Origin of the sequence: Veillonella infantium, assembly GCF_002959895.1 — a bacterium.
Lineage (GTDB): Bacteria > Bacillota > Negativicutes > Veillonellales > Veillonellaceae > Veillonella > Veillonella infantium.
Window position 1 is genome coordinate 57,672 of record NZ_PPDD01000015.1, and the last position, 50,761, is coordinate 108,432.

Consider the following 50,761-nt stretch of genomic DNA (forward strand, 5'->3'; position numbering starts at 1 on the left):
TGGATTTAGTATTACAACAAGCTATTGATGTACATCCAGTCATTACATTTGATGTGTATGATACATTATTGCGTCGAATTGTTTCTAAAGATAGAGATTTATGGAAATTAGTAGATCAAGAGTGGGAAAAAAGATTTGGAGCAAAATCTTTTAATTTTTATAATGAACGTAGCAAAGCAGATAAGATTGCACGAAAGGCATATGATTATTCTGAAGTTAATATTGATGAGATTTATGAACATTTATCTAATCTTATAGGTGAAGATAATGCAAAGCGTTGTAAAACTTTAGAGTTAGAGTTTGAACATACTTTGGTTACGCCGAACAAACCTATTGTTGATGCATTTTATTATGCACTTAGTAAAGGTAAAGATGTTTATATAATTTCAGATATGTATTTGCGACACGCTGATGTTGAATCTGCATTAGAGAATATAGGTGTTAAGGGTTATAAAAAATTATTTGTTTCTTGTGAATATCGTGCTACGAAACATGAATCTGGAGAACTTTATAAAATTGTTTCTCAAGATATAAATGCAGACATTACCAATATCTTACATATTGGTAATGATAAAAATGCGGATGTTAACAAAGCAAGCGCTGTTGGAGCGGATACATATTGGGTCAGAGAACAATCAAATACGCATTATATAGATGAAAAAAAATCGGATATATCTTTAGATTTTTCTTTATTAAATGGATTTATTAGTAAATATAGTAAAGAAGAGGATAATCTTGCTTATAAATTAGGTTTTGAAGTATTTGGTCCTATAATTAGTGGCTTTTTGTATTGGATTGGTCAACATAAAATCAAAGAAGAGTTAGACAAGGTTATTTTTTTGGCTCGAGATGGCTATATATTAGAGGATATCTGTAAAGAAAATCATATACTAGGTGATACAGAATATTTCTATTTATCTAGAAGGTCTATGATTGTTCCCATGATTCAATATCAAGAGAATTTAGAAGATATCTTAAACTTATATAAATCTTGGCCGACAAAAAGTTCTGCTACCATATTATTTGATAAGTTAGGTTTAGAAAATAATTTTAATTTGTTGCACCAATTTGGTATTAGTGAGTCAGAAGAATTTACAAAGCAGGAATTAATTCAAGATAATCGAATAGCAAATTTATTTGATTCTGTAAAACATATTGTATATGAAAACTCTATTAATGAATCTAATTTGCTAAAACAATATATAGAGTCTTTAGGTTCTAATATTCGTATAGGTGTTGTCGATTTAGGTTCTGGTACAATTTATAATGGTCTAGTAGAATTTACTAAATATCATAATATAGATATTGAATGGATTCCATTATACTTTCAAAATACACAATGTCCTAATCATTCTTATATGGATATTAGTAATAATCCTAATTTAAAAAGTGCATTACGTTTTGGATATCTATTTTTAGAAATTTTCTTTACTGCTCCACATGGAACAACTTTAGGCTATATTAGTCAATTAAATAAGGTACAACCAGTATTATCAAAATATGAGTATGATACTTGTCCTGATAAATATAAAAGTAGATTGTTAGATTTACATAGAGGGGCAAAGGATTTTTACAATGTATTTCCTCATCAACTAGTAGATGAGACATCTAGTTCACTTATTTTTTCTAATATAGAGACCTTTTTACTACATCCGAGTAATTTGGATATAGAATACTGGGGAGAATTTCCATTTTTTGAAAACTATTATATTTATAATTCAATGATTAAAAGTAGAAATATAGTAGAATATATAAAACATCCCAAATTATTAGTATCTGATATGAGGAGTAGTTTATGGCTATCAGGTTTTCTAAGAAAGTTAATAGGAAATAATTTAGGAATTGAGATTATATCAAAACTCTATCTACTTAAAGCTAAGTATATGCAATAGGTATATTCAATGAAAATAAATTTTAAACTAATGGAAAATATTGCATCTTTGCTTACTGTAAAAGGTCTTCAATATATTCTGAGCTTTATTACCTTCCCTTATTTAGTGCGGGTTCTTCACGTTGATGGCTTTGGTCAGCTCGCCTTTGCAACAGGCGTAGTACAGTACTTCTTGCTATTCTCAAACTTTGGTTTTGATCTGAGTGGTCCGAAAAGTATTGCTCGTCACGATAGGGGGCTGAAGCGAGGTTTCTATTTTAGCTCCATCATGGGGGCTAAGCTCTTTATTCTCGCCGTTATAACCGCTGTGTTTGGGATATTGATGTTTATCCTGTCTAACTGGTTCAATTATAATGCACTCCTTTATGGGGCGGTGTATTTAAATGTTATTGGCACGGCTCTGTTTCCAATTTGGTTCTTCCAAGGAATACAGAAGATGCGCTACATCACCTTTGTTAGTATCTTAGGTCGTATCGTATCGGTAGCGGGGATCTTTATCTTTGTAAATACCTTAGATGATATCGTGTGGGCTGCCTTTTTTCAATCCATTACTAATGTGATTGCGGCGGTTTTATCGTGGATCATCATCTACAAGGAATATCCAGATATTCTGATGCGTATTAAATGGTGTCATATTAAGGATGCCATTAAGGATAGCGTTCCTTACTTTGGTTCCATGGTGGCTATTAATCTCTATACTAGCTCTACCATCGTATTCCTTGGTTTAGTAACCTCCGATTACGTAGTAGGTATCTATACGGCAGCAAATCGTATTATCGATGCTTTCAGAGGAGGATTAAGTCCTGTAGTAGACGCGTTATATCCATTTGTTAATAAAATTGCTAAGGAATCTAAGGAGGGTGCTCAATCGGTATTGCGTAAAGCAACGATTATCTTGTGTTCTGGTATGTCCTTGTTCTGTATCGGCATTTTCTTAACTGCTAAATGGTTAGTCTATTACATCTTGGGGCCAAGTTATGAAGATTCCGTATCAGTGTTACAAATTTTGGCATTTTTACCACTTGTGGTCATTACGAGCAATATTTATGGCCTCTTCGGCATGATATCCTTTGGTTATCAAAAGGAATTTGTTACGATTTTAGTTCATTCCGCAATTCTAGATTTATGTATTGTGTTCCCGTTGCTCTATTACATGGGGGCCGATGGCGCAGCATTGACCATGCTTTTAACAGAAATCTATGTACTCTACAGATGTATTAAATTCGTAAATGCTAGTGATTTTAGATTTTTATAATTAAATAAAGAAGTGAAAGCATATGAATACATATATTTTAAACGACCTTAAACGAAAATGGTGGCAAATAGCCCTCGTAGGTATCCTTTGTGCTATCGTTATCATCGTGTCTCGTACGGTACTAGTAAAACCAACCATGGTGCATGGTCCCATCAATGCATCTGTTATCTTTACAGTAGATAATAAGACTCCAAATACCATGGTGAAAGAGGATCTTCATCTAAGGGGATTATTGCAATCTCAAGGCTTTATCATGGGCTTTGTAAAACAGTCATCTCATGTTTTAGATTGGTCTAAGTTGAACGCCAATTGGAATACGATGTCTGCAGTGAACCAATTTAAATGGTATCAACAACATATTTTTGTAAATACGGATGATCCTAAAATTTATGAATTGTATATTATGTTTAACCCTAATGATGTACAAGATCCAGATTATACAAAAGCTCATTTAGATATGTTATTTGATCAATATATTAACTATACTAATAGCAAGGTACAAGCTATTAATTCTAACTATTCTATCCGAATCGTTGATAAACAAATTATAGAAGGAGATGCACAGTTCCAAAATGAAGGTTTCTTACCTGTGAAGTATGGTATTATAGGCTTTGTTTTAGGTGGTATGGTTATGACCTTGTTTGTTTCTGTAACAGCTGTAAGGAAGTATCGTCATGGTAGATAGCCAATTTTGGTTCACAGCGCTGTCCCTATCATCAGTTTTGTTGTTGTTAGTGACGCTATATGCTCTAGATTTTGATTTACTATCGCCAGTTATCGCAACACAGTCGTCCTTAACGATTGCCAGTATTTTGTGCAGCGTTATGGTGAAGCACTGGCAATTGCCCATGCATGGCAGTACCGTGTTAATCCTCATCATTGCTCAAATCGTTATGACAATAGGCGCACTCTATGTAGCCTATTGCCTAAATGATAGGCTTATGGTGAAAGCAAGCGTATCTATGCAGAATATAAGTGATGTGTGCATTCCGGTGTATCGCCAAGGGATTTTATGGATATTGTTAGGTGTTATTGTAGGCTTAGCAGGTCATGAGATGTATACCTTAGCGGAGAAGGTGGGAAATAAGAATGGTATACTAGGCATTGCTACTTCTCTTAGACCTTATTTTATGAATGAGAGTTCTGATATTAAGCTATCTCGGTGGATGGCATATTATCAAATTCTATTACAACAAATAACATATGTATCAATATTTGCCTTTATCCAGCGTACGATTTTTAAAGCGTGGCAGTGGTCCAATCTATGTTATTTGGTACCATTATTATTTTTCTTCCCCTTCGTTTATCTAACGACTGGGAGAATTTTAATTATCACGCTTGTTATATTTATTTTTACTATTGTCGGTCATGCTATATATCGCAAGTATGAAGGCTTTGAATATGTGAAGAAACTATTAACAACAGCGGGGCTATCCTTTGTAGCTTTCTTCCTACTCTTCGTCGTAATTGGTACATTATTTGGAAAGGGTATCAGTTCAAATAAATCGGCCTTTGAAATTTTGGCGCATTATGCAGGAATTTCATTATCCGCATTTGATGTGATTTTACAGTATCAATTGGCTGACTCTACTTTGATTGGGCAAACTATATTTGTAGGCCCTTATGGTAATTTGAATACGTTAGGTTTCGCATTGCCGGAACCAAGTATTTTCTTATTCTTTACTTATTTTTACAATATTGATACGAATGTATACACATCGTTAATGCGATATTACCAGGACTTTTCTTTAGTAGGTATGTATCTCTTCGCATTGCTTATCATTATGGTGTATACGATTTTGTACTATGTTTGTAGACAGCGCAATAGTATTCAAATGATATTGGCATATGCAACCTTTGTGTATCCTTTATATTTATTCTATGTAGATGATCGTATTTTTATGGATTTCTTTGGTACACAAATCATATATATTATTGTGTTACAGTTTATCCTAATTAAATTACTATATAAATATAAAAGCTAAAATATCTCTATTGATAAGTGCTCAAGATATTAAATATAGTGCAATAGTAAAGAAATAGACAAAGGCTAATGCTCAAATATGATTATTTAGAGCATTAGTCTTTCATGTATTAATAAAGGAAATAAATAATTTTATTATGGTTATTCTATTTTATATAAAATGAAGGATTGATGAAAATTTAATAACTTCAATATAGATATTTTATATTTTTCGGATATACTAATCATATTGGAATTGTTAAATACAATAAATTGCAGATTGGGATTAGTGAATATAAGGGTAATATATTGAGGGAGAAAATATGAGCACTTGTTTTATGCTGATGAATAATCCAATGGATTTAATCATGAATTTAGTGGTAGACACTACTGTTACAAGCAATCAAACAGTAGTGGAAGGTGCTATTAAAAAGTATAAAGTTGATTTTGATGCAGCATCTAAACAAGCTATTTTTACTTTTAAAATGTATGATAGTTCTAAATTCTATAAATTACGCATCGTTGCAGATGCTGAAAAGAATTTAGAAGACCTTACTACGACAGAGCATTTTTTCAAAATTGTAAATACTTTAGGTCTTACTATTAATATGGCTAAGTCTAAAAAGAAATCATTAGCCATTAAGGTAGACATGGAAAGATCATATGTATATCTTGAAGACTTAAGTTCTAATAATGGGGCTACATATAAATTCCATGGTTGGTTGGAACATTAAAAATTTGATATTCATATTATTTAACTCACTATATAGAGCTTTAAATGTTGTTCTATATGGTGAGTTTTATTTTATGATGAATTGCAATAAGTAATGCGACAAAACTAACTGGATGATAATTATTGTATAATACCCAGAATTTATTTCTAGCTTAATGATTATTAATATTTACATGCTATACTGACGATGTTTAGTATGAAAGTATGAATTCCATGGTGTGTAAAAGGGAATTGATAGGGAGTAATCTTCACTTTCAAAGGCCAAAATAACATTACTCGTTACGAAATGGCGCAAATGATTGCAAAAGCTATGGCGAACCAGGATCGTGCCAATGCAGAGCAACAGGCTATGATTAATCGCTTGGCTGATGAATTCTCTAATGAACTGAATAATTTGGGTGTTCGTGTGGCTCGTTTAGAAGACCGCGTGGGTAATGTAAAGGTAACTGGCGATGTACGTCTTCGTTATCTTGGCTCCCAAGAAAAAGATGGTAAATTCGTAAACGATGGTACGAATATGCGTGGCCTAGATTATAGTAAAGGTTCCCAATTCGATGTGCGCGCTCGTTTACAATTCAATGCAAAGGTTAATGATCGCACTGACGTTGTAGTCCGTACTACAACAGGTAATATGGAACTAGGTGATTCTTTTCAAACATCCTCTTCTGGTTCATCCCTTCGCAATAGACCAACAAATATTCATTTCGACCGTGCTTATGTAAATCATAAATTTGGTGAACGCGTATCTGTGAAAGCAGGTCGTTTCAATCAAATGATCGGCAATGGCTTGATTTATGACGATGGCTTTGACGGTGTTCAATTCAACGCAGGCAATCATAAGCTTAATTTCCAAGCAGCATATGGTTATGGTATTGAGGGTGGTTTCTATACACGTGTAAATAAACGCGTAAATGGCGAAGCTAAAAATATGTACGGTTTCAGTTCTGACTTGAATTTTGATAAAGTTTGGGTTGGCGGCGAATGGGTGAAAGCAGCTGGCGTATCTAATGGTACAGCTTGGTCTGCTGGCCTTGGCTATGGTAATTATAAAATCTCCAAACGTGGTACATGGGATGTAAAAGTGCAATACTTTAACTTTGGTGATAACATTGCCCTTCAATCCTCCCGTTGGGAAGTACCATATGATGCGACAAACCGTTATTATGACCCTAACTTCCATGGTGGTCCAGCTTATGTTACTAGCTACCGTGGTTACAGAGGTTGGTTGGCAACAGCTCACTATGCGTTGCAAGACAATGTAGGCGTAACAGGCTACTATGGCTTCAATAATAAAACAAATAAGAGCATCGGTGACAACGATAAACTTCCTAACTACTACCGTGTAGACCTTAACTACCAATTCTAATACATAAGTAAGTAGAATCATAATAAAGGGGCTGTAACAAAACAGCCCCTTAAGCTAAACAAGCTATTAGTTGATTTTATATGATCAACTAATAGCTTGTTTTCTTTATTTCTAAGAAAAAAGGGGGTTATAGGACAAAAAGTGTTGCTCTTAATGCCGATGGAACTAGTTAAATACTAGCTCCATTGGCATTTTATCTTTTTGAGTAACTTTTACATATAGGACAAAAAGTGTTGCTAAAAAGTCTGAACCCCCTTGATTTTACTGACTCAAATAAGGTTTTATCTTTCTAAAGAGATATATTTTTTAGAAGGAGTATAATTATGAAACTAGTCAGATGCCCTAATTGTGGTTTCGTCTGTAAGAGAAATGGTAAAACAAATGCGGGTTCTCAACGTTGGTATTGTAATCAATGTTCTTGCTCATTCACAAATAAAGTGAATAAAACTAACAATAATTTACAGATATTTTTGGATTGGTTATTTGGTAAACATACACAGTTAGATATGGCTGGCGATGGACGTTCATTTCGTAGAAAAACATCACAGTTTTGGGAGCTTTGGCCATTACCACCAAAAGTTGAATCATCAAGTAGCGTAGTATTTGTTGATGGTATTTATTTAGCTAGAAATGCTTGCATTTTAATCTGTTGTAATGAGACGCATGTCTTAGGATGGTATGTTTGTAGATATGAACATTCTAAGGCGTGGGAGGTTTTATTACGACGTATTTCACCACCTACAGTAGTTGTATCCGATGGTGGTACCGGCTTTCAAAAGGCATTAAAAAAGTTTGGCTAAAAGCCAAACTACAAAGATGCTTATTTTACGCATTTCAACAAGTAAAACGCTATACAACAATACGTCCTAAAACGATTGCTGGCTGTGAATTATATGGAATTGCAAGGGATTTATTAACGATACACACGCAAGATCATGCCGTGAAGTGGGTGCAAAATGTTATGTCATGGAAAGTACGACATAGAGTATTTTTATCAGAAATGACAGTTGATGAAAATGGTACGATACGACCTAAACACGAACGACTTATCAAAGCAGAAAATTCCTTAGTTAAATTAATTAATAACAGATGTTTGTTTACTTACTTAGATACATCGTTGAGATGTACCTGTCCAGCTACTAATAATCGTATAGAAGGTGGCATAAATGCTCAGTTACGCGCTATGTTACGTAATCATAGAGGAATGTCTATTGAAAGACGAATAAAAGCGGTATTCTGGTGGTGCTATATGCACTCACCGAATCCGCTTTCTAATGCAGAAATACTTAAGGTTATGCCGACCAACAAGAGTATTTCCGATATATATCATACCATACATGAACAATCTAGGTTAGAAGCCTCTATTCCAACTTGGGGTGATGCTATTGTTTGGAGTGATTTGCATAATTATGATTGTCTATTTACCAATCTTTGGGGACTGAAATAGCAACACTTTTTGTCCTATAACTCCCATTTTCAGATGAGATATTAATAGGTCGAGGTATTACCTCTAGAATTAATATATTCCCTCGTGCTATATTACATATGAGTAGTATTTTTACGTTCATATGTATAAGGAGATACTCTATGTTTAACTTTTATAGTGAGTTATTATTACGTTTACAGAAACAATTTGTATCCGAACATGAATCTGATTTCAAATCTATTGAGGATTTGTTAGAAGCATTTATGACTCAATATAATCGTGGTGATTTTAATAATACGATAGAAATGAAATTACGTGATTTATATGAGGCTGCAGAAGAGGCTGATACGAATGAGAAATCAAGGAAGTTATACAATGAAATCCTTGCATTATGTCCAGATGAAGTAGATGCTAAACGAGAACTCATAGCCCTTGAGTTACATCCAAGCTTTCAAATTTATCAGTTGAAACAGCTAGTAGAATCGTTGAAAAAACCAAAGAAAATAGATTGGAATATAATAGAGACGCGTCCTTATATGCGTTGCCTCATCGACATGGGGATGATATATTTAGAATATAATATGTATAATGATGCGATTGCCTGCTTTACGCCAGTTTTTCACGGAGACAAGCAAGATCATTCGGGATTTCTTGTGTATATGATGGTTGCTTGTTGTGGCGCTGCCAACTGGGATCGCGGCCGCAAGGTATATCAGCGATATCTTGCATGTTGCGATGATATACAAAATGCATTTAATCAGGCTCCGGATATCATGTTGCCTATGCATATGCTGTATATTCTATTGGCTTTGCAGTGTGGTGAAAGCAAGATAGCCCATGATGTATTAGCAGATCTTGTTGATGAATATGAAGATATTGATTGGTTATTACAAGATGCAACGCGCTGGAACGATTTTGTAGAAGATCATTTAGAGGCTATTATGTATATGGTAGACCAAGTGAGCAACATAGATTCTGACCCACGAGAATTAATAAGCTTATATACTGCTATCTCATTTTTACCAACTCAATTAGTGGATTTTGAAAGTCCATTATGGCAGACTCTATATGATGCGTATGAACGTGTTACCGGTCGAACTGTTATAAATCGGTACTCTAATGATAGTTATATGGGAAAACGCGAGTCCGCTCATATGAGCCCCGTAGAGGTTGCTAAAGGTGGGGCTTTGCGTGGAAATCCGGTATATGACAATATACGGTTCGGTGCACAAATTACACTTTCACAAGCCGGCCTATACACAGTAGATGATTTTAAAACAATTACTAAACAAGAAGTATTGATGCTACCGGGCATTGGTAAAAAAACAGTGGAACAACTAGAGCATAATGGTGTTATATTTAAAGCCTAAGATGTGACTTGAATTTAATAGCGATCCTAGGATAACGAAGGGCTATTTGTCTTATCATGTAGACCTTACATATCAATTCTAATTTACAAACTAAAAGGACAGTTGATGAGAATCAACTGTCTTTTTATATGCCCAGATTCTGTTAGTTTGCCTAGATTCTTTTCGTATACTTATATTCTTTTGGGCATGAATATATATATATGCGTAAATTATGTCACAACATTCTCATATATATCTTGTATTTTATGAGGTATGTATCTGCTATATATTATATTCAGTTCTAATATAGTTATTGAAATTATCATAAATGGAGTTATAGATGAAGATGCATATAACTTCTCTATTATATAGGTATTGGGCTTTATCATCTTGTTATCAGAGTTTGGTAGTATCCAATTTTATAGTTTTGAGAGATATTTGAGGTTTATAGAATGAGAGGTTGAGCGCATGAGAGAAAGCAATATTGAGTTATTGCGCATTGTTTCGATGGTGCTGATTATTATGCACCATTTCAGTGTGCACGGAACATTTCCCTTTACGCCAGAGTTAACGTTTAATAAGGTATTTCTCCAAGTCTTTGGGCTTGGCGGCAAGGCTGGTGTAGTAGCCTTCGTTATGATAACGGGATACTTCATGGTTTCTAGCAGCTTCAAGCTACACAAATTTGGGAAGCTCGTAGGACAGATATGATTTTATAGTCTAGCCATGCTTGGTGTGGCTATGGGTTTAGGGCTCGATACAGTGACCTCGAGGAACATGATGTTAACACTACTACCGATTGGTGCTATGAGCTGGTTCGCTCAGAACTTTTTAGTCCTCTATTAAACTGTGCGGTTCTTATATAACACAAAAAACAGGTATTATCTTGAGTAGTATAGGCATATTAGGCGCCTTCAGAGGGGATATTCTCGTCGATGTACTGGCTACGACCGACCCAGCGTATATGAAACAGATTTTCTATTTTACCCAAAATGAGTATGGCTTCTTCCAGCTACTACTTGGTATAGGTTTATTTATTACTTTCTTGAAAGCCAAGATCACCTATCATCCGTGGATCAATACGATTGCCTCTACGACCTTGGGGATTTACTTACTGCACTATAATAAGCTGTTCCTTCATATGTGGGACAATATATTCGGTACCTATCAGTATTACGATTCTGCTTTATTACCACTATATGCGATCCTTGTGGTGGCACTCATTTTCATAGTTGGCATGGTGGTAGACTATATGCGGTTAGCTTTCATAGAAAAACCTATTATGAATCGCATTACGTTGTACATTGAAAGTAGTCAATCGTGGATGGAGAAGAAGGGGTCATTTTAATGCGAATCTCACCGTTTTTTGATATAATAAGCAAGTATTCCAACGATAAAACGGAGGTAATTCTAATGAGTAAATTCTTATATATGTTAGCGGCTCTACTCGTGTTGATCGGTATTAATACACAAGGCGTTGAAGCTCGTACCGATGTATATGCTACGACCTATAACGGCAATAGCTGGTATGTAGACCAAGACTCTGTAAAGAGAGTAGGGGATGTACTTAATTTTACCGTATATACGACATCTGGTCTTAGCTATAAGGTAACATCTAGCGATAGTAATTATTACAATGCAGATGTATTCTACTATAACAACAAACTCGTTTCAGACAATGGCCAATCCGTCTGGAAATCTCCAGGTATGATGGCCGCTATGCGTGTGGCACGTAAATAATAGGAATAATAAAGGCAGCGAGATGATCGCTGCCTTTTGGTATTCATAAGTGTACTATAGTATCGTTTATCCGTATTTGACGATATATAAGATTAACCCTATAATATAAACAGATAGCCAAGCGAGTAGATCCGTCGGGCTCATCTCAAGAGAATAAATAATTGATGAAATGGCCTTTCAGTTACCTAATTATCTAGGGATAACGAAGGGCTATTTGTCTTTTCCAAGACAAATAAGCGCCACAAGTGCACCAAAGGCAATGACAACCGTCATTGCCTCTAGAATTATCATGATCAACTCATAATCACTCATAGACAACCCTCCCTTCATTAACGAAGAGAGGCCCAACCTCGCTTAACTATCCTATATCAATTATATGGCGAACATATAAGCGAATCAATAAGAATCTATTTATAGAAATATACAAAAATATATATACGTATACGTTAGCAGTAACTATAATTACTGCTTTTTTTTACTTGTGATAATTTTATAGTTATGTGGCAAATTTCCCTCATATTTACAAGAATATAATTATTAAATATAATTAAATTATTTAATAATAGTTTATAGTGTGTAAATGAGAGAGGGTTTTTATGAAACGTGTGTATAAAGCAAACCTATCTTTAGCGATTGCTCTGACAATTGCTAGCTCTGTAGTGCCCTATGCAATGGCGGGGAGTACATTAGTTACTACACCTAATGGTGCAAATATTACGACAAACAACGGTGGGAAGTTTAAGGCTGGCGAAATGACAAACTACATATCTACGATTGAAGCAGATACTGGTAGTACAGTTAGTATTGATAAAGCTGTTGCTAATATTGGCTATAATAACAAGCCTTTCATTAGTAGTAAAGGTGGCAGTACAGTTAGCCTTAAGGAAGGCGTTTATGATGTTCAAAATGTAAGCACTCCTATTGCAGTGGCTCAAGGTGGCACCGTTAATATTGGTGTAGACGGCAACAAAGGTAATTTTACTGGTAAGGACTTGTCTTTAGTAGGTGATGTTATCGTTAAAAGCGACCCAAATCATGCGTCTGAGATCAATATTGGTATCATTGGCAAAGAATCTCTTTGGGATGGTTTGGCCTTTAATTTAGCAGATAAAGATGCAAAACAGCCAAGTCATATTAATGTATTCCTTGGAGACTATGGTGCTTGGGAGCTCTTCTATCAAGGCGGCTTGCATGAAGGAACATTAGATGGTGGTACACAACCTAGCCATGTACATCGACTTGTAGGCTCTAAGAATCGCAACTATGCGAATATGGTAACCCAAAGTGAGCATAATAAGCTATATGTAGATAAGCTTGAAGGGCATGTAAACTTTATTTACGATCCTAATGATGAAGGTGGCGATACTGAGGATCCAAGCTATCAACCACCAACGAAAACCTATAATGGTTTAACTCCAGATTCCTTCTGGGGTGGTGATATTCATATTACAAGTGCGGCTCCTGGTGCAGCGGCTCATGTGTACACTACTCAACGAGGCCTAGATATGTCCTCTGAGGCTAATGTGAACAAGATTTTAGATAACTTGGCTCACAAGATGTACTATCATAACTATGTTAATGGTGAAAGAAACCTACAAGGTACAGTAGCCATTGCATCTGATGGTTCTGAATCTGGTCGTTTTACAGTAATTACATCTGGTCATGCTAAAGAAGGTGATATTACATGGCAAGCGGATAAAGATGGTCAAGGTAAATACGTATATGGTGAAAATAAACCTGTACCAAAACCTCAACCTAAGCCAATACCTAAGCCAGAAGTAAAACCAACGCCAACACCTGAGGTTAAGCCGGCACCAACTCCGACTCCTAAACCAGAGGTTAAACCAGCGCCAAAACCTGAGGTTAAGCCAACACCAAAACCAACACCTAAACCAGAAGTGAAACCAGCTCCAGTGCCAGAGCGTAATTCTCATGTTCATGTTATCATGGGTGATTTTGATACACCTCATATGCGCGGTGCCCGTTCTGCTATTATGAGCAATATCAATGGTTGGAGAACATTGACAGATAATATGTATCGTCCACGCGTATTGCAACAAGGCGAACCAACAGGCATTTGGGCTCGCGTTGGGGGCGGTAAATATAGCTATACCGCAAAAGGTATCGACACAGATACAACATATACACGCATTCAAGGCGGTTACGATGCTAAAACAGGTAGCGGCTGGACTGTAGGTGGTCAAGTATCCTACCTTCGTGGCAACGATGATTACGTATTTAATGGTACTGGTAAGGAAAAAGCCTTTGCTGTAGGTGCTTACGGTGTGAAAGATCTTGGTAAAGATCAATATATTCACATCGAATCTCAAGTAGGCCGCGTTTCTAATGCTTTCACAGCTCGCAATGAAATTGGTGAAAGCATTTCTGGTGATGCTAAAGCAAATGCCTATACAATTGGTGCACGATACGGTAAAACTGTGAAATTCCAAAATGGTACATACATCGAACCACAAGCGCAATTGAGTTACACTCATTTCGGTGGGGATAGCTTTGATGCAGGTCGTATGCATGTCAACGAATCTGGTGTAAGCAGCACAGCAGGTGGCCTTGGCCTTGAAATCGGTAAAACATTCGGCGCAGGTAACATCTATACTCGCGTTGGTGTAAACCATGCCTTCTCTGGCACTGTAAATACAGCGTACACAACTGGCAATACTACAAAATATACAAAACAAGACCTTAAAGGCACTTGGACCGATCTAGCATTCGGTGGTCGCTATGGCTTCAATGCTAATAACAGCATCTTTGCTGACCTTAGCACAGGATTATCCGGTGACTATAAAGCAGGCTGGTCTGTAAATGCTGGATTTACACATAAATTCTAAGGATCAATTTAATAAATTATTCTTTGTAATATAGCCAATATATAAAGCCTCCTAATAGTAGAGTAATAACTTTATTATTAGGAGGCTTTTATAATATATTTCGTATATTTCTATTAATAGATTCTTATTGATTCGCCCATATGTTCTCTATATAATTGACTTAGGATAGTCAGGCGAGGTTGGGCCTCTCTTCGTTAATGAAGGGAGGGTTGTCTATGAGTGATTATGAGTTAATCATGTTAATCCTAGAAGTAATGACTGTAATCATTGCTTTTGGTGCACTCGTGGCGCTTATTTGTCTTGGAAAAGACAAATAGCCCTTCGTTACCAGTAACTGGATAACTGAAAGGCCATTTCATCATGTTTTTTATCCTTTTGAGATGAGCCCGACGGTTCTACTCGTTTGGCTATCTGTTTATATTATAGGGTTTATATCATATATCGTCAAATACGGATAAACAAGTGTATATTAAACAATTTTATATGGTTATTATTTACTAAGAGGCAGCGAATTAATCGTTGCCTCTTTTTGTATGCTTCCATCTAATAGATACTAATTTTCCAACAGATGACAATTTTTAAATATTTTTAAAATAAATACGTATAATTCATTTACAATTCACTAAAAATGATGTAATATTTTAAATATATTTTAAAAGTGTTAGAAAAAAGTTTCTTTATTATGAGAGTGTATATCTGTCTTTTACCGTATATAAAGGCTAATAAATCAACTCATAGATATATATTCAAGTATGAAGGAGCTTTCACAAATGTGATTGTATTGTAAGTGAAATATTGATTGAGGTATAAGAGGATGAAAGGTAGTAATAAGATTTTATTGTCTGCTGTTATGATGACCTTATTGTCATCTACGATGGCTATGCCTGTTACATGGGCTGCAGCAGGTATTAATTCTGATGGACGTATTTTTGCAACTACTGCTGATAGTAAATTTGAAAGTACAGGTAATACGACTGCAAATGGTGTAGTCGCATCTGATGGTGGTCAAGTTACCATTGGATCTTTGGATACTCCTGATGCATCTCAATTGCCTAAACGCTATCGTCAACCAGCTTTCATTACAGGCATGCTAAATAACAGTTCCATTCAAGTGGATGGCGGGGTTATGGACGTGACTACTGCACCATGGAAGTCTCCATATCCAGTAGCGTTTGCATATAATAGTAAAATTAATCTCGGCATTGATGATGCGGGTACTGTAAAACACAAAGTGTTTAATATGCAAGGTGATGTGCTGGTATCTGATAAAATGATGCCTCCTCATCAAGAACAGCAACCATCTGTGATTAATATCGGTCTAGGTCGTGCACATAACAGTCCTAACCAGTTCTCCGGTAAAGCTGTGAACACCTTAGAGGATAAAGGTGGCGAAATCAACATGACCTTTGATGGTGGCATGTGGAGCCATGATAGCATGGGCGGCTTGGAATCTTTCAAAATTGATGGTAAAACAGAACGTAGTAGTATTAACAATCTCACAGGTACTCGTACGCGCGAAGGTTTCAGCCGTATTTCCCAAGATTCTCGCAGCGACATTCATGTGAATAAACTAGATGGTCATATTAATGTTATTTATGACATGACTAGTGGTACTGGCTTAAATTATGCTAAACCAGGTTCTAAGAAAGACGGCCTAGATCCAGCTGACATCGAGGGCGGTAACTTCATCGTAAAATCTGCTACGACTGGCTCTGGCGTACATGGCTATGTAACAGGTGATCATCTCGATACTTCTTCTGAAAGTAATGTAAATAAGATTTTAGATAACTTAGCGCACAAGTTCTATTATGAAAACTATGTAAAAGGTGAAAGAAACCTTTCTGGTACTGTATCCATCGCTTCTAAAGGTATCGTGTCTAGTTACAAAAAAGCGTTGACTACAGACCAAAAAGAAGGGGATATTACATGGAAGGATGGTAATGGTCAAGGCTCCTATGTAGTGCCAGAACCAAAACCTACACCGACTCCAGATCCTAAACCAGTTACGCCAGTAACTCCAGATCCTAAGCCAGTTACGCCAGTAACTCCGGATCCAAAACCAGTTACACCAGTGACTCCAGATCCTAAACCAGTTACACCAGTGACTCCGGATCCAAAACCAGTTACACCAGTGACTCCAGATCCAAAACCAGTTACACCAGTAACTCCAGACCCTAAACCGGTTACACCTGTAACACCAGCACCTAAACCAGTAAATCCTAATCCTGTTATTCGTGGTGCTTATGATACACCTCATATGCGTGGTATTCGTTCTGCTGTAGTAGGAAATATCAACGCTTGGCGTACATTAGCTGACGATATGTATCGTCCTCGTGTATTGCAACAAGGTGAACCAACTGGTATTTGGGCTCGCATCGGTGGCGGTAAATACAGCTACTCTGGCAGCGGTATCGATACAGCTACAGATTATACACGCATCCAAGGTGGTTATGATGCTAAAATCAGCCGTGGCTGGACTGTAGGTGGTCAAGTGTCCTACCTTCGCGGCTCTGAAGACTATGTATTCGATGGTTCCGGTAAGGTGAAATCCTTCTCCGTTGGTGCATATGGTTTGAAAGACCTTGGCAAAGATCAATATGTACATGTAGAAACTCAAGTAGGTCGTGTATCTAATGACTTCACAGCTCGTAATGAAATCGGTGAAGCTATGTCTGGCGATACAAAATCTAATGCGTACAGCATCGGTGTTCGCTACGGCAAAACATTGAAATACGCTAACGGTTTCTATGTAGAACCGCAAGCACAATTGAACTTTACACACTTTGGTGGCCGTAACTTTACTGTAGATAATATCTCTGTTAACCAATCTGGCGTAAACAGTACTACTGGCAAGCTTGGTCTTGAATTGGGTAAACAATTCGGCAATGGTAACCTTTATACAAGATTTGCTGCAGGTCATGCTTTCACAGGCAATGTAAAAACTGCATTCGCTAGCGGCAGTGTTACGAAATTAACAGAACAAGACCTCAAAGGTACTTGGACTGAATTGGCATTCGGCGGCCGTTATGGTTTCAATAGCAACAATAGTGTATTTGCTGACGTTGCTACAGGTTTGTCTGGTGATTACCAAGCAGACTGGGGCGTAAATGCAGGATTTACACATAAGTTCTAAGTGTAGATTTATTAAATAATCTTTTTGTACAATAGCTAACATATATAGCCTCCTAATAATAGAGTCATGACTTTATTATTAGGAGGCTTTTATTGTATGGAGCATAGAATTAACTATATAGCGACCTATACATTTTTCTTTTAATGTTAAGGAAAAACTATATAGACGAAATACGATATATTGTGTATACTAATGAAAATAGTAAGCATACTAGGATTTATTGATAGATGCTTACTGTATAAATAAATTTACCATGCTTAGTATGGGGATTTCTATGGGGATAACCGTTCCTATAGAGATAATATCTAGTGTATGATAAATGAAGCCACTCTGGGGAGGGCGGCTTCTAATGAGGAGAACTTATGAAACTAATTAAATTACTACCAATTATGGCAATTGCTTCTGTATGTGTTGCTGGCCAAGTACATGCGGCACAAGATCCTTTGATGATGCCTGAACAACCTGCGGCTCCTTTGACTGCAGAACAACAAGAAATTTCTCTTGCTGTTCCTAGTGAAGAGGTAAAAGCTGTAGTATCTGAATTTGCAGCATTCCAATTGGGAATGAGCAATGCTTTAATCAAAGACGACAATCGCGTAATGTCTGGTCAACAACGTTATACTAATAACGTGTTGTACTACATGAATGTTCGTCGTGACTGGTACATTACAAGCCATCGCTATAAAAAAGATAGCTATGCTCGCGTAGCATTAGACCGCTTGTACTTAGATTACAAAGAATTCTTCACAAACCACACAACTGTGTCTGACATGAACAAAGCTGAATATGAACGCCAAATCTTAGCTATTCTTGAAAAGAATACTGAAAACATGAATAACGATGAATTGCGTTTCTACATGAACGAAATGGTAATCTACAGCTTGAAAGAAGCTATGCGTGACGGTAATAACCGCGTTAAACGCATCCGCTAATCGGTATATATAACTATATATCTATGAAAGAGGTAACGGCATAGACCGTTGCCTCTTTTGTTTTCAAAACAAATGCCCTCGTAGGAATAAATTCTACGGGGGTTTGTCTATTAATTGATTATATTATCTGATCTGATCTATTCTTTATGAATTATTATTTATATTATTTACATATTTTTTCGATAGCAGTATAATCTACTTGTAGAATTATGAGGAAAGTATGAAGGAGAAGTGTTTTGTAGTGTAACAAGGGAGGCGTATGATTATGAATCACGCAAAGAAACTACAATTATTAGCAGTACTCGGAGTTTTGACTATATCTTCGGCAAGCTTGGTACAGGCTGCAGATATTCCTGTTGTTTCTAGTGGTGGTGCCACTTATAACATTGGTTTACAAGGCTGGTCATCTTTCACTAACTCAGATAATGTACATCTTGGTGGTCAAACTGGGGCGGCTAACAGCGATCCCTATGCCCATTCAGGGGATCCAAATGCAAAGGGTAATAATATTGCCATCGGTCGTCTTGCCTTGAATGGTTCTCAAGGTGGTGGTAACGTAGCGCTTAGTTCTAAGACATTTGTAGGCGGTAAAGGTGATTATAACTTCTTAGGTAACTTTGCAGCAGGTTATAATTCAACGATTTCCGATACAATTGCTATAGGCTACTTTACAGGTTCCTACTCTCAAGGTAATAAAAACGTATGGCTCGGCGCTTCTCAAGCTGCCGCTAGTAAGGGGAATAACACTGTATTAATCGGTTCTAACTCCACTGTAAATGGTAATTTTAACTATGGCATGGGTCATGGTGTTATCTTTAAAGGCGATAAGAACTCTGCTATTGGCGCATATAACAAAATTGAAGGTAACCAATCTGGCGCCTTTGGTGTAGGTACGTATAATGTGGATACTGTTAAGGGCGATAATTCCTACAGTGTTGGTAACAAGAACCAAGTGAGTGCTAATAATACATTCGTAGTTGGTAATAATGTGAAAACATCTTTAGACAATGCAGTTGTATTAGGTAATAATTCTACTGCTGAAAGTAGTGATGTAGTGAGCACTCCAAGTTATACCTACAATAATGGTGATACTGAAAGCTTTGCTGGTACTGCTCCTGTGTCTACTGTATCTGTTGGTGCGGCAGGTCAAGAACGCACTATCACTCATGTTGCAGCAGGTCGTATTACAGCGGATTCTACAGATGCGGTTAACGGCTCCCAGTTATATGGTACAAACCAACAAATTGATGTATTGCATCGCGATGTACGCCACGTGGAAAAAGAATCCAATCGCGGTGATGCTCGTGCCGCAGCACTCGCTGCATTGCATCCACTACAATTTGATCCTGACCACAAGGTTCAAGTTATGGGTGGCTATGGTCACTATAAGGGCGAAAATGCATTGGCTCTTGGTGTAGGTTACTATCCGAAAGAAAACCTACTCCTTACAGCAGGTACAACTGTAAGCGGCGATTTAATGGCCAATGTGGGTGTGTCTTATAAATTCGGTGAAAATAAGACACTTGCTAAGATTTCTCCTGCATCCTATAACGCATTGGAACAACGGGTAGATACATTAGAAGCACAAAACAAAAAACTACAAGAAACAGTAGATATGCTTGTGCAAAAACTTAATGAGAAATAGAATTTAATATTGATAGAGGTTATAAAAATGAGGTAATGACAGTGTTATTACCTCATTTTCATATACCTATATATAACATTAAAGTAATAAGGTTTAGTGACCGCTAATCTTGACATACATATACATTATTCGATACACTAATATATATTTCATTTGTTGTTCATGAATTTTAAATGTAGAGAGTAATGAAACGTATTGTGTGTATCGCCTTGAGCGCCCTATTGTGTTGTATGGGTACAGCTGAGGCAGAAAAACAACAATTACATAATGATAAGGGCGTAGTGTCTGCAAAAACGGATGCTCAAACAGAGCGCATGAAGGTCGCATCAGAGGGCTTTCACATTACGCCTGCTTCCACACCGGACCATGTGATTGGCCAAGGTGGGCCGCTCATCATGGATCGGCAAGATACTAAGACCGTGCAGTATAGCAATGTGGATGCAGTGAACCGCGCCATTAATGCGGTGGCTATGTCCAATGTATCTAATGCTATGTATGGTGCCAAAGGTAAGCCGTGGATGCGCCGCACTACGCTGAGCTTTCAGTTCCAAGAAGGGTGGAAGCCGCTGTATTCTGCGGAGACTATTCAGCCTCTAGGTCATTACGATACTACCTCTCGTGATGTGTGGTTTACGCAGCAGCGCATTTCTCGCGCCTCTGATACGGGTACTACCCTTAATGTAGGTGTTGGGTACCGTCGTATCTCCAAGGACGACCATCATCTCTATGGGGCTCATCTATTCTATGACCATCGCTTCTTAAATCGTCACGATCGACTCAGTGCTGGTCTTGAATATATGTCTGGTGAAAGCGAGTTTCGTTTTAATTGGTATGGTTCTGCTTCCGATGAACGTGTTTTGGATGCGAATCTGCATACCCTAGAGCGAGTATCTAATGGTTATACCTTAGAATATGGTAAAACCTTTAAAAATGCGCGCTGGGCTAGAGTCTATGTTGAAGGCTATCACTGGAACCAGGATCGACAAGCCGATAAGAATGGTTTACGCGTAGGCTCTGAGATGCAACTTACGTCGCGTGTATCTGTAGATATGGGATACAATAAACCGGAACATAGCTCTGGCGGTGCATATGGTAAAATTACGTTCCGTTTAGCGGGAGCTCCGATGGCTTGGTATGGTGGCAAGCATCGTTTAGAACAATCTGCAACGGTTCGCGATAAAATGCTCAACCTCGTAAGACGAACTAATACGGTTTTTGTTGAACAATAATTTTGATAACTGAATAGACAAATTGAATGGTCATGCCATTTCCTGCATTCATTTTATTTTAATGAAAATTAAATGAAAAATAACCTACTATTGTTCCTATATAAGTGATATACTCTAGGTAAGGGAAACGTTAGTGTTCATATCAATTGTTCTTTAAGATAATGGCTTTTTATAAAAGCCATTATCTTATTATTTGATGCCGTGTGATCGCCCGTTCATCTTAGTTACTCTCCAACTATGTGATAATCTTTGTGTTGTGTTTACTTCAAAATCTCTCTCTTAATAACAAACCTATATCATGCGGCAACGGTAAGAGGTTCGCCTTCCTCTTACCAAAAAAGGGTAGTTAATCCTCATCGATTAACTATCCTTTTTTATATTCTCTTAATAGATATATAAATTACTGTTTACAAAATTCGTATACGTGCTACAATATTCATATAAGACTCATGAATAAAAAGTGAATTTTAATGCAAAGAGAGAATGATAGGTTTTGTAGTTTGTAAATGGAGGTTCTAAATTATGAACAAACGGAAACGTTTATTAACTTTGTTAATCAACGGTGTATTGTTATCTAGTTTATGTGTTGTAGCGAGTGCAGCCGATACGGCAACGGGCACTGGTGCTGGTGTAGCGTACGGTACAGGTAGCAATGCTCCAAAGGCTGAAAACGTGGCGATTGGTAATAATGCTAAGATTGGTTATTCCAATGGTGCTAGTGCTGCTACAGGGGATATCGTAGTCGGTAAGGATGCTAATATTAATAACTATGCTAGCCAAGGTGGTAGTGTAGCGATTGGTAAAAATGCAAAAATTGAAAATATGGCCGGCGGCGTAGAGGCTAGCTTTGCATTAGGTCAAACAACGTATAGTGGTAGTTTCTTCTCTTCTTCAAGAATTCCTGCGGATCCAACAAAGGTAGTAGGCAGTGTTGCCATTGGGGATAATACATTTGCTCGTACTGGTAGTACTATGATTGGTTCCCATAACTATAAAGGCGATCTTGGTGATATCACGGTAGATACATCAACTACTCGTAAATATGCATTGAATGCTTATGCCACTACAGTAGGTGCTAATAGCTTTAGTAATGGCGCTTTTACAACCAATACAGGTACCTATAATATTATCTCTAGTGAATATAATGGTGGTCGTTTAGCAAATCCTGTTAAGAACTTGGGATCCACTATTAATGGTTCTTTAAACAGCATTGAGTCTCAAACAGCTAGTAGCTACTACGCTGGCATTGCTAACAGCATTGTTGGTACAGCAAATAGAACGTTTAATTCTAATGGCTCTCTTATTATGGGTGCTGGCAACGAAATCACTAACTCTGTTAAATCTATTTCTGGAGCACCAGATGATGGCGGTAATTCCGCTAAAGAATTAGCTGAAAAATTGCGCACTGCTGTAAAAGATGCTAACGGCGGTGGCGCTACGATGGCCATCGGTGGCGGCAACAAGGCTGACTACACATTGCGTACATCAATGATTGGTATTAACAATACTGTAACAGGTACGAATGGTGCTAAAAGCACAGATAACTTTGTAGTAGGTGTTGGTAATACTGGTACAAATGTACAACATATGACGGCTATAGGTTCTAAGAACACTGTATCTGATGCTAATAATACAGTTATCGTTGGTGATAACCGTAAGGTAACAGGTGCTAATAATTCTGTCATTATTGGTTCTAGCGATGCAGAAACTACTACAACTGTTAACGATGCAGTAGCTATTGGCCATAACACTGAAGTATCTGCTGAAGGCGGTGTAGCTCTTGGTAGTAAATCAAAAGCGACTGTAGCAGCCGGTGCAGCTGGTTATGATATTAGCACAAAAGCGGTATCTACTGATACAAGCTCCACATGGAAAGCCACAGCATCTGCTGTATCTGTTGGCGACGTAGCTAATGATGTAACACGTCAAATTACATCTGTTGCAGCTGGTACAAATGATACTGATGCAGTAAACGTAGCACAACTTAAAAAGGTAGAAACTAAAATCTCTACTGTTGAGGCAGATGCTAAAAAACATACTACTGTAGTAGCAGGTGATAATACAACTGTTACATCTGGCACTAATGCTAATGGTGGTGCTGAATATAAAGTAGCTGTTAATAAAGACTTAGTAGAAATGAGCTCTGCTAACTTCGGCAAAGCAACTGACGACGTTCGTGCTCGTATCGATAAAGACAGCGCTCGCTTCTTTAACGGTAGCGAAAATATCGGTGTTACACCTAAAGGTATCCAAATCGAAAACACAGATACATTAGAACAAGCGAACTTCACTAAATACGGTATGTATGCAAGTGAAGGTAGTAAAACTATTTACTACACTACAAATGGTATCAGCGCAGGCGACCAAATCATCAATAATGTGAAAGCTGGTGTAGCAGATACTGATGCGGTTAACGTATCTCAACTTAAACGCGTACAAGATCAAATCGCAGCATCCACTCAAGTTACAACTGTAACAGCTGGTGACCACATTAAGGTAACACCAACTGTAAATGGTAATACTCATGATTACAAGGTATCTCTTGCTGATGATATTGCTGACCAAATTACAAATAACACAACAAATATCAACAAAAACACAAATGATATCAAAAATATCAAAGGTAATTTATCTAAAATCGATAAACGTGTTGATAAATCTGTAGCAGGTGCAGCAGCGTTGGCAGCATTGCATCCACTTGATTTCGATCCAGATGCTAAATGGGACTTTGCAGCAGGCTATGGCCATTACCGCAGTGGTAATGCTGCCGCATTAGGCGCTTTCTACCGTCCTAATGAAGACGTACAACTTAGCGTAGGTTCTACTGTAGGCAGTGATGAAACAGTATTTAATGCTGGTTTATCTGTGAAAGTAGGAGCTCATAGTGGCGTATCTCGTTCTCGTGTAGCGATTGGTAAAGAAGTATTAGCTCTTAAGAAAACTGTAGCTGAACAAAATGCTCAAATTCAAAAATTGACTACATTGTTGAATGGTGTTGCTGGTACTAAGATGAAAGCCGATCACACAACATTGTTCCCAGATATCCCTACAAACCATTGGGCATATGAAGCTGTAAGCGATTTATCTCGCCGTGGTTTAGTAGAAGGCTATCCAGATGGCACATTCGGTGGTGACCGTATGTTAACACGTTATGAATTTGCTCAAATCGTATACCGTGCTATTCAAGACGGTGTAACAGTTAATGATCGCCTTGTAACAGAATTCAGCCCTGAAATGGCTTTGTTCCGTGTTGACACTGTAGCTAAAAATGCTAAAGGTGAACCAACAATCGAACGCGTTCGTGTTAATAAAAAATAAGGATACTATTAGTTTATAGTGTTTATACAACTTAATAAGTAGCTACTATGCCATACCTCAACTCCACCCCGAGGTCGCATAGTAGTGAACATAAAAAAGCGTAACTGATGAGACGGCAATCTTATCAGTTACGCTTTTATTTGTGCAGATATAAATATGAATCAATATATCAATATATTAATCTATATCTGCATTTGTATTTAGATTTGTATTTAGATTTATATTTATATTTATATAAAGGTATATCTATTGTCTGAAGTATCCCAAAGCAGTGATATGTTGAATTGATTCGTCTAAATATTGTTCGCTAGGCACCGTAAATGTTTCACCATTTCGAGTGCGTGTAATCGTTAGTGTTTCATCTAGAATTGCAATTAGCTCTGCTCGAGAGATTGGTTTTGCCATTTGCTTCATTACATATAGTAAGCCTTCATCGACACTAGCGTCCTCTTGGTTAAACATATTACCTAACGTCATGTACTGTTTGCCATTACCTTCAATTAGTGTGGAAACATAATTAATAAATCGCTCAGGAATATAGCTCACATTTTCTACAAATGGTAAGCATTCATAATTCTCACCATATGCATTGAGGTGGTTGAGGATAGAGAGGTGGAATAGGCGCACATATAGCTTATTCATATCGAAGGTTTCGTTTGGATAATGTTCTTCTATATATTTTTGAATATCCTTTATAGTAAATAGTTGTTTTGTATTCATAAAATACTTGATAGTTTGATGTAAAGGATCTGTCCAACCATTTGGTGTACCAAGTCTATCCTCTGCAAGCCCGCAATAGTAAATGCTTTCAAGAATTTCTTTATCTACTGTTTCATTACGCACGATTGCATCTGCATTGCATTGTTTAGTTAATAAGGCCATGCGGAATTGTGTATCGTAAACAAAATCGTAGTATTGCTCTTTGGCCTTGTAATCATTGTTAGAGAGGACCTTAATATTATCTACGATGCTGTCATCTAACCAAGTAATAAAAGATTTTTCTAATCGTGCATCACCTATATATACGCAGCCTTGATGCTCTGCACGCTCAATAAATTGAGCCACATAAACAGGATCATTAAAGGTTTCTAAATATTCATGGGCTACATAATAGTTATTGGATTGCAACACGCGATTGATATTATCGATTTTATAACCAGACTGTTTTTGAATTTCATCGTCCATCTTCATGGTTTCCGCAATTAGCTTTAGCACATTCTTTGTGTAAATCGTACGTTCTTGCAAGCTATCTTTTTTAGCCTGTGTTTCAGAATAGAGCATAATATCGCGAATTTGTTCTAATCGTTTCCAACCAGGATATGTATTGTACGATACATAGGCGATACCGCGGTCTGATAAATTGCGATTACAAATGGATAAGATTTTATCTTTTACAATATCTGGCACCCAAGACCAGATGCCATGGACGATGATGTAATCAAAGGTGCCGAAATCATCATCAATGTCCATAATATCCTTTTCTAGCAGTGTGATATTAGTGAGACCGATAGATTTGATTAATTCGTTACCATGCTTAATTTGGACAGGGGATAGGTCGATGCCTGTGAAAGTTGCTTCTGGATAGTACAGTGCTTGAGGGATGATATTGCCACCACAAGAGGAGCCAAGCTCGAGGACGCGGGCACCCTTAATTGGCGCTGGATTGAGACCGTATAGACGTGCTTTGGCGATTAAAGAGTTAATAGCACAATTAGAAAATGCTTTTGATACATAAAGAAAATCATCGTAAGAGTCCTTCAATGCATTAATCTCTTCTTGATCCGCAGACTTTTGATGCGGTGGAGCACTAATTATTTGTTGTGATTCATTATGATTGTTTCCTTTATATACTTCATTAGAAGTGTTTTTTGATGGCTCTTTAGTTTGTGTATCCATAATGAGTCCTTTCTTATTCTTTATGGGAGAATACCAACTTATATATCTATAACTATATTTATATCTCTATCTATATCACTATTTATATCTATATCTATATGAACTACCTACCTGTTTATACAGTTTCTAAAATGGTTAGTATCATCTCCTATGGGATGACCCAATTATACCGCATTATGACTTAGTATATCATAATTTTTATCAAAATCGGCCGAAAAATTCATAGTTATTTCATTTGTGAATTAATATATGAAAAAATTGTGAAAGTGCCTTTAAAAGGTTGTTGGATTATTATATTCATATTTTTCTATGATCCATATTTTATAGATAATATATAAATAGATGCCAAAATCGAGAAAAATCAATGAGATTAAATCAATTAATCGTTTATTTATAACTAACATTAATATTATTATCGAAAAAACTAGTTCTGCATAGAGAAAAATAGATTATATTTTATAAAATACGTATAAAACACCGAAAAAATGAGTAAAAAATCACTCGTATATTAAATTTTGTTTAACAAAATAAAGGTTCTAACAACAAATCTTACTGTTTATGATAAAAACATGAAGAAAAGTATTTACAACATTTTCGATATATGATATTCTGTTCATGACACAAAATGAAAGAAATATGAAAGATGCTCAGAAAGGCGTAAAGGTATGGGAAATTTAGGCTTTTCGTTCTTTTGTATTTAAATGATTTAATTATAAGGATTGTAATTGTGTCTAGTTAAGAAAGGGGTTCATAGTAATATGAATAAAATCTTTAAAGTTGTTTGGAGCAAAACTAAAGAGTGCTACGTAGTAGTTTCCGAAGTTGCAAAAAACAATGGTGGTAAGAAAAAAGCTCTTGCTAGCGTATTAGCTGGTTTAGCTATGGTAGCTGCTACAGCAGGTACACCTGTACAAGCTGGTACTGCATTAGGTGGTAGTGCTATTAATATTACGCCAGACGGTACATTAAATGGTAGTAACACTACAACTAAAAACTCTGTAGTTGTTGGTTATCAAAATAATGCATCTGGTACATATGCTAATAGTGAGAATGGCAAAATTATTTATGGTGCTAATAACGTAGCTAATAGAGAGTCCTCTTTAGCAGTTGGTAACCAAAACCAAGCAACTAATAAATCTGCAAGCGCTATCGGTGTTGGCAATACAGCATCTGGTGAAGCATCTGTAGCAATGGGTAATTCCAGTACAGCATCTGGTGACCGTTCTATCGCAATCGGTTCTGGTGCAAACGCTACTGAAGGCGCTGCTCTGGCAATCGGTCGTCAAGCTGAAGCAACAGGTTCTAGTTCTGTAGCAGTAGGTTATGTAAATAAAGCTAAAAAGAATGTTGCTGTAGCACTTGGTGTTAATAATAATGTAGATGGCGAACAAGCAACAGCGGTTGGTTCTAGTAATACAATTGCAACTAATGCTAACCAAGCAACTGTAATTGGTCGTACAAACACAGTTAATAGAGCAGGTTCCTTTGCTGGTGGTTTTTCCAACGTTACTAACGGTGAACGTAACGTAGCAGTTGGTAGTGAAAATACTACTACAGGCGAAGATAGTATTGGTATTGGTACTAAAGTAATTGCTGGTACGGGTAAAACAATTGCTATCGGTAGTGTAGCGAGTGACGCTGGTAAATATTTACAAACAATTGCACGTGGTAACGATACTGTAAACCCTGCAACAGGTCAAGTAAATAATGTCTTTGCTCTAGCTATTGGTAACGGTGCTCAAGCAGATGGTAAAGCTAAAAGTGCATCTGGTATGATTGCAATCGGTCAAGAAGTAAAAGCTGACAATAATAACACAATTGCAATCGGTGTTAAAACTGAAGCAACTGGTAATAATGGTACAGCTGTAGGTAGTTACGCTAAATCTATTGGTACCTCCAGTGCTGCATTCGGTACACAAGCTGTTGCTAATGGTTTAGGCGCTACTGCATTCGGTCCTGGTGCAAGTGCTGGTGATGGTTCTACTGAAGCAGATGGTTCTACTGCTGTAGGCCGTAAATCTACTGTAACTGCTGCAGGCGGTACTGGTATTGGTTGGGCTACAACTGTAAGTGCTAAAGATGCTACTGCAATCGGCCATAGTGCTACTGCATCTATCGCTGGCGGTGTTGCTCTAGGTTCTGATTCTGTAACAACTACAGATAAAGGTATAAAAGGTTACAACCCAGCGGATAGCCGTACTAATAAATATAGTGATCAAGCTGGTGCAATTGGTACATCTACATTAGCTGCCGTTTCCGTAGGTAATGGTACAACTGCAACTCGTCAAATCACTGGTGTTGCAGCAGGTACTGCTGACACTGATGCAGTTAACGTAGCTCAATTGAAAAACGTTAATTTAAAATATGCTGGTGACACTGGTAATAGCGACGTATTGTTGAAAGACGGTACATTGAATGTTAAAGGTGATGACAAATTCATCTCCACATCTGCTGATGCAAATGGTGTAAAAATCACTGCTAAAGTAGGTGAAAATATTACTACTAATGCTGATGGTAAAGCAGTAGCTCCTACTACAAACGGCATTGCTACTACTGACAATGTAACTCAAGCGATCAACAACTCTGGTTGGAAAGTAACTTCCGCTAACAATGGTGGTACTACAAACGGCACTACTTCTGAAAAAGTAAGCCCTGGTGACACTGTTACTTTCAGCGCTGGTAAAAACATCGTATTAGACCAAGCTGGTAAACAATTCACATACTCCTTGAACAAGGACGTTGATTTGACTAAAGATGGTTCCTTAACAATTGGTGATACTAAAGTTAACAACGATGGCTTAACAATCACTGGTGGTCCATCTGTTACAAAAACTGGTATCGATGCTGGTAATAAAAACATTACTAATGTAAAAGCTGGTGTAAACGATACTGATGCAGTTAACGTAAAACAATTAAAAGACGCTAAAACTAAACTTGTAGATGGCAAAAATACTACCGTTGAAGGTGATGGATCCACAGCTACTCCTTATAAAGTAAATGTGGAAGGCGACTTGAAAGGTATTACATCCATTTCCAATGCTGACGGTGGTCCTAAAATGACAATTGGTGGCAACTCCATCAACATCACTGGTGGCCCACTTAACATGGGTGGTAGCAAAATCACTAATGTAGCTCCTGGTACAGATGATACTGATGCAGTTAACTACAGCCAAATTAAAGGTTTAAGAACTGAAGTTAAAGCTGGTACTAACGTAACTGTAGATAAAACTCAAGGTACAGATGGCCATGATATCTACACTGTAAATGCAACTGCTACTGGTGGCACAGCTTCTAGCTGGAACATTAAATCCTCTGCTACAGACGGTAAAAACAACGGTATTACAACTGCAACAAACATTTCTGATGCTAAAACTGTAGAAATGCAAGCAGGTAAAAACTTAACTGTAAAACAAGCAGACACAGCTAACGGCGCTTCTGTTGAATTCGCATTGGATAAAGATGTTGATTTAACTAATGATGGTTCCTTAACAATTGGTGATACTGTAATCAACAAAGATGGTATGACTATCACTGGTGGCCCATCTGTTACTAAAACTGGTATCGACGCTGGTAATAAAAACATTACTAATGTAAAAGCTGGTGAAAACGATACTGATGCAGTTAACGTAAAACAATTAAAAGACGCTAAAACTAAACTTGTAGATGGTAAAAATACTACCGTTGAAGGTGATGGCTCCACAGCTACTCCTTACAAAGTTAATGTAGAAGGTGACTTGAAAGGTATTACATCCATTTCCAATGCTGACGGTGGTCCTAAAATGACAATTGGTGGCAACTCCATCAACATTACTGGCGGTCCACTTAACATGGGTGGTAGCAAAATCACTAATGTAGCTCCTGGTACAGATGATACTGATGCAGTTAACGTAAAACAATTAAAAGCTGCTAAGACAGAAGTTAAAGCTGGTGCAGGCGTAACTGTAGCTAAATCTCAAGGTGCTGAAGGTCAAGATATCTACACAGTAAGCTCCACTGGTGCTACTGGTAACACTGATCCTTCTAAAGTTGAAGCTGGTAAAAACACTACTGTAACAGGTGATGGTACAGCAGCTACTCCTTACAAAGTAAATGTAGAAGGTGACTTAACAGATATCTCTTCCATTACAAATGGTAACGGTTCTGGTAAAATCTCCTTCGCTGGTGATCAAGTTGTAAAAGTTGAAGGCGACAACCCTATTTCCTTAGATGGTAAAGGTGGCTATGTAACTGGCTTACAAAACAAAGATTGGGATATTACTAACCCAACGTTTGTTTCTGGTCGTGCAGCAACTGAAGACCAATTGAAAAAAGTAAGCGATGGCTTCAACAACACAGTTAAATTAGCTGGTAACACTGGCAACACAGATACTCAAAAATTGAGCCAAACTGGTGGTTTAAGCTTCGGTGTAGTTGGTGCTAACAACGGTCAATACATCAAAACAACTGCTTCTGGTACAGATGTAGTAGCTGATTTGTCCGATGACGCTAAAACTAAATTAAATAAAACATATACAGTATCCTCTGGTTCCACTAATGTAACTGTAACTCCAACAACTGTTGGCGATAACACAGATTTCAAAATTAGTGTAACTAATACTGCTACTCCTGGTGGTGCTTCCTCTACTGAAAGTGTAGTTAAAAAAGCTGATGCAGCTGGCGACACTAACATTGCTGACGTTACAGTAGCTGGTGGTAAAAATACTAATGATCCAGATGCTCAATACGAAGTTAATGTTTCCCGTAATGCAGTTAAAGATGCAGCACGTGAAGCAGTAACAGTTAACAACGGTGGTACAACTACTGGTGGTAACTACACAGCTGATGCAGACAATCCTATCACTGTTAACCCTGTGAAAGATGATGCAAACCATAACACTACATACGAAGTGAAATTCGATGGTGATAAGGCAGCTAAACAAATTCCTTTGACATACAAAGCTAATGGTACTGGTGACCAAACAGTTAAATTGGACAAAGGTTTGAACTTCACTAACGGTTCCAACACAACAGCTTCCGTAGCTGCTGATGGCGTAGTTAAATACGACTTGAACAAAGACGTTGATTTGACTAACGGTGGTTCCTTAACAATTGGCGATACAGTAATGAACAATGGTGGTTTAACTATCACTGGTGGTCCATCTGTTACTAAAACTGGTATTGATGCTGGTAGTAAGAAAATTACTAACCTAGCTCCTGCTACTGATGGTACAGACGCTGTTAACTACGATCAATTGAAAGCAGCTCGTACAGTTGTTACTTCTAAAGATAATTCTGTAACAATCAACAAAACAGAAAATGGCGATCAAGTAACATATGACTTGCATGTAAATGCAGCTGCTGGCACAGCATCTACTTGGAACTTGAAATCTGGTGCAGTTTCTGCTACAGAAGGTACACATTCTGGTGACACAGATCAAAACATTGCAGACGGTAAATCCGTTACAATGCAAGCTGGTAAAAACTTAACTGTTAAACAAACTAACGACGGTAACGGTAATACAGAAGTTGCATACGCTCTTGATAAAGAACTTAAAGATCTTACAAGCGTAACTACTGAAAAAGTAACAACTAAAGAAATCGGCTTACAAGATCCAACTGGTAAAACTACAACAATCAAGAACGATGGCGACCGTATTACATACACTAAAGACGGTGATACTAAAGTTCATGAAGTAGCTACTCTTGAAGATGAAAAACACATCAAACCAGGTAGCTATGCTGTAGACAATAAAGGCAACGTAACAATGACTTACGTTGACGGTAAAGGTCAAGATGTACCAAATGATAAAGTAGAGCTTACTGGTATTGCTAACCAAGATCTTTCCAACATCACTGATGCAGGTAAGAAAGTAATCACTGGTCTTGGTTCCATTGTTAAAGGCGGCGAAAACGTTAACGTAACTGAAGCATCTGATGCTACTACAGGCCAAAAAACTTACACTGTAAATGCTGTAACTCCAGCTGTTTACACTAAAGCTGATGGCACTAAAGTATACAAAATTGTAGATCCTACAACAAATGCTGTTACATACAATACAAAACCAGATGGTACAGGCACTGCTGTTCCTGCAAATGATGTTATCGTATCTTTCGAAGATTCTAATGGTAACACAACTGGTGGTAACACAATCATCAACAACGTTGGTTCTGCTATCGATAAAACTGGTACAGCTACTGGTGATACATTCTTAACTAAACTTGATAATGCAGCTACTGCAACTCCAAATGCAGCAGTAAACGTTAAAGACCTTAAATCTACATCCGATGCTATTATCGGTAAAGAGCTTCACATCGCTCCTACAGCAGTTAAAGCTGGTAGCACTGAAGCTAAAGGCGGTGTAGTAGACGGTACTGAAAACGTATACAAATACGATGCAGCTACTAAAAAAGTTACATTGACATACAACGATGGCAATGGTAAAGCTGTAACTGATACTAAAGCAGTTATCGACTTCTCCGACTTGAACATCCCAGCTCCTGCAGCAGCTTACAGCTTCAAAACTAATGCAGCTGGTAACGTTGACGGTACTTCTACAGAAACTGAAGTAGCAAGCGGCAAAACTGTAAACTTCGGCGCAGGCAAAAACTTGACTGTAAAACAAGAAATCGGTACTGATGGTAGCCATACTTACACTTATGCATTGGATAAAGAATTAACTAACCTTGATAAAGTAGTTGTTAATGGTAAAGATGGTCAACCTGGTAAAGACGGCGTAACTATTACTGGTCCTCAAGGCGCAGCTGGTACGGATGGTAACAACGGTAAAGTTGGTATCTCTGGTAAAGACGGTAAAGACGCAGTTTCTATCTCCGGTAAAGATGGCGTAGGTCACATTGGTTTGACTGGCCCTGCTGGTAAAGATGGTAAAAATGCAACTGCTGACATCACTGTAAAAGATGGTGTTCCAGGCGTTGACGGCCAACCTGGTGAAACTTTGACTCGTATCGTATACCAAGACAAAGACGGTAACGAACATCAAGTAGCAACTCATGATGATGGCATGAAGTTCGCTGGTGACGACGGTCAAACTGATCCAACTAAAGTTATTAAGAAACATCTTAACAACGTAGTAGATATCGTTGGTGGCGCTGATAAAGCTAAATTGACTGAAAACAACATTGGCGTGAATAACGACAATGGTAAATTGAAAGTTCAATTGTCTAAAGACCTTGATCTTACTAAAGACGGTTCCGTAAAAATTGGTGATACTACAGTTAACAACGATGGCTTGACTATCACTGGTGGTCCATCTGTTAAGAAAGATGGCATTAATGCTGGCGATAAGAAAATCACAGGCGTTAAAGCTGGTGAAGACGATACAGATGCAGTAAATGTTAAACAATTGAAAGATAACGCTACAACTGTTAAATCTTCTGATAACACTATCTCCGTAACAGACACTAACACTGATCCTACTAAAGGTCATGCATATGACATCAAGATCAATAACCAAGGTGTTGTAAACAACGCTCAACTTCCAGTGGTATACACTAAACAAGATGGCACTAAAGTTTACAAACAACCAGATGGTACTTTCAACACAGCTAAAGATGGTTCTGGCACTGTTGTAAATGCTGGTGATGTAATCGCTTCCATGAATAGTGCAGGTGACTCTACTACAGCTCCTACTAAGTTGAACAATGTTGGTTCCTCCATCGCAGATAAAGCTGGTAATACATTCTTAGATAAGATTGATGCCGCTGCTGGTGACAACAATACTAAGAACGGTGCTGTAAATGTATCTGACCTTAAAAATGCTGCTGATGCAATCGGCAATAAAGGTATGAACTTCGGTACACAATCTACTGGTCCTAATAGTGAAATCCATAAAAACTTGGGTGAAAAACTTGAAATCGTTGGCGAAGGTACTAAAGCTGATGACAACTACAGCGGTTCCAACATCAAAACTATGACTAAAGATGGTAAAGTTGTAATCGGTCTTGATAAAGATCTTAACGGCTTGAACTCCATTGGCGTTCCTGGTAAAGATGGCGTAGCTGGTAAAGATGGTGTATCCATCTCCGGTAAAGACGGTGCTAACGGTGTTGACGGTAAAGTTTCCATCGGTAAAGACGGTAAAGACGCTGTATCCATCGCTGGTAAAGACGGCGTAGGTCACATTGGCTTGACTGGTCCTAAAGGTGCTGACGGTAGCAACGGTAAATCTGTTGATATCTCCACAAACGATGGTAAACAAACATTAGTGAACCCAGAAGCTGGCACTGATAAATCTCAACGTATCATTTACACTCCACAAGATAAAGACGGCAACCCTATTAAAGGTGCTGACGGCAAAGATATCGTACGTGAAGTGGCAACTATGGACGATGGCTTGAAATTCACAGGTAACAACACTAGCACTGAAAATAAACATGCGTTGAATACGCTTGTTAAAGTTCAAGGCGAAGGCGTAACTGAAGCTCAATCCGCTGCATTCCAATCCGCTGCTGGTAACATCAACGTAGTAGCTGATGGTAACGATACATTAACTGTTAAATTGAACAAAGACCTTAAAGGTATCAACTCTATCAGAAACAGTGAAAGTGGTCCTGCATTGAACTTCAACGCTGGTGATCTTGCTGTAACTGGTGGTAACCTCAACATGGGTGGTAACAAAATTACTAACCTTGGTAAAGGTACTAACGATACAGATGCAGTTAACTTGAAACAATTGAAAGATTCCCGCACAATCGTTAAATCTACTGATGGTTCCGTAGGTGTTCGTGAATCTGAAAGTGCTGATGGCGCTAAAGTATACGACTTGTCTACTGGTGCAAGCCCTCGTTTCGATGAGTTAACTGATGAAATCGGTCGTGTAGGTGCACAAGGCGCAGCTCTTGCAGCATTGAAACCTATCCAATACGATCCATTAGAACCAACTCAAATTATGGCTGGTTATGGTAACTACCGTGGTAACTCCGCTATTGCAATGGGCGTTGCTCATTACAAAAACGAGTCCACAATGATGCATGCTGGCTTAGCTTGGGCAGGTGGTTCCCGTCACATGATGGCAAACGCTGGTGTAACTTGGAAAGTTGGCAACCGTGATAGCGAAGCTGCTGTAGCAGATCGTTACCGCAAAGGCCCTATCAGCTCTGCTTATGCAATGCAACAAGAAATGGCTTCCGTTAAAGCACAAAACGCTGGATTAAAAACAGAAGTATCTGATTTGAAAGCTGAAAACGAACAAATGAAAGCTCAAATTGCTGCTATGATGGCAAAACTTGGTATGTAATCATTTGTGAGTGTAAGAACTGAATGAGCAAAGGAAGGTATGCGCTACCTAGCGTAGCGCTTGCCTCTCCCTACTGTTTATAAATACAGTGCTTTTAAATATGAACGTGTTAACGCGTGAGAGATACTTTCACCATAATCTAACGATAGAAAAGAGGAATATAGAATGAAAAAATCTACATTACTTGCTTGTGCAGCGGCTCTTGTTATTTCTACAGGCGTTGTAGGTGCACAATCCGCTCCAACATATGACGATAACCTAATTTTACGTAACCCAGTATCTGCGCCTGCATTGGGCAATGTAGTATTGGTTCCAGTGGCTAGTCCACAAACAGTGTCTGCTGTTCATGACTATGTGAAAGCTTGGCAAAATGCGGAAATCAATATCGCAAAAGCTAAAGTGAAATACGATAACCATGAACGTATGACAAAAGCTGAAAAAATCTGGTTACATTCCTATGACAAACACAACTATGCTGACTACTTCCGTACACATTCCATCGGTCGTGTACATGGTCAAGAAGTGTTCTTGAACTGGAATGGTGAAAACCGTAATAAAAACGAATACGAATATTTCGAAATGCCTAAATACAATGAAAAAGATGGCTTCACTAATAGCTATGGTTACAATGTATTGCGTGGCATGGTAGATCGTATTAACGAAATCATCCAAAAACAAAAAGAAGTTGGCGGTCCTATGACTGACGACGAAGCAAAAGCATTAGAAGATTCTATTTTGGATGTAATGGCTAAAGACCAAGAAAACGTTTCTAACGAAGAACTTCGTCATTACATGAACGAAACAGTTTGGTTCGCAGCTAAACAAACAGTTAAAAACAAAGCAAGTGAAGAACCTACTGTTCAAGACGAACACACTGTAGACCTTCGCGAAGCGATTAATCGTCCAGCTAACCAAGAAACTAAAAAAGTAGACTTGCGTGCTGCGATTCAATAATAAGGTCGTTGTAAATTTTACATATAAATCATTAGATCACTAGTAGCTCGGCATAAACGATATACAATGAATTAGGAAATGATGTGTGACGCACAGTGTATATAATGAACAACTACATCAGGCCCTCATACGGCGATTGGTTGAGGGCCTGATGTACCCTGGACCCTGACTAGGGCACAAATCCTTATGCAAAACAACGCCATCCGAAAGGATGGCGTTGTTTTTTTGCGTTTATGTATTGTTGTCCTTACTTAAGGCTCAATAGCTGTACAAATATAAACAATTATAAAATAATAGACTGCTTATATTAACTACCTTTTTCTGTGCATTTATGAAGAAACGCTTTATTACTATGCTTTATCTTCATCTAATTTAGAAAGTTTATATATTTTAGATGAAGATAAACTTGTGTAAGATATACAAATATAATGTAAATATAAACTGATATGATCTGTTTTATACTCTTATATATATAATGTATTATATTATATATAATACAATTACAATATAAACCCTTATTATATGCTGATGTGGAGATATTTCCACATATCTAGAAAACTCGATTTATCTTGTTTAGAAATATAAAATTTATTTTAATTATTTTAGGAATTTCTATTTACAATTAGTTTATAAATTGTTATCATATTAATATCTTAATGAATAGTATGTGAACGTGTGTCATAAACAATTCATGAAACAAAAAATGTATATAAGGCATTTAGTGTTTTCTTTATAAGAGAGAAAGGGGTTCATAGTTTCTATGAATAAGGTTTTTAAAGTCGTTTATAGCAAATCTAAAGGCTGCTACGTAGTAGTACCTGAAACTGCTAAAAATAATAACGGCAAGAAAAAAGTTTTGGCTAGCGTATTAGCTGGCTTGGCACTTGTTGGTGGTGCAGTAGCAGGTACTCCTGTAGATGCATATAACAGTGCAAATCCAAGAACTGCAGATAATGGCAGTATTAATACAGATGGTAGCCGAATCAATATCGCGGCTAATGCTAAACCTGCTAACAGTGTTGGTGTTAACTCTATCGTTGTAGGTTACCAAAATACAACTGATGACAACGATGGTACTACGGCTCTTGGTGCAAATAACCAAGCTTATGGTAATTCTGGTTTAGCTGTTGGTAATCAAAACGAATCTAGCGGCGGTGCTTCCACTGCTATTGGTGCTGGCAACAGAGCAGCCGGTGCGGCAACGGTAGCTATTGGTAACGTAAGCAATGCCAATGCACAAAGTGCCATTGCAATCGGTTCCTATAACAACGTTGACTACACAAAAGGTACTTGGCAAACAGCACCTAAAAATGCCGGTGCATACTCTACAGTAGTTGGTAACTATTCTAGTGCAACTGGTAGAGAATCTGCTGCTATGGGTGTATATTCCAATTCTGCTGGTCCTGGATCTTTTGCCGCTGGTTACAAAGAAAATGCATTAGGTCAAAACTCCGTTGCGATTGGTTCTGAAAATACATCCCATGTAGCAGATACTATTACGATTGGTCAATCTAATAATGCTAAAACAATGGGTGGTATCTCCATCGGTAAAAATAACTTGACTGATTCTGCAGATGGTAATCGTGGTGATGTACGTAGAAATCATGAAAATTCTCAAATCGCTATCGGTCGTGATAACACAGCAACAGAATTAGATACGATTGCTATCGGTCGTGAAACTAAGGCAACTGGTTCTGGTGCTACTGTAATCGGTGCTCGTGCAGAGGCTATTGGTAACAATGCTATCGCTATCGGTCAAAGTGGTGAAGGTTCTCCTAAAGTAATTGCTAAAGGTGTAAACTCTATTGCTATCGGTATGCAATCTCAAACTGAAGGTGAATCTGGTGTAGCATTAGGTGCTGGTACTCGTGCAAATGGTCAATATGGCGTTGCAGTAGGTCATATTGCTAAAGCAAATGTGACTAGAGCAACAGCTCTAGGTGATGAAACGAATGCTAATATTGCAGAAGGTGTAGCTCTTGGTGCATCCTCTGTTACAACAACAGATAAAGGTGTAGTAGGTTACAACCCATCTGATTTACATACTCGTAAATATACTAACTTACAAGGTAATGTACAAACGGCTACTACAGCTGCTGTATCCATCGGTAATGGCAAAACATTGACTCGTCAATTGACTGGTCTTGCTGCAGGTACTGCAGACACTGACGCTGTTAACGTGGCTCAATTGAAAAACGTTGGCGTTGCTGTAACTGGTAACACTGGTTCTAGCGACTTCTTGACTGACGGCGGTAAATTAAATGTTCGTGGTGAAGGTCGTGTATCTGTAGCTGCTAGCGATGATGGTGCTAAGGATTCCAAATTAACTTTGAAATTTGATGACACTGGCATGGTGAAAGCTGGTAAAAACGTTAAGGTTGATGAAGTAACTGTAAACGGTAAAACTACTTACACAATCAACGCTGCTGATACAGCTGCTAAATATGACTTCTTAACAAATGCTACAGCTAACGGTGGTAAACTTGACGGTGAAGCAACACCTACAAAAGTTCAAAGCGGCACTACAGTTAACTACGCAGCTGGTAAGAACTTAACAGTTAAGCAAGATATTGAAACATCTCTTGGCCAACAAACATATACATATTCCTTGAATAAGGATCTTAAAGAAATTACATCCATCACTAACAATGGTGGTCCTACAATGCACTTTGGTGGTAACAACATCAGCATCACTGGCGGTAACCTAGATCTTGGTGATAATAACATCACTAACCTAAAATCTGGTGGCGATGTAGTCAACAACGCTGCTAACATTGGTGACGTAACTCGTATCTCCAAAGCTAATGATTTACACATAGCACCTACAGCAGGTACTAACAATAACGTAGCTGAGTACACTGTAGACGGTAATAAAAAGGTTACCTTAACTTACCAAGATGGTAATGGTAAAACTGTTAACGGCCCTAAAGCAGTTATCGACTTGAGCGGTTTGAAAACTGGCGACATGAGCTCTTTCAACGTGAAATCTACTGCTACAGAAGGTAAAGTGGCACAAGGTTCTGCTGGCGTTCAAGAAATCCGTGACGGCAAAACTGTGGAAATGCAAGCCGGCAAAAACATGACCATTAAACAAACTAATAATAATGGTAATGCAGCTGTTGAATTTGCATTGAATAAAGACATCGATTTGACTCCAGATGGGTCTATCAAAATCGGTGACACTAACATTACTGATAATGGTTTGACTATTAACGGTGGTCCATCCATTACTAAAACTGGCATCAATGCTGGTGGTTTGAACATTACTAATGTGAAAGCTGGCGTAAACGACAACGATGCAGTTAATGTTAGCCAATTGAAACAAGTTCGTGCTGATGAACGTCACATCAAACCTGGTGAATACGCAGTTGATAATAACGGCAAAGTAACAATGACTTACCTTGATGGTAACAACAAAGACGTTCCTAACGAAACAGCTGTTATTACAGGTATTGCCAAACAAGATCTTTCCAATATCAACAAGGGTGGCGAAACAGTCATCCAAAATCTTGCTAAAAAATCCATCGATATGGAAAATGGTAAGAATACAAAGGTTAGCAACCGTGAAATCAATGGCGTTAAAACTTTCAAAGTAGACGTTGAAGGTGATTTAACTGACATTACATCCATTACAAACAAAGCTGGCGATGGCAAAGTTGTATTTGGTGGCAACCAAACTGTAAACGTAGCTGGCGATCACAACATTAGCTTGAATGCTAAAGCTGGTGATATCACAGGTTTAACTAACGTAACTTTGGATGCTCCTGATTTCGCTAAAAAAGGTCGTGCTGCAACTGAAGAACAATTGAACATTGTTAATAACAAGTTCAATAACACAGTTGGTTTGACTGGTAACACAGGCGCTACTGAATTACAAAAATTGAACAAACAAGGCGGCTTGAGCTTTGGTGTAGTTGGTGCTAACAATGGTGAGTACATTAAAACAACTGCATCCGGTAGCAATGTAGTAGCTGACTTATCCGACAGCGCTAAAAATAAATTGAACAGCACTGTTGTAGTAGAAGGTAAAAATGCTGCGAAAGTAACAAGCAATGTAATTCAAAATGCAGATGGCAGCACAAAAACTGTATATACTGTAGATGTTAACAACGTAAAACCTACTGCAGCTTCTACTGAAAAAGTACAAGCTAAAGCAGATGTAGCTGGTTCTAGCGACAAAAACATCGCTAAAGTTGCACCTAAAGCTGGTGAAAACTTCGGTGATGCAGGCGCAACTTACGAAGTAAACGTATCCCGTAACGACGTAAAAGACGCAGCTCGTGAAGCAGTTACTGTAAACAATGCAAACAATAACAACAACCCTATCACTGTTACACCTGTACAAGATGAAGCAAATCATAACACTACATACCAAGTAACATTCGATGGTGACAAAGCGGCTAAACAAATTCCTTTGACTTATAAAGCGAATGGCACTAATGAACAAAAGGTTACATTGGATAAAGGTTTGAACTTCACAAACGGTAGAAACACAACAGCTTCCGTAGATGCTGAAGGCGTTGTTAAATACGATGTGAATAAAGACTTAGTTAATATCAATTCCATTTCCAACACTACAAATGGTCCAAAAATGGAATTCGGCCCTAACTCCATAAATATCACTAATGGCCCTATCAACATGGGTGATCAAAACATCACTAACCTTAAATCTGGTGGCGATGTAGTGAATAACGCTGCTAACATTGGCGACGTAACTCGTATTTCTAAAGCTAATGACTTGCACATTGCTCCAACATCTTCTGACCGTCAAGGTGAAACTACTACATCTTACGCTTACGATGCAGCAAGCAAATCCGTAACATTGAAATACAACGATGGTAATGGTGCTAACCAAGCTGGTACAGTAGCAAAAATCGACTTGTCCGGTTTGGCTGATCAAATCAAAGATGGTTACTCCTTCTCCACTGACGCTAAAGGCAATGTCGTTGGTAACCACGCTGTTACACCTGTAGCAAACGGTAAAACTGTTTCTTATGCAGCAGGTAAAAACTTAACTGTTGCTCAAAATATTGATAATGCAACTGGTGAACATACTTACACATATGCATTGTCTAATGATGTTGATTTAACACCAAATGGTTCCTTGAAAATTGGTGACACTATTCTTAATAATGGTGGCTTAACAATTACAGGTGGTCCATCCGTTACTAAAACTGGTATCAACGCTGGTAACTTGAACATTACTAATGTGAAAGCTGGCGTAAATGATACTGATGCAGTTAACGTAAAACAATTGAAAGATGCTCGTACAGTAGTAACTTCCAACGATAACTCCGTAACAGTTAACAAAACTGAAAACGGCAACCAAGTTACTTATGACTTACATGTAGCTCCAGGTGCGGCACAATCCGTATGGAATGTGAAATCCACTGGTAATACAACTGCTGATTCCGAAGCAACTGCTAAAACTATCACTGATGGTAAAACAGTTGAAATGGCAGCAGGTAAAAACTTGACTGTTAAACAAACTAGCAACAACGATGGCGCTAAAGTTGAATTCGGTTTAGCTGGTGACTTGACTAACATCAAGACTATTAAAAACGAAGGTCCTGCTACTTTCACAATCGGCGGCAACGAATTCAAATTCGATGGCGGCAATGTGAACATGGGCGACAACAACATCACTAACCTTAAATCTGGTGGCGATGTGATCAATAACGCAGCTAACATTGGCGACGTTAACCGTATCTCCAAAGCTAACGACATTCATATCAAAGACAAAACATACACAGTGAACGCTGATAAAACAGTTACATTGGAATATGTTGATGGAAATGATAATGCAGTGAACAAAACAGCTAAGATCGACTTGAGCAACTTGCCAACAGGCGATAAAGCTGCTGTTGAAAGCGTAGTTAAAAAATCTGCTGCTGCAGGTGACACTAACATCGCTGACATCACTGTAGCTGACGGTAAACAAACTGGTGATGCGAATGCTAAATACGAAGTAAATGTTTCCCGTAATGCTGTTAAAGATGCAGCTCGTGAAGCAGTGACTGTAAACAATGCAAACAACAGCAACAACCCAATCACTGTTACACCTGTTCAAGATGAAACAAACCATAACACAACTTACCAAGTAACATTCGATGGCGATAAAGCTGCTAAACAAATTCCTTTGACATACAAAGCGAATGGCTCTAACGACCAAAAAGTTACATTGGATAAAGGTTTGAACTTCACTAATGGTTCCAACACAACAGCTTCCGTAGCTGCTGATGGCGTAGTTAAATACGATCTTAACAACAACGTAAACTTGACTCCATCTGGTTCCTTAACTATTGGTGATACTGTTGTTAATAACGGTGGCTTAACTATCTCTGGTGGTCCATCTGTTCTTAAAACTGGTATCAACGCTGGTAACTTGAATATCACTAACGTAAAAGCTGGTGTAAATGATACTGATGCAGTTAACGTTAAACAGTTGAAAGATTCTCGTACAGTAGTAACTTCCAACGATAATTCCGTAACAGTTAACAAAACTGAAAACGGTAACCAAGTTACTTACGACTTGCATGTAGCTCCAGGTGCTGCACAATCCACATGGAATGTGAAATCCACTGGTAATACAACTGCTGATTCCGAAACTACTGCAAAAACTATCACTGATGGTAAAACAGTTGAAATGGCGGCAGGCAAAAACTTGACTGTAAAACAAACTAGCAACAACGATGGTGCTAAAGTTGAATTCGACTTGGCTAACGATATCAAGATTGGTAACGATGGCAAAGATGGTAAAGACGGCGTTGATGGTAAAATCGGCGTAAATGGTAAAGATGGTTCTTCCGTTGTGATCAACGGTAAAGACGGCTCCATCGGCCTCAATGGTAAAGACGGTAAAGATGGTCTTACTATGAAAGGCGAAAAAGGTGCTGACGGTGTAACTCGTATCGTTTACGAAGATAAAACTAACAACAAACATGAAGTAGCTACATTAGATGATGGTTTACGCTTCGACGCTAACTCCGGTGGCGAAAAGAAAAATAAACTTGGCTCTAAAGTAACTGTAAAAGGTACTGGCGCTAAAGCTGATTCCGAATATGATTCCTCTAACATCAAAACTAGCATCACTCAAGGTGCTGATGGTAACAGCGAAATCAACATCGGTTTGGCTAAAGATTTGAACAACATCAACACAATTAAGAATGGTGGTAATGCTACTTTCACAATTGGCGGTAACGAATTTAAATTCGATGGCGGCAACGTGAACATGGGTGGCAACAACATCACTAACCTTAAATCTGGTGGCGATGTAATCGATAACGCAGCTAACATTGGCGACGTAACTCGTATTTCTAAAGCTAACGATTTACACATTGCACCTACTACAACTAATCGTGCAGGTGAAACTACCACATCTTACTCTTATGATGCAGCAGATAAATCCGTTACATTGAAATACAACGATGGCAATGGTACTAACCAAGCTGGTACAGTAGCAAAAATCGATTTGTCCGGTTTGGCAGATCAAATCAAAGATGGTTACTCCTTCTCCACAGATGCGAAAGGCAATGTAGTTGGTAACCACGCTGTAACAGCAGTAGGCAACGGTAAAACTGTATCCTACGCAGCAGGCGATAATTTGACAATTACTCAAAATATCGATAATGCAACTGGTGAACAAACTTATACATATGCATTGTCTAATGACATCAAAGTTGGTAACGACGGTAAAGATGGCAAAGACGGTGTTGATGGTAAAATCGGCGTAAACGGTAAAGATGGTTCCGCTGTTGTAATCAATGGTAAAGATGGTTCCATCGGTCTCAATGGTAAAGACGGCAAAGACGGTCTTACTATTAAAGGCGCTAACGGTCAAGACGGCGTTGACGGTAAAAACGGCAAAGACGGCATGACTCGTATCGTATACGAAGACAAAAACAACAATAAACACGAAGTGGCAACTACTGACGACGGCATGAAATATGCTGGCGATGATGGCCAAACTGATTCTACTAAAGTTATCGCTAAGAAATTGAACCAAACATTGGATATCACTGGTGGTGCAGATAAGTCTAAATTGACTGATGGTAACATCGGCGTGAACAACGTAGATGGCAAGTTGAAAGTTCAATTGTCCAAAGAAGTTGACTTAACTCCATCCGGTTCCTTAACAATTGGCGATACTAAGATCACTGACGGTGGTTTAGTAATCAACAATGGTCCATCCATTACTAAAGGTGGCATCAATGCTGGTGACTTGAACATCACTAACGTGAAAGCTGGCGTAAATGACACTGATGCAGTCAACGTAAAACAATTGAAATCCGCTAAGACAGAAGTTAAAGCTGGTGACAACGTAACAGTTGATAAAACAATTGGTGCTGATGGTCAAAACATTTACACAGTAAATGCAAAAGCAACTAACCTTGGCGATGCTGAACTTAACTACACAGCTAACAACGGTACTAAACAAAAAGTTAAATTGTCCGAAGGCTTGAACTTCGTTGACGGTAACTACACTAAAGCTTCCGTTGATGCAAACGGTGTTGTTAAATACGACGTAACACTTGGTAAAGTGAAAGACGGCGTTGACGGCAAACCAGGCGTGGATGGTGATAATGGTATCGCAACAGTTAAAACTGTAGTAGATACAATCAACAACTCCGGTTGGAAAGGTGACGTTACTGGTAACACAGTAGGCGATCACAGTGCAACAATCGTAAAACCTGGCACAACTGTAAACTTCGGTGCAGGTAAAAACTTAACTGTTGAACAAATCGTTGATAAAGTAACTGGTAACCATACTTACAACTATGCATTGTCCGACGATATCAAAGTTGGTAATGATGGTAAAGACGGTAAACCAGGTGTTGACGGTAAGATCGGTGTAAACGGTAAAGATGGTTCTGCTGTTGTAATCAACGGTAAAGACGGATCTATCGGCTTGAATGGTAAAGACGGTAAAGATGGTCTTACTTTCAAAGGTGCTAACGGTCAAGACGGCGTAGACGGTAAAAACGGTACAAACGGTATGACTCGTATCGTTTACGAAGATAGCAACAACAATAAACACGAAGTTGCTACTACTGATGACGGCTTGAAATTCACTGGTAACAACGAAAGCGTTGTAAACAAAAATAAACTTAACTCCACAGTTAAAGTTAAAGGTGAAGGCGTTACTGAAGAGCAAGAAAAAACATTTGAATCTGCTGCAGGTAACATCGCTGTAACTGCTGATGGTAACGATACTTTGAACATTCGCTTGAATAAAAACATCAAAGGTATCGACTCTATCCAAACTAAGGAAATCCACTTAGGTACACCTGATAATTACACAACAATTAAGAAAGATGGAGACCGCATTAAATACGGCGACAAAACATTCGCTAACACTGATGATATCTGGACAATCCAAGCTAATGGCACAGATGTTCCAGCTAACGGCGGTAAAGTAAATGTTAAAGGTGCTGACGGTATCACAGTATCCAAATCTGCTAATGGCGAAATGACAATTAGCGGTGCTGGCCTTGGTACAATGAACAGCTTCAACGTTAAATCCTCTGGTAATACTACTGCTGATTCTGAAACAGCAGCTAAGAAAATTACTGATGGTAAAACTGTTGAGTTCTCCGGCGGTAAAAACCTCACTGTAAAACAAACTAGCGACGAAAACGGTGCTAAAGTAGAATATGCATTGAACAACAATGTAGACCTTACTAATAAAGGTTCCGTAACAATTGGCGATACTAAGATCACTGATGGTGGCTTAGTAATTAACAATGGCCCATCCGTAACTAAAGACGGTATCAATGCTGGTAATAAACAAATTACTAACGTTGAAGACGGTGTAAACGATACTGATGCAGTTAACGTACGTCAATTGAAAGAAGCTAAAACTAACCTTGTGGACGGTCAAAACACTAAAGTGACTGGCGACGGTTCTAAAGCTAACCCTTACAAAGTTAATGTTGAAGGCGATTTGAACAAAATCACTTCCATCACTAACAAAGAAGGGGATGGCAAATTAGAATTCAAAGGTGACCAAGTTGTTAACGTAGCTGGCGACAACACAATCAAGCTTGATGGTAAAACTGGTGACATCACTGGCTTAACTAACAAAACTCTTGATTCCGCTGACTTCGCAACTAAAGGTCGTGCAGCAACTGAAGAACAATTGAAACTCGTTCAACAAGAAGCAGCTAAAAAATCTACTGAAAAAGTACAAGCTAAAGCTGATGCTAATAACATCGCTAAAGTAGCTCCTAAAGCTGGCGATACATTCGGTGCAGCTGGTGCAACATACGAAGTATCTGTAGATAAAAACGACGTTAAAGACGCAGCTCGTGAAGCAGTTACTGTAACAGGTGACAACAAAGCAATCACTGTAGACGTTCAACCAAATGCTACTAACCATACAACTAACTACCAAGTTAACTTCAATGGTAAGGAAGCAGCTAAACAAATTCCATTGACTTACAAAGAAAATGGTGGCAATGCTAGAACAGTAATGTTATCTGACGGTTTAGACTTCTCTAACGGCGTAAATACTACTGCTCACACTGATGCGAACGGTAAAGTATCCTTCGACGTGAAAGGTGACCTCACTAACATCACTTCCATCTCTAACAACTCCAATGGTCCGAAAGTATCCTTCGGTGGAGATACTGTAAACATCACTGGTGGCAACCTCAACATGGGCGGTAACAAAATCACTAATGTTCAACGTGGCACTAATGATACAGATGCAGTAAACGTTAAACAATTGAAAGATTCTCGTACTACATTGACATCTGATGATCATTCCGTAGTATTGAAAAAATCTGAAACTGCTGATGGCGGTTTGAACTATGACCTTTCTGTAAAAGGCGCAGTTGACCCTCGTGTAGATCAATTGAACGAAGAAATCGGTCGTGTAGGTGCTCAAGGTGCAGCATTGTCCGCATTGAAACCTATGCAATACGATCCATTGGAACCAACTCAAATCATGGCTGGTTATGGTAACTACCGTGGTAACTCCGCGATTGCAGTGGGCGTAGCTCATTACAAAAACGAATCCACAATGTTCCATGGTGGCTTGTCTTGGGCTGGCGGCTCTAGCCACATGATGGCAAACGCTGGTGTAACTTGGAAAGTTGGCAACAGAGATGCTGAAGCAGCTGTAGCAGATCGCTACCGTAAAGGCCCTATCAGCTCTGCATATGCAGTTCAAACTGAAATGGCTGCAATGAAAGCTCAAAATGCCGGATTAAAAGGTGAAGTATCCGACTTGAAATATGAAAACGAACAAATTAAAGCTCAAAACGCTGGTCTACAAAGTGAAGTAGAAGTATTGAAAGCTCAAATGGCTGCAATGATGGCGAAAATGGGTATGTAATTAGTTACACTTTCAAATAAACTAGGTGTCAAAACCCACTTAGTAAATGGATACAACTGGTAAGGGCTCCTTCGGGGGCCCTCGTCCAGCACATTAATTCGACTATGGAAAGAGGAATAGATATGAAAAAATCTACAATGCTTGCTTTCACAGCAGCAGTTTTATTGAGCGCAGCATCCTTTACTGGTCATGCAGCTAGCGCTCCAACATATGATGACAACTTGATCTTGCCTAACCCTGCATCTGCGCCTGGTTTGAGCAATGTTGTGTTGGTACCTGTGGCTAGCCCACAAGTAGTACAATCTCTTCATGATTACGTGAAAGCATGGGAAAATGCTGAACAAAAAATCGCTTTAGCAGAAGCTAAACGCGACAAGCATGAACAATTGACTAAAGCTGATAAAAAATGGTTACATTCCAAAGATAAACATAACTATGCTGATTACTTCCGTACACATTCTTTAGGTCGTGTACATGGCTTTGAAACAGCTTTAAATTGGAACGGTGAAAACCGCAACAAAAATGAATACGAATACTTTGAAATGCCTAAATACAATGAAAAAGATGGCTTTGTAAATAGCTATGGATTTAATGTATTGCGCGGCATGGTAGATCGTGTTAACGAAGTTGTACAAAAACAAAAACAAGTAGGCGGTCCTATGACTGACGACGAAGCACAAGCATTAGAAGATGCAATCTTGGATATCCTTGCACAAGAGCAAGAACATGTATCTAACGAAGAACTTCGTCACTACATGAACGAAACAATTTGGTTCGCTGCTAAAGAAACAGTTAAAAATAAAGCCAGTGAAGAACCAACTGCTGCTGATGAGCACGTAGTAGACCTTCGCAAAGCTATCAACGAACCAATGGGTAGCAATGACTACAACAAAGTTGATTTGCGCAGTGCGATTCAACAATAAATGATATCTATAGTAATGTAGGTGTTGTAGCCTTTTCTTCTCTCGTTAAAAGGCTTAGTTGATCTCTAATACATACTGATGATATATGATGTATCCCTTACATACACATATATCTAAAATGACACATTGGCCCTTATATTGAGTTTATGAGGGCCCTATACCCTGGACCCCCGACTAGGGAACACAAATCCTTATTAAACAACGCCATCCGATTGGATGGCGTTGTTTTTATATCTATATAGTTGTTAATTGGCTTATAGGACAAAAAGTGTGTGTAAAAACCCTTATAACACTAGATATTTACTAGTGTTATAAGGGTTTAATCTTTTTCTGGAGAAGTTTGAGGGTGGACAAAAAGTGTGGGTGAAAACATCAATTAACCCTTGTAATTGCTAACTAAAATGAGGTTATATCTTCCTATATATAAACAAATATGGAGGAAGAGTTTATGCGACAAATAAAATGTCCTGATTGTAATGAAAAATGTATTAAACATGGTATTTTAAAATCTGGTTCTCAGCGTTGGTTTTGCAAACATTGTAAGGGGGCATTTACCGTTAAAATTAATAATTTAAGTAGAGAGTTAAACCTATTCTTGAATTGGTTATTCAGTACCGATATTCAAGCTGATATGCCTGGTAAAGGTCGTACATTTAGGCGTAAAACCGCTAAATTTTGGTCCATATGGCCATTGCCACCAATAGTGGAAGAAGTACATGATGTGGTATATCTTGATGGAATTTACTTATCTAGGAATTTATGTGTGTTGATTTGTTGCAATGATACTCATGTTCTAGGCTGGTATGTCTGCCGTTATGAGCATGCTAGAGCTTGGCAGTGCTTAATGGAACGGATTGTTGAACCTAAAGTCGTTGTGTCTGATGGTGCTAATGGTTTACCTAAAGCATTACGAAAAGTTTGGCCTCATAGTAGCCACCAAAGATGCCTATTTCATATTTTTTGTCAGGTTAGACGATATACGACAAGTAGACCTAAAACGTTAGCTGGGAAGGACCTTTATAGTCTTGCCAAAGCTTTATTTAATGTGAAAACAATGGATCAAGCCTTTATATGGATTAATGAGCTTTCAGCGTGGCGCATGACATATTCTGATTTTTTACGAGAAATGACGATTGATGAATTTGGAAACAAACGCTCTACACATGAGCGTTTGCTTAAAGCTGAATCATCATTATGGCGCCTGATTAGGCAACAAACTTTATTTACATTTTTGGAATGCATTGATATTACAGTACCTACAACAAATAATCGTATTGAAGGTGGAGTAAATGCTCAACTAAGAAGTATGTTACGGGCTCATAGGGGCCTTTCACTTGAAAGAAGACTAAAAGCGGTCTATTGGTGGTGCTATATGCACTCACCAAGACCGCTTTCTATTTCAGATATATTAAATTGTATGCCTACAGATGAATCGATTGCTGCTATCTACAAACGGTTATCTGATTATTGCCAAATAGATCGTTCAATCCCTCAATGGGGTGATGCTCCTGTTTGGAATGAGCTACATATGTCTACAGATTTTCCAACTTATTGGGATTAGTCACACACACTTTTTGTCCTATAACCC

At 38.2% G+C, this 50,761-nt stretch carries 21 protein-coding genes and 2 pseudogenes (1 of these 23 running past the window's edge); 22 read left to right on the forward strand and 1 reads right to left on the reverse strand.

Translation table 11 applies throughout. The features are described from left to right. The 17 genes and pseudogenes from VCHSUH03_RS09390 to VCHSUH03_RS09465 form a co-directional block, all read left to right on the forward strand. Nucleotides 1-1,892: the 3' portion of a hypothetical protein gene (locus tag VCHSUH03_RS09390; protein ID WP_105094832.1), read on the forward strand. The gene continues 1 nt to the left of window position 1, outside the view; only the last 1,892 of its 1,893 coding nucleotides appear in the window; only part of the start codon is in view: it crosses the left edge, with 2 bases visible at nucleotides 1-2; the stop codon is at nucleotides 1,890-1,892. Between the two features lie 9 nt (nucleotides 1,893-1,901). Next, nucleotides 1,902-3,146, forward strand: a complete 1,245-nt coding sequence (locus VCHSUH03_RS09395; protein WP_105094833.1) for a flippase — start codon at nucleotides 1,902-1,904, stop codon at nucleotides 3,144-3,146. Nucleotides 3,147-3,168: 22 nt separating this feature from the next. After that, nucleotides 3,169-3,831: a hypothetical protein gene (locus tag VCHSUH03_RS09400; protein WP_105094834.1), complete on the forward strand. Its 663-nt coding sequence runs from the start codon at nucleotides 3,169-3,171 to the stop codon at nucleotides 3,829-3,831. Beyond that, nucleotides 3,821-5,131, forward strand: coding sequence for an O-antigen polymerase (locus tag VCHSUH03_RS09405; RefSeq protein WP_105094835.1), 1,311 nt, complete (start codon nucleotides 3,821-3,823; stop codon nucleotides 5,129-5,131). Before VCHSUH03_RS09400 ends, VCHSUH03_RS09405 begins: the two co-directional genes overlap by 11 nt. 301 nt (nucleotides 5,132-5,432) lie before the next feature. Beyond that, nucleotides 5,433-5,843: a hypothetical protein gene (locus tag VCHSUH03_RS09410; RefSeq protein WP_105094836.1), complete on the forward strand. Its 411-nt coding sequence runs from the start codon at nucleotides 5,433-5,435 to the stop codon at nucleotides 5,841-5,843. A 249-nt stretch (nucleotides 5,844-6,092) separates the two neighbouring features. Next, nucleotides 6,093-7,208 (forward strand): annotated as a pseudogene (locus tag VCHSUH03_RS09415) (putative porin); the annotation flags it as partial. Nucleotides 7,209-7,531: 323 nt separating this feature from the next. After that, a pseudogene (locus VCHSUH03_RS09420) lies at nucleotides 7,532-8,655 on the forward strand (IS1249 family transposase). 140 nt (nucleotides 8,656-8,795) lie between these two features. Next, nucleotides 8,796-10,004, forward strand: coding sequence for a hypothetical protein (locus VCHSUH03_RS09425; protein WP_009352092.1), 1,209 nt, complete (start codon nucleotides 8,796-8,798; stop codon nucleotides 10,002-10,004). Between the two features lie 501 nt (nucleotides 10,005-10,505). Then, complete coding sequence (locus VCHSUH03_RS09580) at nucleotides 10,506-10,694, forward strand: hypothetical protein (RefSeq protein WP_241567181.1); 189 nt, start codon at nucleotides 10,506-10,508, stop codon at nucleotides 10,692-10,694. A 175-nt stretch (nucleotides 10,695-10,869) separates the two neighbouring features. Beyond that, a complete protein-coding gene (locus tag VCHSUH03_RS09585; protein ID WP_241567179.1) occupies nucleotides 10,870-11,331 on the forward strand; it encodes a hypothetical protein in 462 nt (153 codons plus the stop codon). A gap of 65 nt (nucleotides 11,332-11,396) precedes the next feature. Then, nucleotides 11,397-11,723: a Tat pathway signal protein gene (locus VCHSUH03_RS09435; protein ID WP_105094838.1), complete on the forward strand. Its 327-nt coding sequence runs from the start codon at nucleotides 11,397-11,399 to the stop codon at nucleotides 11,721-11,723. Between the two features lie 596 nt (nucleotides 11,724-12,319). Then, nucleotides 12,320-14,569: an autotransporter outer membrane beta-barrel domain-containing protein gene (locus VCHSUH03_RS09440; RefSeq protein WP_105094839.1), complete on the forward strand. Its 2,250-nt coding sequence runs from the start codon at nucleotides 12,320-12,322 to the stop codon at nucleotides 14,567-14,569. A gap of 814 nt (nucleotides 14,570-15,383) precedes the next feature. Further along, nucleotides 15,384-17,702 (forward strand): autotransporter outer membrane beta-barrel domain-containing protein, encoded by a 2,319-nt coding sequence (locus VCHSUH03_RS09445; protein WP_105094840.1) that lies wholly within the window; start codon nucleotides 15,384-15,386, stop codon nucleotides 17,700-17,702. Between the two features lie 362 nt (nucleotides 17,703-18,064). After that, nucleotides 18,065-18,634 (forward strand): hypothetical protein, encoded by a 570-nt coding sequence (locus VCHSUH03_RS09450; RefSeq protein ID WP_105094841.1) that lies wholly within the window; start codon nucleotides 18,065-18,067, stop codon nucleotides 18,632-18,634. Nucleotides 18,635-18,899: 265 nt separating this feature from the next. Beyond that, complete coding sequence (locus VCHSUH03_RS09455) at nucleotides 18,900-20,279, forward strand: YadA-like family protein (RefSeq protein WP_105094851.1); 1,380 nt, start codon at nucleotides 18,900-18,902, stop codon at nucleotides 20,277-20,279. Nucleotides 20,280-20,464: 185 nt separating this feature from the next. Beyond that, nucleotides 20,465-21,508, forward strand: coding sequence for an inverse autotransporter beta domain-containing protein (locus tag VCHSUH03_RS09460; RefSeq protein ID WP_105094842.1), 1,044 nt, complete (start codon nucleotides 20,465-20,467; stop codon nucleotides 21,506-21,508). 522 nt (nucleotides 21,509-22,030) lie between these two features. Then, entirely contained in the window at nucleotides 22,031-24,826 is a 2,796-nt protein-coding gene (locus tag VCHSUH03_RS09465) for an S-layer homology domain-containing protein (protein WP_105094843.1), read from the forward strand. 246 nt (nucleotides 24,827-25,072) lie between these two features. Here VCHSUH03_RS09465 and VCHSUH03_RS09470 read toward each other — a convergent pair whose 3' ends face one another. Further along, nucleotides 25,073-26,722: a class I SAM-dependent methyltransferase gene (locus VCHSUH03_RS09470; protein ID WP_105094844.1), complete on the reverse strand. Its 1,650-nt coding sequence runs from the start codon at nucleotides 26,720-26,722 to the stop codon at nucleotides 25,073-25,075. 758 nt (nucleotides 26,723-27,480) lie between these two features. Between VCHSUH03_RS09470 and VCHSUH03_RS09475 the strand changes: the two genes are divergently transcribed. From VCHSUH03_RS09475 to VCHSUH03_RS09495, 5 genes are all read left to right on the forward strand, one after another. Continuing rightward, the gene (locus VCHSUH03_RS09475) at nucleotides 27,481-35,958 is read left to right on the forward strand and encodes an ESPR-type extended signal peptide-containing protein (protein WP_105094845.1); all 8,478 of its coding nucleotides are present in this window, start codon (nucleotides 27,481-27,483) and stop codon (nucleotides 35,956-35,958) included. Between the two features lie 165 nt (nucleotides 35,959-36,123). Next, nucleotides 36,124-36,912 (forward strand): hypothetical protein, encoded by a 789-nt coding sequence (locus tag VCHSUH03_RS09480; protein WP_105094846.1) that lies wholly within the window; start codon nucleotides 36,124-36,126, stop codon nucleotides 36,910-36,912. A gap of 760 nt (nucleotides 36,913-37,672) precedes the next feature. After that, on the forward strand, nucleotides 37,673-48,250 hold the full coding sequence (locus VCHSUH03_RS09485; RefSeq protein WP_105094847.1) for an ESPR-type extended signal peptide-containing protein: 10,578 nt from the start codon (nucleotides 37,673-37,675) through the stop codon (nucleotides 48,248-48,250). A 122-nt stretch (nucleotides 48,251-48,372) separates the two neighbouring features. Next, nucleotides 48,373-49,173 (forward strand): hypothetical protein, encoded by an 801-nt coding sequence (locus VCHSUH03_RS09490; RefSeq protein ID WP_105094848.1) that lies wholly within the window; start codon nucleotides 48,373-48,375, stop codon nucleotides 49,171-49,173. Nucleotides 49,174-49,621: 448 nt separating this feature from the next. Then, on the forward strand, nucleotides 49,622-50,734 hold the full coding sequence (locus VCHSUH03_RS09495; protein WP_105094542.1) for an IS1249 family transposase: 1,113 nt from the start codon (nucleotides 49,622-49,624) through the stop codon (nucleotides 50,732-50,734). Nucleotides 50,735-50,761: the final 27 nt, after the last annotated feature.

Coding starts and splice junctions, on each gene's coding strand:
- VCHSUH03_RS09470 (WP_105094844.1), bottom strand. CDS start 26,722: ATGGATACACAAACTAAAGAGCCATCAAAAAACACTTCTAATGAAGTA.
- VCHSUH03_RS09400 (WP_105094834.1), top strand. CDS start 3,169: ATGAATACATATATTTTAAACGACCTTAAACGAAAATGGTGGCAAATA.
- VCHSUH03_RS09450 (WP_105094841.1), top strand. CDS start 18,065: ATGAAACTAATTAAATTACTACCAATTATGGCAATTGCTTCTGTATGT.
- VCHSUH03_RS09480 (WP_105094846.1), top strand. CDS start 36,124: ATGAAAAAATCTACATTACTTGCTTGTGCAGCGGCTCTTGTTATTTCT.
- VCHSUH03_RS09410 (WP_105094836.1), top strand. CDS start 5,433: ATGAGCACTTGTTTTATGCTGATGAATAATCCAATGGATTTAATCATG.
- VCHSUH03_RS09475 (WP_105094845.1), top strand. CDS start 27,481: ATGAATAAAATCTTTAAAGTTGTTTGGAGCAAAACTAAAGAGTGCTAC.
- VCHSUH03_RS09495 (WP_105094542.1), top strand. CDS start 49,622: ATGCGACAAATAAAATGTCCTGATTGTAATGAAAAATGTATTAAACAT.
- VCHSUH03_RS09455 (WP_105094851.1), top strand. CDS start 18,900: ATGAATCACGCAAAGAAACTACAATTATTAGCAGTACTCGGAGTTTTG.
- VCHSUH03_RS09395 (WP_105094833.1), top strand. CDS start 1,902: ATGAAAATAAATTTTAAACTAATGGAAAATATTGCATCTTTGCTTACT.
- VCHSUH03_RS09440 (WP_105094839.1), top strand. CDS start 12,320: ATGAAACGTGTGTATAAAGCAAACCTATCTTTAGCGATTGCTCTGACA.
- VCHSUH03_RS09425 (WP_009352092.1), top strand. CDS start 8,796: ATGTTTAACTTTTATAGTGAGTTATTATTACGTTTACAGAAACAATTT.
- VCHSUH03_RS09435 (WP_105094838.1), top strand. CDS start 11,397: ATGAGTAAATTCTTATATATGTTAGCGGCTCTACTCGTGTTGATCGGT.
- VCHSUH03_RS09445 (WP_105094840.1), top strand. CDS start 15,384: ATGAAAGGTAGTAATAAGATTTTATTGTCTGCTGTTATGATGACCTTA.
- VCHSUH03_RS09490 (WP_105094848.1), top strand. CDS start 48,373: ATGAAAAAATCTACAATGCTTGCTTTCACAGCAGCAGTTTTATTGAGC.
- VCHSUH03_RS09465 (WP_105094843.1), top strand. CDS start 22,031: ATGAACAAACGGAAACGTTTATTAACTTTGTTAATCAACGGTGTATTG.
- VCHSUH03_RS09485 (WP_105094847.1), top strand. CDS start 37,673: ATGAATAAGGTTTTTAAAGTCGTTTATAGCAAATCTAAAGGCTGCTAC.
- VCHSUH03_RS09580 (WP_241567181.1), top strand. CDS start 10,506: ATGCACCATTTCAGTGTGCACGGAACATTTCCCTTTACGCCAGAGTTA.
- VCHSUH03_RS09405 (WP_105094835.1), top strand. CDS start 3,821: ATGGTAGATAGCCAATTTTGGTTCACAGCGCTGTCCCTATCATCAGTT.
- VCHSUH03_RS09460 (WP_105094842.1), top strand. CDS start 20,465: ATGAAACGTATTGTGTGTATCGCCTTGAGCGCCCTATTGTGTTGTATG.